The organism is Streptomyces sp. NPDC101225 (assembly GCF_044767585.1).
In the GTDB taxonomy this organism is placed as follows: domain Bacteria; phylum Actinomycetota; class Actinomycetes; order Streptomycetales; family Streptomycetaceae; genus Streptomyces.
Window position 1 is genome coordinate 263,259 of record NZ_JBIWOE010000008.1, and the last position, 56,547, is coordinate 319,805.

52 protein-coding genes and 1 pseudogene (1 of these 53 cut by a window edge) are annotated in these 56,547 nt (G+C 70.9%); 30 read left to right on the plus strand and 23 right to left on the minus strand.

Annotated elements, in window-relative coordinates:
• The 4 genes from ACIRPX_RS14865 to ACIRPX_RS14880 all read right to left on the minus strand — a co-directional run.
• A protein-coding gene (locus ACIRPX_RS14865) for a carbohydrate ABC transporter permease (RefSeq protein WP_404193463.1) crosses the window boundary here: on the minus strand, nt 1–709 show its 5' portion. 155 nt of this gene lie to the left of the window's left edge; the window shows 709 of its 864 coding nt (coding positions 1–709); the start codon lies at nt 707–709; its stop codon lies off the left edge, out of view.
• Between the two features lie 14 nt (nt 710–723).
• Entirely contained in the window at nt 724–1,680 is a 957-nt protein-coding gene (locus tag ACIRPX_RS14870) for a carbohydrate ABC transporter permease (RefSeq protein ID WP_404193465.1), read from the minus strand.
• Nucleotides 1,680–2,966 carry an ABC transporter substrate-binding protein gene (locus ACIRPX_RS14875; protein ID WP_404193468.1) on the minus strand — a complete coding sequence of 429 codons (1,287 nt, stop codon included), beginning with the start codon at nt 2,964–2,966 and terminating at the stop codon, nt 1,680–1,682. The genes ACIRPX_RS14870 and ACIRPX_RS14875 overlap by 1 nt, the downstream gene beginning before the upstream one ends.
• 70 nt (nt 2,967–3,036) lie before the next feature.
• Nucleotides 3,037–4,056 (minus strand): carbohydrate kinase family protein, encoded by a 1,020-nt coding sequence (locus ACIRPX_RS14880; protein ID WP_404193471.1) that lies wholly within the window; start codon nt 4,054–4,056, stop codon nt 3,037–3,039.
• Nucleotides 4,057–4,182: 126 nt separating this feature from the next.
• Between ACIRPX_RS14880 and ACIRPX_RS14885 the strand changes: the two genes are divergently transcribed.
• The 5 genes from ACIRPX_RS14885 (at nt 4,183) to ACIRPX_RS14905 (ending at nt 11,677) form a co-directional block, all read left to right on the plus strand.
• Nucleotides 4,183–4,947, plus strand: coding sequence for a DeoR/GlpR family DNA-binding transcription regulator (locus ACIRPX_RS14885; protein WP_404193473.1), 765 nt, complete (start codon nt 4,183–4,185; stop codon nt 4,945–4,947).
• Nucleotides 4,944–6,281 carry a 6-phospho-beta-glucosidase gene (locus ACIRPX_RS14890; protein ID WP_404193476.1) on the plus strand — a complete coding sequence of 446 codons (1,338 nt, stop codon included), beginning with the start codon at nt 4,944–4,946 and terminating at the stop codon, nt 6,279–6,281. The genes ACIRPX_RS14885 and ACIRPX_RS14890 overlap by 4 nt, the downstream gene beginning before the upstream one ends.
• Nucleotides 6,282–6,346: 65 nt before the next feature.
• Nucleotides 6,347–9,388, plus strand: coding sequence for an alpha-mannosidase (locus ACIRPX_RS14895; protein WP_404193478.1), 3,042 nt, complete (start codon nt 6,347–6,349; stop codon nt 9,386–9,388).
• Nucleotides 9,389–9,391: 3 nt separating this feature from the next.
• Complete coding sequence (locus ACIRPX_RS14900; protein ID WP_404193481.1) at nt 9,392–10,642, plus strand: alpha-L-fucosidase; 1,251 nt, start codon at nt 9,392–9,394, stop codon at nt 10,640–10,642.
• A 204-nt stretch (nt 10,643–10,846) separates the two neighbouring features.
• On the plus strand, nt 10,847–11,677 hold the full coding sequence (locus tag ACIRPX_RS14905) for a sulfotransferase family protein (RefSeq protein WP_404193483.1): 831 nt from the start codon (nt 10,847–10,849) through the stop codon (nt 11,675–11,677).
• Nucleotides 11,678–11,713: 36 nt separating this feature from the next.
• Here the strand turns inward: ACIRPX_RS14905 and ACIRPX_RS14910 are convergent, their stop codons facing one another.
• Both ACIRPX_RS14910 and ACIRPX_RS14915 read right to left on the minus strand, forming a co-directional pair.
• Nucleotides 11,714–13,399: a carbohydrate binding domain-containing protein gene (locus ACIRPX_RS14910; RefSeq protein ID WP_404193485.1), complete on the minus strand. Its 1,686-nt coding sequence runs from the start codon at nt 13,397–13,399 to the stop codon at nt 11,714–11,716.
• Nucleotides 13,400–13,525: 126 nt separating this feature from the next.
• Nucleotides 13,526–14,671: an ATP-grasp domain-containing protein gene (locus ACIRPX_RS14915; protein ID WP_404193488.1), complete on the minus strand. Its 1,146-nt coding sequence runs from the start codon at nt 14,669–14,671 to the stop codon at nt 13,526–13,528.
• Nucleotides 14,672–14,940: 269 nt separating this feature from the next.
• Between ACIRPX_RS14915 and ACIRPX_RS14920 the strand changes: the two genes are divergently transcribed.
• Nucleotides 14,941–15,801, plus strand: a complete 861-nt coding sequence (locus ACIRPX_RS14920) for a metallophosphoesterase family protein (RefSeq protein WP_404193491.1) — start codon at nt 14,941–14,943, stop codon at nt 15,799–15,801.
• On the plus strand, nt 15,798–16,481 hold the full coding sequence (locus tag ACIRPX_RS14925; protein WP_404193493.1) for a 4'-phosphopantetheinyl transferase: 684 nt from the start codon (nt 15,798–15,800) through the stop codon (nt 16,479–16,481). The genes ACIRPX_RS14920 and ACIRPX_RS14925 overlap by 4 nt, the downstream gene beginning before the upstream one ends.
• A gap of 18 nt (nt 16,482–16,499) precedes the next feature.
• Here the strand turns inward: ACIRPX_RS14925 and ACIRPX_RS14930 are convergent, their stop codons facing one another.
• Nucleotides 16,500–16,727, minus strand: a complete 228-nt coding sequence (locus ACIRPX_RS14930) for a hypothetical protein (RefSeq protein ID WP_404193496.1) — start codon at nt 16,725–16,727, stop codon at nt 16,500–16,502.
• A gap of 253 nt (nt 16,728–16,980) precedes the next feature.
• Between ACIRPX_RS14930 and ACIRPX_RS14935 the strand changes: the two genes are divergently transcribed.
• On the plus strand, nt 16,981–18,024 hold the full coding sequence (locus ACIRPX_RS14935; RefSeq protein ID WP_404193498.1) for an alpha/beta fold hydrolase: 1,044 nt from the start codon (nt 16,981–16,983) through the stop codon (nt 18,022–18,024).
• 69 nt (nt 18,025–18,093) lie between these two features.
• Here ACIRPX_RS14935 and ACIRPX_RS14940 read toward each other — a convergent pair whose 3' ends face one another.
• Together ACIRPX_RS14940 and ACIRPX_RS14945 are read right to left on the minus strand one after the other, a co-directional pair.
• A complete protein-coding gene (locus tag ACIRPX_RS14940) occupies nt 18,094–18,642 on the minus strand; it encodes a toxin-antitoxin system, toxin component (protein WP_404193500.1) in 549 nt (182 codons plus the stop codon).
• Nucleotides 18,643–18,656: 14 nt separating this feature from the next.
• Nucleotides 18,657–19,310, minus strand: coding sequence for a helix-turn-helix domain-containing protein (locus ACIRPX_RS14945; protein ID WP_404193502.1), 654 nt, complete (start codon nt 19,308–19,310; stop codon nt 18,657–18,659).
• 223 nt (nt 19,311–19,533) lie between these two features.
• On the opposite strand from ACIRPX_RS14945, the gene ACIRPX_RS14950 reads away from it, so the two are divergent.
• On the plus strand, nt 19,534–20,196 hold the full coding sequence (locus ACIRPX_RS14950) for a hypothetical protein (protein WP_404193504.1): 663 nt from the start codon (nt 19,534–19,536) through the stop codon (nt 20,194–20,196).
• A 15-nt stretch (nt 20,197–20,211) separates the two neighbouring features.
• Here ACIRPX_RS14950 and ACIRPX_RS14955 read toward each other — a convergent pair whose 3' ends face one another.
• Nucleotides 20,212–20,985: a cache domain-containing protein gene (locus tag ACIRPX_RS14955; protein ID WP_404193506.1), complete on the minus strand. Its 774-nt coding sequence runs from the start codon at nt 20,983–20,985 to the stop codon at nt 20,212–20,214.
• A gap of 40 nt (nt 20,986–21,025) precedes the next feature.
• Entirely contained in the window at nt 21,026–21,751 is a 726-nt protein-coding gene (locus ACIRPX_RS14960) for a FadR/GntR family transcriptional regulator (RefSeq protein WP_404193633.1), read from the minus strand.
• 128 nt (nt 21,752–21,879) lie between these two features.
• Here ACIRPX_RS14960 and ACIRPX_RS14965 point away from each other — a divergent pair, with 128 nt between their 5' ends.
• The 16 genes and pseudogenes from ACIRPX_RS14965 (at nt 21,880) to ACIRPX_RS15040 (ending at nt 39,736) form a co-directional block, all read left to right on the plus strand.
• The gene (locus ACIRPX_RS14965) at nt 21,880–22,917 is read left to right on the plus strand and encodes an ABC transporter ATP-binding protein (protein WP_404193509.1); all 1,038 of its coding nucleotides are present in this window, start codon (nt 21,880–21,882) and stop codon (nt 22,915–22,917) included.
• A 47-nt stretch (nt 22,918–22,964) separates the two neighbouring features.
• Nucleotides 22,965–24,167, plus strand: a complete 1,203-nt coding sequence (locus ACIRPX_RS14970; RefSeq protein WP_404193512.1) for an ABC transporter substrate-binding protein — start codon at nt 22,965–22,967, stop codon at nt 24,165–24,167.
• A gap of 4 nt (nt 24,168–24,171) precedes the next feature.
• Nucleotides 24,172–25,061: pseudogene (locus tag ACIRPX_RS14975) on the plus strand (ABC transporter permease).
• Nucleotides 25,062–25,101: 40 nt separating this feature from the next.
• A complete protein-coding gene (locus ACIRPX_RS14980) occupies nt 25,102–25,917 on the plus strand; it encodes an ABC transporter permease (protein ID WP_404193515.1) in 816 nt (271 codons plus the stop codon).
• 57 nt (nt 25,918–25,974) lie between these two features.
• Entirely contained in the window at nt 25,975–27,126 is a 1,152-nt protein-coding gene (locus ACIRPX_RS14985; protein ID WP_404193518.1) for an NAD(P)/FAD-dependent oxidoreductase, read from the plus strand.
• Nucleotides 27,123–27,425: a (2Fe-2S)-binding protein gene (locus tag ACIRPX_RS14990; protein WP_404193521.1), complete on the plus strand. Its 303-nt coding sequence runs from the start codon at nt 27,123–27,125 to the stop codon at nt 27,423–27,425. The genes ACIRPX_RS14985 and ACIRPX_RS14990 overlap by 4 nt, the downstream gene beginning before the upstream one ends.
• On the plus strand, nt 27,418–28,878 hold the full coding sequence (locus ACIRPX_RS14995; protein ID WP_404193524.1) for an FAD-dependent oxidoreductase: 1,461 nt from the start codon (nt 27,418–27,420) through the stop codon (nt 28,876–28,878). The genes ACIRPX_RS14990 and ACIRPX_RS14995 overlap by 8 nt, the downstream gene beginning before the upstream one ends.
• Nucleotides 28,875–29,765, plus strand: coding sequence for a dihydrodipicolinate synthase family protein (locus ACIRPX_RS15000; RefSeq protein WP_404193528.1), 891 nt, complete (start codon nt 28,875–28,877; stop codon nt 29,763–29,765). Before ACIRPX_RS14995 ends, ACIRPX_RS15000 begins: the two co-directional genes overlap by 4 nt.
• A gap of 4 nt (nt 29,766–29,769) precedes the next feature.
• On the plus strand, nt 29,770–30,771 hold the full coding sequence (locus tag ACIRPX_RS15005) for a proline racemase family protein (protein WP_404193531.1): 1,002 nt from the start codon (nt 29,770–29,772) through the stop codon (nt 30,769–30,771).
• Between the two features lie 42 nt (nt 30,772–30,813).
• On the plus strand, nt 30,814–31,485 hold the full coding sequence (locus ACIRPX_RS15010) for a GntR family transcriptional regulator (RefSeq protein WP_404193534.1): 672 nt from the start codon (nt 30,814–30,816) through the stop codon (nt 31,483–31,485).
• Between the two features lie 46 nt (nt 31,486–31,531).
• Nucleotides 31,532–32,527 (plus strand): LacI family DNA-binding transcriptional regulator, encoded by a 996-nt coding sequence (locus tag ACIRPX_RS15015; protein WP_404193537.1) that lies wholly within the window; start codon nt 31,532–31,534, stop codon nt 32,525–32,527.
• 110 nt (nt 32,528–32,637) lie between these two features.
• Complete coding sequence (locus tag ACIRPX_RS15020) at nt 32,638–33,987, plus strand: ABC transporter substrate-binding protein (protein ID WP_404193540.1); 1,350 nt, start codon at nt 32,638–32,640, stop codon at nt 33,985–33,987.
• 2 nt (nt 33,988–33,989) lie between these two features.
• The gene (locus ACIRPX_RS15025) at nt 33,990–34,946 is read left to right on the plus strand and encodes a carbohydrate ABC transporter permease (protein WP_404193543.1); all 957 of its coding nucleotides are present in this window, start codon (nt 33,990–33,992) and stop codon (nt 34,944–34,946) included.
• On the plus strand, nt 34,943–35,821 hold the full coding sequence (locus ACIRPX_RS15030) for a carbohydrate ABC transporter permease (protein WP_404193545.1): 879 nt from the start codon (nt 34,943–34,945) through the stop codon (nt 35,819–35,821). The genes ACIRPX_RS15025 and ACIRPX_RS15030 overlap by 4 nt, the downstream gene beginning before the upstream one ends.
• Before the next feature lie 30 nt (nt 35,822–35,851).
• Complete coding sequence (locus ACIRPX_RS15035) at nt 35,852–37,477, plus strand: glycoside hydrolase family 13 protein (protein ID WP_404193548.1); 1,626 nt, start codon at nt 35,852–35,854, stop codon at nt 37,475–37,477.
• Nucleotides 37,478–37,594: 117 nt separating this feature from the next.
• Nucleotides 37,595–39,736: a discoidin domain-containing protein gene (locus ACIRPX_RS15040; protein WP_404193550.1), complete on the plus strand. Its 2,142-nt coding sequence runs from the start codon at nt 37,595–37,597 to the stop codon at nt 39,734–39,736.
• On the opposite strand, the gene ACIRPX_RS15045 is transcribed toward ACIRPX_RS15040, so the two are convergent.
• Genes ACIRPX_RS15045 through ACIRPX_RS15060 form a run of 4 tightly spaced genes read right to left on the minus strand, consistent with a single transcriptional unit; the run spans nt 39,705 to nt 43,067 of the window.
• Nucleotides 39,705–40,526 carry an ABC transporter ATP-binding protein gene (locus ACIRPX_RS15045; protein WP_404193553.1) on the minus strand — a complete coding sequence of 274 codons (822 nt, stop codon included), beginning with the start codon at nt 40,524–40,526 and terminating at the stop codon, nt 39,705–39,707. The two genes, ACIRPX_RS15040 and ACIRPX_RS15045, sit on opposite strands and share 32 nt — an antisense overlap.
• Before the next feature lie 20 nt (nt 40,527–40,546).
• A complete protein-coding gene (locus ACIRPX_RS15050) occupies nt 40,547–41,326 on the minus strand; it encodes an ABC transporter permease (RefSeq protein ID WP_404193636.1) in 780 nt (259 codons plus the stop codon).
• The gene (locus tag ACIRPX_RS15055; protein ID WP_404193555.1) at nt 41,326–42,099 is read right to left on the minus strand and encodes an ABC transporter permease; all 774 of its coding nucleotides are present in this window, start codon (nt 42,097–42,099) and stop codon (nt 41,326–41,328) included. Before ACIRPX_RS15055 ends, ACIRPX_RS15050 begins: the two co-directional genes overlap by 1 nt.
• Nucleotides 42,096–43,067: an ABC transporter substrate-binding protein gene (locus ACIRPX_RS15060; RefSeq protein WP_404193558.1), complete on the minus strand. Its 972-nt coding sequence runs from the start codon at nt 43,065–43,067 to the stop codon at nt 42,096–42,098. Before ACIRPX_RS15060 ends, ACIRPX_RS15055 begins: the two co-directional genes overlap by 4 nt.
• A 158-nt stretch (nt 43,068–43,225) precedes the next feature.
• On the opposite strand from ACIRPX_RS15060, the gene ACIRPX_RS15065 reads away from it, so the two are divergent.
• Nucleotides 43,226–44,077 carry an IclR family transcriptional regulator C-terminal domain-containing protein gene (locus ACIRPX_RS15065; protein WP_404193560.1) on the plus strand — a complete coding sequence of 284 codons (852 nt, stop codon included), beginning with the start codon at nt 43,226–43,228 and terminating at the stop codon, nt 44,075–44,077.
• Here the strand turns inward: ACIRPX_RS15065 and ACIRPX_RS15070 are convergent.
• The 8 genes from ACIRPX_RS15070 to ACIRPX_RS15105 form a co-directional block, all read right to left on the minus strand.
• Nucleotides 43,992–44,927 (minus strand): PDR/VanB family oxidoreductase, encoded by a 936-nt coding sequence (locus ACIRPX_RS15070; RefSeq protein WP_404193563.1) that lies wholly within the window; start codon nt 44,925–44,927, stop codon nt 43,992–43,994. The genes ACIRPX_RS15065 and ACIRPX_RS15070 overlap by 86 nt on opposite strands.
• A complete protein-coding gene (locus ACIRPX_RS15075; RefSeq protein WP_404193565.1) occupies nt 44,924–45,100 on the minus strand; it encodes a hypothetical protein in 177 nt (58 codons plus the stop codon). The genes ACIRPX_RS15070 and ACIRPX_RS15075 overlap by 4 nt, the downstream gene beginning before the upstream one ends.
• Nucleotides 45,097–46,170, minus strand: a complete 1,074-nt coding sequence (locus tag ACIRPX_RS15080) for a Rieske 2Fe-2S domain-containing protein (protein ID WP_404193567.1) — start codon at nt 46,168–46,170, stop codon at nt 45,097–45,099. Before ACIRPX_RS15080 ends, ACIRPX_RS15075 begins: the two co-directional genes overlap by 4 nt.
• 944 nt (nt 46,171–47,114) lie before the next feature.
• Complete coding sequence (locus tag ACIRPX_RS15085; RefSeq protein ID WP_404193639.1) at nt 47,115–47,663, minus strand: alpha/beta fold hydrolase; 549 nt, start codon at nt 47,661–47,663, stop codon at nt 47,115–47,117.
• A gap of 22 nt (nt 47,664–47,685) precedes the next feature.
• On the minus strand, nt 47,686–48,543 hold the full coding sequence (locus ACIRPX_RS15090) for a sugar phosphate isomerase/epimerase family protein (RefSeq protein ID WP_404193570.1): 858 nt from the start codon (nt 48,541–48,543) through the stop codon (nt 47,686–47,688).
• Nucleotides 48,544–48,628: 85 nt separating this feature from the next.
• Nucleotides 48,629–49,438, minus strand: coding sequence for an SDR family NAD(P)-dependent oxidoreductase (locus tag ACIRPX_RS15095; protein WP_404193573.1), 810 nt, complete (start codon nt 49,436–49,438; stop codon nt 48,629–48,631).
• Nucleotides 49,435–50,448, minus strand: coding sequence for a sugar phosphate isomerase/epimerase family protein (locus ACIRPX_RS15100; RefSeq protein ID WP_404193576.1), 1,014 nt, complete (start codon nt 50,446–50,448; stop codon nt 49,435–49,437). The genes ACIRPX_RS15095 and ACIRPX_RS15100 overlap by 4 nt, the downstream gene beginning before the upstream one ends.
• 51 nt (nt 50,449–50,499) lie before the next feature.
• Nucleotides 50,500–51,681: a Gfo/Idh/MocA family protein gene (locus ACIRPX_RS15105; RefSeq protein WP_404193579.1), complete on the minus strand. Its 1,182-nt coding sequence runs from the start codon at nt 51,679–51,681 to the stop codon at nt 50,500–50,502.
• 217 nt (nt 51,682–51,898) lie between these two features.
• On the opposite strand from ACIRPX_RS15105, the gene ACIRPX_RS15110 reads away from it, so the two are divergent.
• The 4 genes from ACIRPX_RS15110 (at nt 51,899) to ACIRPX_RS15125 (ending at nt 56,495) form a co-directional block, all read left to right on the plus strand.
• Nucleotides 51,899–52,936 carry a LacI family DNA-binding transcriptional regulator gene (locus ACIRPX_RS15110; protein ID WP_404193581.1) on the plus strand — a complete coding sequence of 346 codons (1,038 nt, stop codon included), beginning with the start codon at nt 51,899–51,901 and terminating at the stop codon, nt 52,934–52,936.
• 592 nt (nt 52,937–53,528) lie between these two features.
• Complete coding sequence (locus tag ACIRPX_RS15115; RefSeq protein ID WP_404193583.1) at nt 53,529–54,533, plus strand: sugar ABC transporter substrate-binding protein; 1,005 nt, start codon at nt 53,529–53,531, stop codon at nt 54,531–54,533.
• 100 nt (nt 54,534–54,633) lie between these two features.
• Entirely contained in the window at nt 54,634–55,695 is a 1,062-nt protein-coding gene (locus tag ACIRPX_RS15120; RefSeq protein ID WP_404193586.1) for an ABC transporter permease, read from the plus strand.
• A gap of 2 nt (nt 55,696–55,697) precedes the next feature.
• Entirely contained in the window at nt 55,698–56,495 is a 798-nt protein-coding gene (locus tag ACIRPX_RS15125; protein ID WP_404193588.1) for an ATP-binding cassette domain-containing protein, read from the plus strand.
• Nucleotides 56,496–56,547: the final 52 nt, after the last annotated feature.

Genomic DNA, 56,547 nt, shown 5'->3' on the forward strand with positions numbered 1-56,547 from the left:
GGAGGGTGACGTTGTCGGGGTTGGTGAGGGCGACCAGGGGCCAGGCGTAGTCGTTCCACTGGCCCATGAAGGTGAAGATGCCGAGGAAGGCCAGGCCCGGCCGGACCACCGGGAGGGCCACGTGCCAGTACTGGCGCAGGAAGTTCGCGCCGTCGATGCGCGAGGCGTCCAGCAGCTCGTCGTGGATGGCGCTCCTCATGTACTGGCGCATCCAGAAGATGCCGAAGGCGTTGGCCGCCGCCGGCACGATCAGCGCCGTCATGGAGCCGATCCAGCCGATCTTCGCCATCATCACGAACTGCGGGATGATCGCCATCTGCGTCGGCACCATGAAGATCGCCATCAGCAGGGCGAACAGCACCCCGCGGCCCGGGAAGCTGAACTTGGCGAAGACGAACGCGGCCAGCGAGTCGAAGAACAGGACCAGGAAGGTCACCGAGCCCGCCACCAGCAGCGAGTTGAGCATCGAGCCGAAGAAGTCGATGTTGTCGAAGAGGCTGCGCACGTTCTGCAGGAAGTGCGAGCCGGGCAGCAGCTTGGGCGGGTAGGAGAAGATCTCGCCGGAGGTGTGGGTCGACATGATGACGGCCCAGTAGAACGGGAAGGCCGACAGCAGCAGTCCGGCGACGAGGACGGCGTGCAGCGCGATGCCCCGGTCGCGGGTTCCCTTGATGCCCCGGGGGCGCCTGGTGTGCTGGAGGGATGCCATGGCGTTGCGGCCTCCTAGTCTTCGCCCCGGCGCTGCACCAGCCGCCAGTTGATGATCGAGAAGATGACGACGACGAGGAAGATCCCCCACGCCACGGCGGCGCCGTAGCCGAAGTCGTTGTTGTCGAAGGTCTGCTGGAAGAAGTAGAGGACCATCGTGCGGCCCGCGTGACCCGGACCCCCGGAGAACGTGGAGTCGTTGGAGGTGTTCTGCAGCAGCACCTGCGCCTCGGTGAAGCTCTGCAGGCCGGTCACCGTCGAGACCACGAGCACGAACAGCAGCGTCGGCCGCAGCATCGGCAGCGTGATCCGGAAGAAGGTCTGCACGGGGTTCGCGCCGTCCACCCGCGCCGCCTCGTAGAGCTCGCCCGGGACGGTCTGCAGGCCGGCGAGGAAGATGATCGCGTTGTAGCCGGTCCACTGCCACGTCATCAGCGTCGCGATGGCGACCTTGATGCCCCAGGGCGTGTTCAGCCACGCCACCTGGTCCAGGCCCACCGCCTGCAACAGGGCGTTCACCAGGCCGAAGTTGGTGGAGAAGACCGAGCCGAAGACGATGGCGATCGCGACGACGGAGGTGACGTTGGGCAGGAAGTAGGCGAAGCGGTAGCCGTTCTTGAAGCGGACCGCCGAGTTGAGCAGCACGGCCGTGACCATCGCCAGGAAGATCATGGGGAAGGTGGCCAGCGCCCAGATCAGCAGCGTGTTGCCGATGGAGCTCCAGAAGTCGCTGTCGCTCAGCAGGTACCGGTACTGCGACAGGCCGGCCCACTCCATGGAGCCGAGGCCGTCCCAGCGGTGGAAGGAGAGATAGAGCGAGAAGCCGACGGGGACCAGGCCGAAGGCGAGGAAGAGGAGGTAGAAGGGGGAGATCGCGGCGTAGAGGTGCCAGTACCTGCGGAATCCCGAACGGGGTCCGGCGGTCGAGGTCCGCTCCGCGATGACGGGAGGCTTCTCCAGGGCGGTGGCCATCAGTAGCTCACCCCCAGGTGCTTCGCGATGCGCCGGCACTTGCTCATGGCGTCACTCCAGGCCTGGTCCGGGTCCTTGCCGAGGACGCCGACGTTCTTGATCTCGTCCTTGACGGGCTGCCCGAGCGCCACGTCGTACGGGCTGTTGTAGGCGACCACGATCTTCTGCGCGGCCGGCCCGAATACGTCCGTGGTCACCTGGCCGCCGAAGAACGGGTCGGGCTCGCGCAGTTGCCTCAGGCCGTAGGAGGCGGGCGTGGAGGGGAACAGGCCCGCGTCGACGTAACCCGAGGCCTGGTTGGCCGCGTTGAGCATCCACGCGATGATCTCGAAGGCCCGCTCGGGCTCCCGGCACGCCTTGGTGACCGACAGGAACGAGCCGCCGTTGTTGGACGGCCGCACCGGCATGTCGGCGATCCGCCACCTGCCCTTGGTCCTCGGGTTGCCGTTCTTGATGTCGTACGTCGCCCAGGAGGCGCCGAGCTGGCTGGGGAGCTTGCCCGTGTCCACCGCGGAGATCTGGTCCGGGGTGCCGGTGACGAGGTCGGAGACGATGCCGCGCCGCTTGGCCTCCACGGCGAGCGCCCAGGCGTGGCGCACGTGCTCCTGGTCGCCGATGAAGTGGCGGTCCTTGTCGACGTAGCGTCTGCTGCCCTGCTGCACGATGTTCTCGAAGACGCTGTTGACGTCGGTGAGCAGCGAGGTCCCGCGGATCCGCTTCCGCAGCCGCTCGCCGGCCGCGAAGAACTTCTCCCAGGTGTTCAACTCGGCCGAGACGTCGGCTGGTTCGTAGGGCAGCCCGGCCTTCCGGAACACCTCGTACTGGTAGAAGTGCGCCACCGGGCCGCAGTCGATGGGGAAGCCGACCATGGTGCCGTCGTCGGCGATGCCCTGCTGCCACTTCCACGGCAGGTACCGGGACTCGTACTTCTGCGCGCCGAGGGTGCGCAGGTCCACGAACTGGTCGGCGTCGGGCAGATAGGACGCCATGTCCTCGCCCTTGAGGCCCGCGATGTCGGGGACGTGGGCACGGCCGGTGAGTGTGGTGATCAGCTTGGACCGGTAGTAGCCGCCGATCTTGATGGCCCTGAGGTCCACCGTGGCGTCGTAACGGGCCCTGGCCTTCTTCAGGACCGTGTCGCCGAGGCCGCCGTCCCAGTACCACAGGACCATGTTCCGGCCGGTCGAGCCGGCCGGTACGGCACAGCCGGACGTCAGGCCGCCGAGGGCCGTGGCGGCCGTACCGGCCAGGCCCGCGCGCAGCAGGCCTCTTCGTGAGAGCCGCACAGCTCCCACCGCCTTTCGGTTCTTTTCCGTATGTCGTACGAGAGGGGTGTCATGAAAGGGGGCACGGGGGTCACAGCGGCCGCGCGGGCGGTGTGACGGGGGCGTAGCGGAGCGGCGGGCCGACGTCGGCGGGCATCCGGTCCCTGAGGAAGCCGTACGCGCGCCGCAGGCCGGGGTCGGTCAGGGTGCGCCACCAGCGGTCGACGCCGTACCAGCCGGGGGCGGCGAGGGCGCCGCCGTGGTGGCGGACGGACAGTCCCGCCGCGAGCACGGCGAAGCGCAGTCTCTCCTCCAGCGGCCAGCCGCCGAGACTGGCCGCGACGAAGCTCGCGCCGAACACGTCGCCGGCGCCGGTGGCGTCCACGACGTCGACGTCCAGGGCCGCGACCTCGGCGTACTCGCCGGTGGTCTGATCGACGGCGACCGCGCCGTCCCGGCCGCGGGTGACCACGGCCACCGGCACCAGCTCGGCGAGCGTGCCGAGGGCCGCGACCGCGCTGCCGGTGCGGGTGTAGGCCATCGCCTCGGTCTCGTTGGGGAGGAAGGCGTGGCACAGGGCGAGCTGGTCCAGCAGGTCCCGGGACCACTCCTGGGCGGGGTCCCAGCCGACGTCGGCGTAGATCCGCGTGCCGTTCGCGGCGGCCTTGGCGAGCCAGGCGCGCGGCTCCGCCTCCAGGTGGACGAGGGCGGTGCGCGCCTCGGGCGGGTCGCCCATCAGCGCGTCCTGGGAGTACGGGGGCTCCTGGCCGTGCGTGACCAGGGCCCGGTCGTGCCCGGTGGCCAGCGAGACGGTGACGGGGGTGGGCCAGCCGTCCGCGGTGCGGGAGAGCGAGAGGCCGACGTGCTCCTGGCCGCCGATGACCTCACGGCAGTACGCGCCGTAGAAGTCGTCACCGAAGACCGTGGCCAGCGAGGTGCGCAGGCCGAAGCGGGACGCGGCCACCGCGAGGTTCGCGATGCCGCCCGGGCCGCAGCCCATGCCGGCCGTCCAGACCTCCTCGCCCGGCGTCGGCGGCTTCCCGAGCCCCGTGAGGACGAGGTCGTAGAAGAGCAGCCCGGTCAGCAGCACCTCGGGCCTGTCGTCGTCCACGCGCAGCCTCTCGTCAAAACTCGTCAATTTCGATGACGGGAATCGTGCGCCGCTCTGCGAGATTGGTCAATACCCAAGCAGAACTGAGCATAGAAATGATTGAAGATGACGAGTAGTGTTCATGGCGTGCTGGCTGAACGACGACATCAACTCATCCTGCGGGCCCTGCGCTCCGGCGGCCCCGCATCCGTGACCGACCTCTCCGAGAAGCTGGACGTGAGTCCCGCCACGATCAGGCGCGACCTGGTCAAACTGGAGGAGGACGGGCTGCTCACCCGTGTGCACGGCGGCGCCGTCGTGGAGGAGGGCGACCAGCCCTTCGCCGAGGTGGCCGAGGTGCGCGTGGCCGAGAAGGACGCGATAGCCGCGCGCGCCGCGGCGATGGTCGCGGACGGCCAGTCGGTGCTGCTCGACATCGGCACCACCGCCTACCGGCTCGCCCGCCGGCTGCACGGCCGCCGCCTCACCGTGATCACCAGCAACCTGGTGGTCTACGAGGAGCTCGCCGACGACGAGGGCATCGAGCTGGTGCTGCTCGGCGGCATGGTCCGCCGCGAGTACCGCTCCCTGGTCGGCTTCCTCACCGAGGACAATCTGCGCCAGCTGCACGCGGACTGGCTCTTCCTGGGTACCAGTGGAGTGCGCCCGGGTGGGCAGGTGATGGACACGACGGTCGTCGAGGTGCCGGTCAAGCGCGCCATGATCAAGGCGAGCGACAGGGTCGTGCTGCTCGCGGACGCGGCGAAGTTCCCGGGTACGGGGATGGCGAAGGTCTGCGGACCCGGGGACCTGGACGTGGTGGTGACGAACGCGCAGGTCGACCCGGCGACCCGCTCCTCCCTGGAGGAGGCGGGCGTCGAGGTGGTCCTGGCAGGAAAGGTGCAGGGGTGAAGCTGACGATTCTGGGCGGCGGCGGGTTCCGGGTGCCGCTCGTGTACGGCGCACTGCTGACGGACCACGCCGAGGGGCGGGTCACCGAGGTGGTGCTGCACGACCTGGACGCCGGCCGGCTCGGCGCGGTCGCCCGGGTCCTGGCGGAGCAGGCGGCGGGCCGTCCCGACGCCCCCACGGTGACCGCCACCACCGACCTGGACGCGGCCCTGCGCGGTGCCGACTTCGTCTTCTCCGCGATCCGCGTCGGCGGTCTGGAGGGCCGGGCGGACGACGAGCGCGTGGCGCTGGCGGAGGGCGTCCTCGGCCAGGAGACCGTCGGCGCGGGCGGTATCGCCTACGGCCTGCGCACCGTCCCGGTCGCCGTCGACATCGCCCGGCGCGTGGCCCGCCTCGCGCCCGGCGCCTGGGTCATCAACTTCACCAACCCGGCGGGCCTGGTCACCGAGGCCATGTCCCGTCACCTCGGCGACCGCGTCATCGGCATCTGCGACTCCCCGGTCGGACTCGGCCGCCGTATCGCCCGCGTCCTCGGCGGCAACCCGAAGGAGGCGTGGATCGACTACGTCGGCCTCAACCACCTCGGCTGGGTGCGCGGCCTGCACATCGCCGGCCGCGACGAACTGCCGCGGCTGCTCGCCGACCCCGACCTGCTCGGCTCCTTCGAGGAGGGCAAGCTCTTCGGGGTGGACTGGCTGCAGTCCCTCGGCGCGATCCCCAACGAGTACCTGCACTACTACTACTTCAACCGCGAGGCGGTGCGCGCCTACCAGCGGGCCGAGAAGACCCGCGGCGCCTTCCTGCGCGACCAGCAGGCCCGTTTCTACGAGGAGATGGGCGACCCCGGCGCCCGGGCGCTGGCCGCCTGGGACCGCACTCGCGCCGAGCGCGAGGCGACGTACATGGCCGAGAACCGGGAGAGCGCGGGCGCCGGCGAGCGCGACGCCGACGATCTCTCCGGCGGCTACGAGAAGGTCGCCCTCGCCCTGATGCGGGCCATCGCCCGCGACGAGCGCACCACGCTGATCCTCAACGTGCGCAACCGCGCCACCCTGTCGGTGCTCGACGGCGAGGCCGTCATCGAGGTCCCGTGCCTGGTCGACGCCAACGGCGCCCATCCGGTCACCGTCGCCCCGCTGCCCGACCACGCCACCGGCCTGGTCTGCGCGGTCAAGGCGGTCGAACGCGAGGTGCTGGCCGCCGCCGAGTCCGGCTCCCGGTCGACGGCGGTGAAGGCGTTCGCGCTGCATCCGCTCGTCGACTCCGTGAACGTGGCCCGGCGGCTGGTCGAGGGCTACACGGACGTCCACCCGGGCCTTTCCTACCTGAAGTAAGCTTCGGGCGGAAAGCGCTTTCTCCACTGCGCTCCCCGCCCCGCCGCCCTCTCTGGAGACCTCTCATGCACGACGAACGCCGCCGGATCGAGGAGCGCGCCGAGCGCCTCCACGACCAGCGCATCAAGCCCGCGCTCTATGCGGCCACCGTTCCCCTGACGGTCGAGGCCTGGCAGGCGCCGGGCGAGCCGGTCCCGTTCGAGGAGGCCGCGGCCGCCCCCTACGGGCCCTTCGCGACGGACACCCCCTGGGGCCCGCCCTGGGGCACCACCTGGTTCCGCATGCGGGGGCGGGTGCCCGCCGAGTGGGCCGGCCGGCGCGTCGAGACGGTCATCGACCTCGGCTTCGTCGGCGACTGGCCGGGCAACCAGGCCGAGGGGCTGGTCCACCTCGCCGACGGGACGCCGCTGAAGGCGGTCAACCCGCTCAACCAGTACGTCCCGGTCGCGAACCCGGCGGCGGGCGGCGAGGAGATCCACTACCTGGTCGAGGCCGCCTCCAACCCCGACATCCTGGCGAACGGCTTCGCCGCGCCCACTCCCCTGGGGGACGTGCTCACCGCCGGCGACAAGCCGCTCTACACCTTCAGGCGCGCCGACCTGGCCGTCCTCGACGAGGAGGTCTTCCACCTCGACCTGGACCTCCAGGTGCTGCGCGAGCTCATGGTCCACCTCGGCGCGCACGAGCCGCGCCGCCACGAGATCCTGCACGCCCTGGACCGCGCCATGGACGTCCTCGACCTGGACGACGTCGCCGGCAGCGCGGCCGCCGTCCGCGAGGTGCTCGCGCCGGTCCTGGCCAAGCCCGCGCACGCCAGCGCGCACACGGTCTCCGGCGTCGGCCACGCGCACATCGACTCCGCCTGGCTGTGGCCCATCCGCGAGACCAAGCGCAAGACGTCCCGCACCTTCTCCAACGTCACCGCGCTCGCCGACGAGTACGAGGAGTTCATCTTCGCCTGCTCGCAGGCCCAGCAGTACGAGTGGGTGCGCGACAACCACCCGCAGGTGTGGGAGCGGATCAAGAAGTCCGTCGCCAAGGGCCAGTGGGCGCCGGTCGGCGGCATGTGGGTGGAGTCCGACGGCAACCTCCCCGGCGGCGAGGCGATCGCCCGCCAGCTGGTCCACGGGAAGCGGTTCTTCATCGAGCACTTCGGCATCGAGACCAAGGGCGTCTGGCTGCCCGACTCCTTCGGCTACAACGCCGCCTACCCGCAGCTCGCCAAGCTGGCCGGCAACGAGTGGTTCCTCACCCAGAAGATCTCCTGGAACCAGACCAACACCTTCCCGCACCACACCTTCTGGTGGGAGGGCATCGACGGCACCCGCATCTTCACCCACTTCCCGCCGGTCGACACCTACAACGCCCGGTTCAGCGGCGAGGAGATGGACCGCGCGGTGCGCAACTACGCGGAGAAGGGCGCCGGCACCCGCTCGCTCGCCCCGTTCGGCTGGGGCGACGGCGGTGGCGGCCCCACCCGCGAGATCCTGGAGCGGGCGCGCCGGCTCGCCGACCTGGAGGGCTCGCCCAGGGTCGTCGTCGAGCACCCCGACACCTTCTTCGCCAAGGCCCGCGAGGAGTACCCGGACGCCCCGGTCTGGAACGGCGAGCTCTACCTGGAGCTGCACCGCGCCACCTACACCTCCCAGGCCCGCACCAAGCAGGGCAACCGCCGCAGCGAACACCTGCTGCGCGAGGCCGAGCTGTGGGCGACGACGGCCGCGCTGCACGCACCCGGCTACGCCTACCCGTACGAGAAGCTGGACCGGCTGTGGAAGACGGTGCTGCTGCACCAGTTCCACGACATCCTGCCGGGCTCCTCCATCGCCTGGGTGCACCGCGAGGCGGAGGCCGAGTACGCGCGCGTGGCAGGGGAGCTGGAGGCGCTGACGGCGGAGGCGATCGCCGCGCCGGGCGGCGGCGGACCCCGGGTGTTCAACACCAGCCCGTACGCCCGCGCCGAGGTGGTCCGCACGCCCGAGGGCGCGCCCGCCTACGTGCGCGTGCCCGCGAGCGGCAGCGCGCCGCTCGCCGCCGCCGAGCCGCCGCGGCCGGTGACCGTCGAGGGCCGCGTCCTCGAAAACGGCCTGGTCCGGGTCGAGGTGGCCGAGGACGGCACCCTGTCGTCCGTGTTCGACCTGCGGGCGCACCGCGAGGTCCTCGCCGGCCCCGGCAACGTGCTGCGCCTGCACACCGACCTGCCCAACTACTGGGACGCCTGGGACATCGACAAGCACTACCGCAACCGCTACACCGACCTGCGCCGGGCCGAGGCGGTCACGGTGACCGAGGCGGACCCGCTGGTCGGCTCGATCCGGGTCGAGCGTGCCTTCGGCAAGGGGTCGAGGATCACCCAGACGATCACGCTGCGGGCCGGCAGCCCCCGAATCGACTTCGAGACGGACATCGACTGGCACGAGGCCGAGAAGATCCTCAAGGCGGGCTTCCCGGTGGACGTCCGGGCGCCGCACTCCTCCGCGGAGATCCAGTTCGGGCACGTCCAGCGGCCCACGCACACCAACACCAGCTGGGAGGCGGCCCGTTTCGAGGTCTCCGGCCACCGCTGGGTGCACGTGGCCGAGCCCGGCTACGGCGTCGCGGTCGTCAACGACTCGACCTACGGCCACGACGTGACCCGCACCGTGCGCGAGGACGGCGGGACCACGACCCGGGTCAGCCTCAGCCTGGTCCGCGCCCCGCGCGTGCCGGACCCGGAGGCCGACCAGGGCCGCCACCGCTTCGTGTACTCCCTGCTGCCGGGGGCGAGCATCGAGGACGCCGTCGCCGAGGGCTACGCGCTCAACCTGCCGCTGCGGGTGGCGGACGCGGCGGGCGCGCCGGAGCCGGTGGTCTCGGTGGACGGCGAGGGCGTGACCGTGGAGGCCGTGAAGCTCGCCGACGACGCCTCCGGCGATGTGGTGGTACGGCTCTACGAGTCCCGCGGCGGCCGCGGCCAGGGCGTGCTGCGCACCGGCTTCCCGCTGGCCGGCGCCCGGGTGACGGACCTGCTGGAGCGCCCGCTGGCGGACGCGGAGGTCGTCGACGGCGGCGTCCCCGTCACCCTGCGGCCGTTCCAGATCCTGACACTGCGGCTGCGGAGGGGCTGACCCATGGCGATACAACCCTGGTTCACCGACGCCAAGCTGGGGATCTTCGTGCACTGGGGCATCTACGCCGTCGACGGCGTCCAGGAGTCCTGGTCGTTCTACGACGACGTCGTGCCGCACGACCGGTACATGTCCCAGCTGCGCCGCTTCACGGGCGCCAGGTACGACCCCAGGGCCTGGGCGGACCTGTTCGCCCGCGCCGGCGCCCGCTACGCCGTGCTGACGAGCCGTCACCACGACGGCGTGGCCCTGTGGGACACCCGCTACGGCGCCCTCGGCCTCGGCGAGGACTACCTGGGCCCCTATGCCGAGGCCCTGCGGGAGAAGGGTCTCAAGGTCGGCCTCTACTACTCCCACTCCGACTGGAACCACCCCGACTACGCCTCCACCCGCAAGCCGGGCCGTCCGCCGGAGCTGGAGGACAACCCCTACTCCGAGTGCGCGGCCGAGGACGAGGACCTGGCGGCCTGGGGGCGGTTCCTCGCCTACCGGGACGGCCAGGTGGGGGAGCTGGCCGACCGCTACCGGCCGGATCTGATGTGGTTCGACGGCGAGTGGGAGCGCAGTGAGGAGCAGTGGCGCATCCCCGAACTCGCCGCGCTGGTCCGCTCGTACGTGCCGGACGTCGTCTTCAACGCGCGCATGCTCGGCGAGGGCGACTACGCCACCCCCGAGCAGGGTGCCCCGATCGTGCCGCCCGACGGTCCGTGGGAGCTGTGCCTGACGATCAACGACTCGTGGGGTTTCCAGCACCACGACCACCACCACAAGTCGCTCGCGCAGCTCGTGCGCCACTTCACCGAGACCATCGGCGCGGGCGGCAACCTGCTCCTGGACGTCGGCCCGAGGGAGGACGGCACCATCCCCGAGCCGCAGGCCGAGCGCCTGGAGGGGCTGGGGGAGTGGATCCGCCGGCACGCGGACGCGGTGTACGGGACGGTGCGCGGGCTCCCGGCCGGGCACCACTACGGGCCGAGCACCCTGTCGGCCGACCGGCGCACCCTCCACCTCGTCCTGTTCGACGCCCCGCGCGCCGCGGTCGGCGTCCGCGGCCTGGCCACGGCGGTCCGCAGGGTCACCGTGCTCGGCACCGGCACCGAGCTCTCCCACGAGGTCGTCGGCGGCCTGCACGACGCGGTCGGCGTGCTGTGGATCGATCCGCCGGCCGCGGCCGACCTCGATCCGTACGCCACCGTGCTCGCCGTCGAACTGGACGGCGAGCTGGAACTGTACCGGGGCTCGGGACGACCGTGATTTCCATCGAAAATTAAGAGTGCGGTAAGTCACCTGGTCACGGGCGCTTCGGCGAGGCCCGTGACCTGTGCCGTTCCCCTGCGCGACACCTGCGGTTCGCCTCCACCCCCTGGGATGCGGTCCTCGGAGCAAGAGGAAGGTGTCAACGTGAGTGACCGCCGTATGTCCGCGATTCGCAGGGGCCTCAGGCGTCGCGGAAGGCTCATGGCCCAGGCGGTGAGCCCGCCGCGCCGGACCCTCGACGCCGTGCCGTCCCCGCGCGGCCCCGAGCCGTCCTACACCGCCCCTCCCGCCCCGCGCCTGGTGGAGTCGCCGGTCTTCGTCCTGTCCTCGGTGCGCTCCGGCTCGACCCTGCTGCGGGTCCTGCTGAACAGCCACAGCCGCATCCGCGCCCCGCACGAGATGCATCTGCGCACGGTGCACGTCCACCTCTCGCGCGGGTTCACCTCCGACGCCATGCGGGAACTCCAGCTGGACAAGGACGAGTTGGAGCATCTGCTGTGGGACCGGGTGCTGCACCTGGAGCTGACCCGCAGCGGCAAGGAGGTCATCGTCGACAAGACCCCGCCCAACACCCTCATCTGGCCGCGCCTGCGGCGATGCTGGCCCGACGCCCGCTACATCCTGCTGCTGCGCCACCCGGGAGCGGTCATCGCCTCCCTGACCGCCCGCCGCGCGGACCCGGACCACGAGGCCATCCGCGCCGAGGTCCTCGACTACAGCGAGAAGCTGGAGGCCGCGCGGCACGCCCTCGACGCCCACATGGTGACGTACGAGGACCTCACCGCCGAACCGGAGCGGACCACGCGCGGCCTGTGCGCGTACCTCGGCGTCGAGTGGGAGCGCGGCATGCTCGACTACGGCGCCCAGGACCACGGCACCTTCCGCCCGCAGCTCGGCGACTGGTCGAGCACCATCAGGTCGGGCCGTGTCCAGCCCGCCCGGTCTGCCGGGGAGACGGCCGAACTGCCCCCGCGGCTGGCGGAGCTGGCACAGGCGTGGGGGTACCCGGTCGGGGCACCCCCACGCCGGTGAGGGGCGGGCCCGGGCCGGTGTGCCGGCCCGTCGGACTCAGCCGGTGAACCCGGCCGTGATCGAGGTGAACTGCCAGTTGTTCTGGCTGATGCCGGAGCAGTTGCTCACCACGCCGCCGCCCGGGCAGGGCCGGTCGCGGTTGACCGACCAGAAGGCGAGCCGGGCGATGTGATGGCTGTTGGCCCAGTCCCGGACCTGGGTCCAGATCGCCGGGGTGGTGGTCTCCTGCTGGTCGGACAGACCGTTCATGCCGGAGATGCCGATGTGGGAGTACGCGGTGGCGTCGTCCCAGCCGAAGGTCGACTTCAGTTTGGCCTTCAGCCCCTCCGCGGCGTTGACGGTGTTGCCGTACATGTCGGAGCCGCCGCCGAAGTCGAACGGCATGATGGTGAAGACGTCGATGCCGGCGTTCAGCGACTGGGCCTGCTCGATGAGCCGGTTGCCGTAGTACGTCGGGCCGGTGGTCGAGGTGCCGAAGGTGACGATGGTCCGCAGGCCGGGGTTGTTGGCCTTGACCGTCTTCAGCGCGGTGAGGATCTTCGCCTGGACGGCCTCGTTCTCGAACTCGTCGCTGTTCTCGATGTCCATGTCGATCGCCTTGAGCGAGTAGGCGTCGATCACCTTCTGCAGGGCGCCCGCGAGCGCGCTCGCGGAGGAGCAGTTGGCGCCGAGCTTGCTGCCCTGCCAGCCGCCGAACGAGGGCACGATGTCACCGCCCGCGGAGCGGACGGCGTTGATCGCGCTCTGGTCGGCGCCGCCGGTCAGCGGCCGGCTGCCGTCCCAGGCCGGGGTGCAGCCGCCGGAGTCGAGCACGAAGGCCATCGTGAACCACTTGACGCCGGTCGCGCTCATCACCGTCGACGGGCTCGGCGGATCGCCCCAGCCCTCGTAGAGGTAGGGCGCGGCCTGCTTGAAGCCGGTGCCGCCGCCCCCGCCCGCGTTCGTGGTCACGGTCACGGCGTTGGAGGCGCCGGAGGTGTTGCCGGCCGCGTCCCGCGCCTTGACGGTGAAGGTGTACGCCGTGCTCGACGCGAGCCCGCCGACCGTGGCGCTCGTACCGGAGACGCTGAGCACCTGGTTGGAGCCGCTGTAGATGTCGTACGCGGTCACCCCCGTGTTGTCGGTGGAGGCGTTCCACTTCAGCGACACGCTGGAGGAGGTCTTGCCGGTGGAGGTCAGCCCGGTGGGCGCGGTCGGCGCCTGGGTGTCACCGCCGCCGCCCCCGCCGGGACCGTCCAGGCTGATGTCGTCGGCCCAGTACGTGCCCTGCGCGTACCAGCCGTGGACGTAGATCGTCGCGCTGGTCTGCGAGGCGCCGGTGGTGAAGGAGACGCTGAGCCGGCTGTACGCCGACGGCGACGTGGTCCAGGTGGAGGCGCCGCCGTCGACGCCGAGATACACGTAGGAGCCGCGCACCCAGCCGCTGAGCGCGTAGGTCGTGTTCGGCTGCACCGAGACGGTCTGCGTGCACTGCGCGTTGTCGCTGGAGGTCACCGCTCCCTGCAGGGCCTTGGAGCCGCCGTGCACGGGGGAGGAGACGACCGAGCCGAGATTGCCGGAGCAGGTCCACGGGGAGAGGCCGCCCGACTCGAAGCCGGGATTGGACAGGACGTTGGCCGCCTGGGCGGTGCCGGGGAGGGCGATGGCTCCCGCGAGCGCGAGGGCGGCCGAGCCGAGAAGTGCGAAGAACCGGCGTCTGTGACGCCCGGAAGTGTTGCGCATGCGATCTCCCTGGAGAAATGGGGGTGTTCGGGAGTGCAGGAAGGTGCGCAACCAAGTTGGTATGGACCAATCGTGGTGTCAAGTGCTGCGCCATGATTGGTCCATACCGGTTGGCGGTACGGGGTGTCAGGCCGGGGAGATCGCCCGGGCGCCGGTGTCCGCCTGGGCCGCTCCGGCGGGTTCTGCCGCCCGGGCGGGCACAGCCGGCAGCAGGGGCTCCGCCTCCTGGGTGCGCTGCTGCGGCAGCGTCACCGGGCGCAGCGGGCGCGGACCCGAGACCACCGTGTAGTCCTGGCCGAGGAACGGCGGCGTGATCTCGCCCGGGTCCTCGCCGAGGGCCAACTGCACGGCTGCCCAGGGGGCGTTGACCCCGCACTGGGAGAGCTGGTGCAGCCCGCCGGCCGGGCGCGTGTTGACGTCCATCAGGACCGGCCGGTCACCGTGCATGCGGAACTGGATGTTGGAGAGGTGGTGCAGCCCGAACCCCTCCGCGATCCGCCGGGCCGGCTCCAGCCACTGCTCGTGCAGTGTGAAGCCGCGGCGGCGGCCGTTCTTGGTGCGGCCGACGGCCAGCCGGACCCGGTTGTCGGGGCCGGTGAGGCAGTCCACCGACACCTCCGGCTGCTTCAGGCGCGGCATCACCAGCCAGTCGACGGGCTCTTCGGCCTGGCGCAGCGCCTCGACGACGAGGCCGAGCGGCACGTACGGGCTGGGGAAGCCGCTCAGGTGCACCATCGAGAAGGGGGAGCGGGTGATCATGCGGAAGCCGACCCCGCCCGCGCCGGAGGCGGGCTTGAAGCACGCGGTGTGCCCGTCCGCCTCCAGCTCCTCCACGGCGGCGACGAGTTCCTCCGGCGACCGGACCCGCCACCACGGTGGCACCGGAGCCCCGATCGCCTGCACGGCCTCGTAGGCGACGATCTTGTCCTCGAAGACGGCCACGGCCTCCGGGGGCGGCGCCAGCAGCGCCGTGCCCACGGCCTCGAACTCCGCGCGGTGCGCCACGACCGCCGACTGGTGCAGCCGCGGCACGAACACGTCGATGCCGCGCCGCTGGCACTGGTCCAGCGCGAACTCCACGTACCCGGCGGGGGAGAGCCCCTCCGGCTCCAGCTCGGCGGTGTCGGCGGCGGCCAGCACGGGGGAGTCCGGGTCCCCGTGCGTCGCATGGATCTCCACCGCGCGATCGCTGGGATTTCTGCGCAGCTGATCCATGAAGAACACGTTCTCCGCGTACGTGCGGTTGAGCCAGACGCGTACGCGAGAGACCATGCAGGCCGCCTTTACGGTGTGCGGGCAGGGCGGAGCGGCCCGTGCCCGGGCAGGGTGTTTGGAGGGTCACCAAACCGCCCCTGTCTGAAGGGAGTTCGAGGCGGTGGTGTCGGGGCGATCATACGGCCTCGGAAGGGGTGCGCGTGCAACGTCCGTGTTACGGATTCCTGGAGACCTCGCACCCGACGGGCCGCCTTGTCGGCGGACCGTGCCATGTGTTCTCGTGGTGCCGTTCGTGAGTGCGCTCGGTGCGTGGAGGGGGACGCGAGGTGACGTCGAGGGCCGGGGGTGCCGCGCAGCTGCTGGCCATCAGCGACCTGCACATCGGATACGCCGAGAACCGCGCCCTGGTCGAGGAGATGCGGCCCGGCTCCGACGAGGACTGGCTGCTCGTCGCCGGCGACGTCTCCGAGATCGCCTCCGACATCCGCTGGGCCCTGAAGACGCTCGCCGGCCGCTTCGCCCGGGTGATCTGGGCGCCGGGCAACCACGAGCTGTGGACCCACCCCAAGGACCCCGTCACACTGCGCGGCGTCGCCCGCTACGAGCACCTCGTCGGGATGTGCCGCGAGCTGGGCGTCCTCACCCCCGAGGACCCCTACGCGGTCTGGGAGGGCCCCGACGGCCCCGTCGCCGTCGCACCCCTCTTCCTCCTCTACGACTACTCGTTCCTGCCGGCCGGCTGCACCACCGCGGAACAGGGGCTGGAGTACGCGCACGGGACCGGGATCGTGTGCACCGACGAGTACCTGCTGCACCCCGACCCCTACCCGAGCCGCGCGGCCTGGTGCCGGGCCCGGGTCGCCGAGACCGAGCGCAGACTCGCCGAGCTCCCCGCGGACCTGCCCACCGTGCTCGTCAACCACTACCCGCTGGACCGGCACCCCTGCGACGTCCTGTGGTACCCCGAGTTCGCCATGTGGTGCGGCACCGAGCTGACCGCCGACTGGCACCGGCGCTTCCGCGTGGAGACGATGGTCTACGGGCACCTGCACATCCCGCGGACCACCTTCCACGAGGGTGTCCGCTTCGAGGAGGTCTCGGTCGGCTACCCGCGCGAGTGGCGCAAGCGGCCCGAGCCGCCGGGGCGACTGCGCCGCGTGCTGCCGAAGGAGGTGGGCGTCGGGTGATCGAGGAACTGCTGCCGCACGAGGTGGTGGCCGTGGAGGTGCACGGCGACGACGGCGGCGAGTACGCGCCGCTGTACCCCGAGGAGGCCGCGGTCGTGGCGCGGGCGGTGCCCAAGCGCCGCCGTGAGTTCGCCCTCGCCCGGGCCTGCGCGCGGCGGGCCATGGACAAGCTCGGTGTGCCGCCGCAGCCGCTGCTGCCCGGCGAGCGCGGCGCCCCGGTCTGGCCGCCCGGGCTCGTCGGCAGCATGACCCACTGCGACGGCTACTGCGCCGCCGCCCTGGCCCGCGCCGCCGACCTGGCCTCCCTCGGCATCGACGCCGAACCCCACCAGCCGCTCCCGGAGGGCGTCCTGGAGGCCGTGGCCCTGCCCACCGAGACGCAGCGGCTGCGCCGCCTGGCCGGGGAGCGGCCCGGGGTCCACTGGGACCGGCTGCTGTTCAGCGCCAAGGAGTCCGTCTACAAGGCGTGGTTCCCGCTGACCGGGCGGTGGCTGGACTTCACGGAGGCCGACATCGAGGTGTCGGTCGGCCCGGACGCCCCGCTGCACGGCGGCCTCCGCGCCGAACTCCTGGTCCCCGGTCCGCTGGTCGGCGGCCGGCGCCTCGGTCACTTCGAGGGCCGGTGGACCGTCCAGCGGGGGCTGGCGGCGACCGCCATCACCGTCTCCCCGCTCTCCTGACGCCTCTTCGAGCGGCCGTCACGGCTGCGGGCACCAGGTCTGCAGCAGGCGGAAGAACTCCTCCTCGTTCCCCGTCAGGCCCGCGGCCGACAGGGCCTGTTCGGCCTCCTCCAGCACGGCGGGCGGCACGACGGGTGGCCGGGGATCGCCGGGAGGGCCGTCGAAGGCGGCGCGTACGGTGTGCAACAGGCGCAGATAGGCCTGCACGGCGGTCCGCTCGCGGTCGGTCAGTACGGCGGTGGGCATCGTCGGCTCTCCCCTGTCGGCCTCGTCACTCCACGCCCGCACGAAGGGGCGCGACTCCAGCTTGCCCGCCACCACTGACAACGGGGTCGCCGCCCTGCTCACCGCGTCGCCCGAGCGGCGGCACCCCGGCCCGCCGGACGGCCGTGTAGCGGCGGCGAAACGTCCGCGAAATCCCTTGTGGGAAAGCGGTTCTACGCTGGAGGACAAGGGGTACGGCCGCTGCCGCGCGGCCGGGGAGCAGGAAGGCGAGCGCATGGTCGACGTCCCGGGACGGAGCCCGGTGCGCTCCGTACGGCTGCGCCCTGTGGGGGACGGGGAACTGGAGCTGAAGTACCGCGTGGTGCACGGCTACCGGCGTGCCTTCCGGATGGCCGGCGAGGGGCCGGTGCTGGTCCTGATCCACGGCATCGGGGACTCCTCGGCCACCTGGGCGGAGCTGATCCCGGACCTCGCGCGCACGCACACCGTGATCGCCCCCGACCTGCTCGGCCACGGCGCCTCGGACAAGCCGCGCGCCGACTACTCGGTCGCCGCCTACGCCAACGGCGTGCGGGATCTGCTCACCACGCTCGGCATCGAGTCCGCGACGCTGGTCGGGCACTCGCTCGGCGGCGGCGTGGCCATGCAGTTCGCCTACCAGTTCCCCGAGCGCACCGAGCGGCTCATCCTGGTCAGCGCGGGCGGCGTCGGCCGCGAGGTCAACCCCGTGCTGCGGCTGGTCTCCGTGCCCGGCGCCCATCTGCTGCTGTCCGCGCTGCGGCTGCCGGGCATGCGGCTGCAGGTCGGCCTCGCGGTGAGCCTGATGCGGCTGCTGGACACCGACCTCGGCCAGGACGCCCCCGACCTGCTCACCCTCGTCGACGCCCTGCCGGACGAGACCTCGCGCAGCGCCTTCATCCGCACCCTGCGCGCGGTCGTCGACTGGCGCGGCCAGGTCGTCACCATGCTCGACCGGTGCTATCTGACCGAGGGCATGCCGACCATGCTGCTGTGGGGAGACCGCGACAGCGTGGTGCCGGTGCGGCACGCGTACGGGGCGCACGAGGCGATGCCGGGCAGCCGGCTGGAGATCTTCGAGCAGGCGGGGCACTTCCCGTTCCACAGCGACCCCGCGCGGTTCGTCGCGCTGGTCGAGGACTTCACGGCGAGCACGGCCCCGGCCGACTGGAGCCGCGAGCACTGGCGCGAGCTGCTCAGGCAAGGGCGTCCCGGCACCCTCGCCGGCCGCCCGGACACGGTCCGCAACCGCCGGATGGAGATCGAGCTGCGAGAGGCGAGCGAGCGCAGCGCGACGTGAGGCGGACGGGGGACGCGCCTGCGCCCTCCGGGACGCTGCCGGGTTCACTGCGGCGGGAGCCGAGGCCGCTCAGCCCTGCGGCCCGAGATACCCGAGCGACGCCTCGATCCGCCCCGCCAGGTGGTCGCGCTGCACCGGCGCCCGATGTCCCGAACCGGCCAGCCAGGTGCGGCACCTGCTGCCCAGGAGCAGGCCGAAGCTCTCGGCCTCCTGCTCGTCGGCGAGGTCGAAGCGGCTGCGGGCGGCCACCGCGCGGACGGTGGCGCGCAGGTCGGCCTCGTCGCTGAGCAGCCGGGCCGCGACCCTGGCCCCCTCGACGTGGTGGCCGCGGTGCCCGGCCGTCATGTGCCACAGCTCGTGGCCGAGGATCACCAACTGGTGGTCCGGCGCGGTCCGTTCCTCGATCACCACCAGGTCCTGCTCGGCCATGTCGAGCCACAGGCCGCTCGCGGTGCCGGCCGGGAAGGCGGCCGTACGGAAGTGGACCGGCCGCCCGCGGCGTCTGCTCATCGCCGCGCACAGGGCGCCGTAGAGGTCGTCGGGCCGGGCGGGCGCGGCGAGCGTGAGCTCCCCGACCAGCTCCTGGCACAGGCGGCGCATGTCTCTTCCGATGCCCACAGCTCTCCCCCGGCTCACGACTCGGGCCGTTTGACGCTCTCCAGGAGCATGTCCAGCCACTCCGCGACCTTGTCGCGGTGCTGGTCGGTGGGCAGTTGCGCGGCCCGCCAGGCGATTCCGCGGACGCCGTGGTCCTGGAGCAGCCGCTCCAGCGGGTCGTCGTCGGCCGCGGCCTCCTCCCGCTCGGCGAGCTTCTGCAGCAGCTCCTGCTCGGTGCTCTGCAGCGCGCCGGTGAGGGCCTCGGGGTCCTCGGCCGTGAGGAAGCCGGCGTGCACCCGGAAGAAGCGCTGGATGGCGTCGCAGTGCTCCATGGTGGGGCGCCGGTCGCCGTTGATGAGCGCGCCCGCCTGCTGGCGCGACATGCCGGCGCCGTCGGCGATCTCCTGCTGGGTGTACTTGCGCCCGTTGGGCTTGAGCCGGGTGCGGCGCAGCAGGTCCAGACGCTGCAGGAACCGCTCCTGCACATCGGGTTCGCCCGCCGGACTGCCGTGCAGCAGGGCCCTGACCACGGGCTCGGGCACCCCCGAGGCGGCGGACAGGCGTCCGGTGTCGAAGACCTCCGCGTGGGCGACGCCGAGCCGGTCGGCGAGCGCGGTGACGCGGGCGGCGACGGCCGACAGCGCAGCGCTCGCCGCCGTGGTGCCCGGACCCTGGAAGCCTTCCGTCACCGACAGATCTCCTACGTATCTCACAGGCTTCTCACAAGCGGTTGCCGTGAACTCGACGGAGATTACCGGGTAGTTCGAACTCACATCCAGACGTCGCCACAACTGTGGCCAATTTCAGCCGTCAACCAGCACGAAATGCCACGATAGTTGACACGATCCGCCTCGGGACCGCAGGATCAAGGCGCCGCGTGAAGGCCGCAGAGGCAAGAGGGGTGACCTCCCGATGGCATATCAGGCAGGTGGGCAGCGGTCGGCGCCGCGGCCCGTCCCCGAGAGTCTCGACGCCCAGGCGTATCTGGAGGACTACGCCGTCCTCCTGGAGGCCGTCCCCTTTCCGTCCGTCGTCCTCGACCACCGTTGGGACGTCGTCCTCTCCAACAACGCTTTCGCGTCACTTTTCCGTGAGGTGGGTCCGCACCCGACGGCCATGCCCGCCGACAACTTCCTCAGGTTCGTCCTCTTCCACCCCGACGCGGCCACGGTCCTCGGCGAGCACGAGTCGAGCTGGTGCCTGCCGATGCTGGCGCACTTCGCGGCCGCCGTGGAGCGCTACGGCCACGACCACGGACTGCAGTCCATCCGCCGCGACATCGCCCAGGACCCGATCATGGAGGCCGCCTACCGGCAGGGCCTGCCGCACTGGATCCGCGCGGTCGGCGAGCAGGCCGTGGCGCACGACGGCGCGGTGCGCACCCTGAGGCACCCCGATCCGCGCTGGCGCGCCACCGACTGCCGTGTGGTGGACGAGACGCCGCGGACGCTGCAGGACATGGGGTACACCCGGATCACGCTCGTGCTGCGGGAGGCCCGCCGCGAGCGGCCCCGCACCCGCAGGACGCGGCGCACGGCGGCGCATCTGACGGTGGTGCCGGCCCAGGGGGCCTGATCGCCCGCATCGCTCTCAGCCCCGCTCCCGGCCCGGCGCGATCACGAGCACGAGCGGGATGTCCCGGCAGGGCACGAGCCGCAGGTCGCGGAACCGCTGCGGCCGCGCCCGGTCCAGTACGGCGGCGAAGTCCGGTCCCTTGGTGAGGGATCCGGCGAGATGGGCGGGGTCCGCGGAGGCGGTCACCCGGCCGCGCGCGTTCACCAGATGGGCCGGCCCCGGCAGCCCGCGCAGCATCGGCAGCACGGCCGCCTCGAAGTGCCGTAGATACACGTCCGCCGCGGCCACCCCGGCGAAGCGGCCCGCCATCCGCACCGGCGCGGACAGCGTGAGGCTGTACTCGTCGGAGCAGAGGTAGTCGACGTAGGGCCCGGCCACGGTGCGCTCGCCGGTGTCCCGGGGGATGGTGAACCACTCCCAGTGGGTGTAGTCCGCGTACGCCGACTGCTCGGGATCGAGGTCGAGCAGCAGCGGCCGTACGCCGCCCTCGGCGTCGCTCTGCCACCACTCCAGCCAGGCCGGCACGTCACCGAGCAGTCCCGGGGCGGCGACGAAGCCGACACCGGAGACCAACTCGTGGCGGGCCAGGCGCTGATGGAGTCCCGGGCGGAGGGCGGCGAGGTCCACGGTGGCGGGGCGGCGGCCTTCGGCGGCCACCCGGTCCAGCAGCCGCCCGGTGTCGGTGCGGGTGGCGGCCACGGCGTCGAACACGCTCTCCAGCGCCGCGCGGACGCCTGCCGCGACCGCCTTCTCCGGCGCTGTGCCGGCTGCTGCCGTCGCGAGGCTCATGCGCACCCTCCAGCGAACGGGGGATCGGGCGCGGCGCGGCCTACAGCGTCAGGCGCAGCGCGACGAGCCGCGCCGTGGACTCCTGGACGCACCGTTCGGCCAGTTCCCCGGCCGTTGCGTGGGCCCCATCCTGCACCGCCGAGATTACGGAGCGGTGACGGTCCGCCACCTCTTCACGATATGCGTCGTCCCCGAGCACAAGACAGAGTACGGCGCCGATCTCGGTCTGCAGCGCGATCTGCTCCCGGGTCAGCCGCGCCGACTGCGCGGCGGCCGCCAGCTCCACATGGAAGCGGCCGTAGACCCGGCTGCGCGCCGCGCTGTCCGCCGCCTGGGTCAACTCCTCTGCCGTGCGCCGCAGTTGTGCGAGGTCGTCGGGCTCGGTGCGCTCGGCGGCGAGCCGGGCCGCCGCGCCCGACAGGGCGGCCCAGTGGTCGCCGAGATCGCGCAGCTCCTCGGTGCTCCAGCCGCGCAGCCGGACCCTGAGCCGCTCCTCGCCGGGGGTCTCGGGCAGCGAGACGAAGGAGCCGCCGCCGCGGCCCCTGCGGGTGGTGACCAGGCCCTGCTGGCGCAGGGCCATCAGCGCCTCCCGCAGGGTCACGGTGGACACGCCGAGCTGCCCGGCCAGCTCGCTCTCGCCGGGCAGCTGCTCCCCTTCGGCGAGCAGGCCGAGCTCGATCGCGTCGCCGATCCGGCGGACGACCGCGTCGACGCGCGCCCGGTTGTCCACCGGGGTGAAGACGGCCCGGCGGGCGCCGCCGTTCATCTGCTGCTGCTTCACGGGCACCACCTTGTGCGTTGACTCAAGCTTTACCCTAAGGGGGATTTGAGCTTTGAACTATGACTTCATATCTTTCCGTGCAACGTAAGAGAGCGCCAGAAAGGTTCCCGTGCATGGAGGGGATGGCGATCCGGCTGCACGGTCTGCGGAAGTCGTTCGGGGAGACGACCGCCGTGGCCGGGATCGAACTGGAGATCAGGGACGGGGAGTTCTTCTCGATGCTCGGTCCCTCGGGCTCCGGGAAGACCACCGTGCTGCGTCTGATCGCCGGCTTCGAGACCCCGACCGCCGGCCGCGTCGAACTCGCCGGACAGGAGGTCACGGACCTCGCCCCCTTCGAGCGCGACGTGCACACGGTGTTCCAGGACTACGCCCTGTTCCCGCACATGACCGTCGAGCAGAACGTCGCCTACGCCCTGAAGATCCGCAAGGTGCCCAAGGCCGAACGCCTGGTCCGCGCCCGCAAGGCGCTCGCCGAGGTCCGCCTCGAAGGCTACGGCGCGCGCCGCCCCGCCCAGCTCTCCGGCGGCCAGCGCCAGCGCGTCGCCCTCGCCCGCGCCCTGGTCGGCCGCCCCCGCGTACTGCTGCTGGACGAACCGCTCGGCGCCCTCGACCTCAAGCTGCGCGAGCAGATGCAGGTCGAGCTCAAGCAGATCCAGCGCGAGGTGGGCATCACCTTCGTCTTCGTCACCCACGACCAGCAGGAGGCGCTGACGATGAGCGACCGCATCGCCGTCTTCGACCTGGGCCGCATCCAGCAGGTCGGCACCCCCGCCGAGATCTACGAACGCCCCGCCACGCCCTTCGTCGCCTCCTTCGTCGGCACCTCGAACCTGATCGACGGCGAGGCCGCCCAGCGTGTCGTCGGCGACGTCGGCACCTACAGCATCCGGCCCGAGAAGATCCGCGTCCTCAAGGAGTCCGCGGAGAGCGACCGCCCGGACCACGCCTCCGCCACCGGCACCGTCACGGAGGTCGTCTACCTCGGCGACAGCACCCGCTTCCTGGTCGACCTCGACGCCGGCGGCCGCCTCACCGCGCTCCAGCAGAACCTGGAGACCTCCGCCGAGGACGTCGCCGCCTACCGCGGCACGCGAGTGCGCCTGCAATGGCACCGCCGCCACACCGTCCACGTCCCCGACACCCCCTGAAGTCCCGGTCCCGGCCGCCGAAGCCCTCACACCGCAGGGAGAACGACGTGCGTCTCACCCGAACCCTCCAGGCCGCGGCCTGCGCCGCCACCCTGCTCCTCGCCGCCGGCGCCTGCGGTTCCTCCGGCTCCGGCGGCGGCTCCTCCTCCACCGGGCTCAACCCCCCCGACCTCAAGGCGCCCACGCAACTCGGCAAGACCGAGGGCCAGGTCAACCTGATCGCCTGGGCCGGCTATGTCGAGGACGGCTCCAACGACCCCGAGGTCGACTGGGTCACCGACTTCGAGAAGCAGACCGGCTGCCAGGTCAACTCCAAGGTCGCGGCCAGCTCCGACGAGATGGTCAAGCTCATGAAGACCGGCGAGTACGACGCCGTCTCCGCCTCCGGCGACGCCTCGCTGCGCCTGATCGCCTCCGGCGACGCGGCGCCCGTCAACACCCAACTCGTGCCCAACTACCGGGACGTCTTCGCGGGGTTGAAGAACGGCAGCTGGAACTCCGTCAAGGGCCAGATGTACGGGATCCCGCACGGCCGCGGCGCCAACCTGCTGATGTACAACACCCGGAAGGTCACGCCCGCGCCCACCTCGTGGGCGGCCGTCTTCGACGACGCCGCCGCGTACAAGGGCCATGTCACCGCCTACGACTCCCCGATCTACATCGCCGACGCCGCGCTGTATCTCAAGGCCACCAAACCCGAGTTGAAGATCAAGGACCCCTACGCGCTGGACCAGAAGCAGTTCGACGCGGCCGTGGCCCTGCTGAAGAAGCAGAACGGATACGTCGGCGAGTACTGGAGCGACTACCTCAAGGAGGTCTCCGCCTTCAAGAGAGGCGACTCCGTGGTCGGCACCACCTGGCAGGTCATCGCCAACCTCGCGTCCGACGAGGGCGCCGAGGTCAAGGCCTTCGTGCCCAAGGAGGGTTCGACCGGCTGGTCCGACACCTGGATGGTCTCGGCCAAGGCCAGGCATCCCAACTGCGCCTACAAATGGCTGGACTGGATCGTCTCGCCCAAGGTCAACGCCGAGGTCGCCGAGTACTTCGGCGAGGCGCCCGCCAACTCCAAGGCGTGCGACCTGACCAGCGACAAGAACTTCTGCACCGTCTACCACGCCGCCGACGAGAACTACTGGAAGAAGATCGCCTTCTGGAACACCCCCATCGAGCAGTGCCTGGACGGCCGGACCGACGTCAAGTGCGTGCCGTACGCCAAGTGGGTCCAGGCCTGGACCGAGATCAAGGGCTGACCGCGTGACCGCCGTCGAGCCGAGCGCCGGGCGGGGCGCCGTCCGGCGCCTCGCCGGGGCGCTGCACCGCCGCCCCCGGCTCCGGCTGGCCCTGCTGCTGACCGCGCCGCTGCTGTGGCTCACCGTGCTCTACCTCGGGTCGCTCGCCGTCCTGTTCGTCTCCGCCTTCTGGACGACCGACTCCTTCACCTCCCAGGTGGTGAGGGTCTGGTCGACCGACAACTTCCACGAGTGCTGACCACTCCGGTCTACCGGCAGGTGATCCTGCGCAGCGTGGGCGTGGCCCTCGCCGTCACCGTGCTGTGCGCGGTGATCGCCTTCCCGCTCGCCTTCTACACCGCCCGCGTGGCCCGGCCGCAGCGGCGGCCGCTGCTGGTCGTCGCCATCCTCACCCCGCTGTGGGCCAGTTACCTGGTCAAGGTGTACGCCTGGCGGCTGATCCTGTCCCAGGGCGGGCTCGCCGACTGGGTGCTCAGGCCCTTCGGGGCGGCCGGGCCCGGGTACGGCCTGCCGGCCGCGGTGCTGACCCTGACGTACCTCTGGCTGCCGTACATGATCCTGCCGATCCACACCGCGCTGGAGCAGCTGCCCGCCGGCCTTCTCGACGCGTCGGCCGACCTGGGCGCGCGGAGCTGGCGCACCTTCCGCTCGGTGGTGCTGCCGATGGTGCTGCCGTCCGTGGCCGCCGGGTCGGTCTTCACCTTCTCGCTCAGCCTCGGCGACTACATCACCGTGCAGATCGTCGGCGGCAAGACCCAGCTCATCGGCAACGTCGTCTACTCCAACATCGAACTCAACCTGCCCATGGCGGCCGCGCTCGGCACGGTGCCGGTGGTGGTCGTCGTGAGCTACCTGCTGGCCATGCGCCGTACGGGCGCGTTGAGCAGCCTGTGAGGCGGTGTGCCATGTCGAGTGAGGCCAGGTGCTACGTCCCATGACACTCTCCCGATCCGCCCGCATCGCGCTCCGCGTCGCCGCCGCCCTCGGCTTCGCCGTGATCTACGTCCCGCTGCTGCTCGTCCTCGTCAACTCGCTGAGCCCGGACCGCAGCGCGAGCTGGCCGCCGCCCGGGTTCACGCTCCACTGGTGGGAGGTCGCCTGGCGCAACGCCGGTGCCCGTGAGGCGCTGTGGGTCTCGGTCAAGGCCGGGCTCGGTGCCACCGCCATCGCCCTGGTGCTCGGCACGCTGATCGCCTTCGCCGTGGCCCGGTACCGGTTCTTCGGCCGCGACGCCCTCTCCTTCGTGGTCGTGCTGCCGATCGCCCTGCCCGGCATCGTCACGGGCATCGCCCTCAACTCGGCCTTCAGCACGGTCCTTCGACCCCTCGGCGTCGGCCTCGGTCTGTTCACCGTGATCGTCGGTCACGCCACCTTCTGCATCGTCGTCGTCTTCAACAACGTCGTGGCCCGGCTGCGCCGCACCGCGGGCTCCTACGAGGAGGCCGCGACGGACCTGGGCGCCCACACCTTCCGCGCCTTCGTCGACGTCACCTTCCCCCTGGTGCGCTCGGCGCTCTTCGCCGGCGGACTGCTCGCCTTCGCGCTCTCCTTCGACGAGATCGTGGTGACGACGTTCACGGCGGGCCCCGGCATCGAGACGCTGCCCATCTGGATCTTCGACAACATGACCAGGCCGCAGCAGGCACCGGTGGTGAACGTGGTGGCGGCCGTGCTGGTGCTGCTCTCCGTCGTCCCGATCTACCTGGCCCAACGGCTCTCCTCGGACACGGCGACCGGGAGCCGGGTCTAGGGCGTGTCGACCCGCGGGGTTGTTCCCCTCATCTGTGGTATGTGACATAGTACTGATGTGAGTCATCCTCTGACCTGCGATGTCGTGGTCGTCGGTGCCGGAATGACGGGCGCCGCCTGTGCCCTGTACGCGGCTCGCTCGGGCCTGGACGTCGTCGTCGTGGACCGCGGTGCCGTGGCCGGCGGCACGACCGGCGCCGGGGAGGGCAACCTGCTGGTCTCCGACAAGGAGCCGGGCCCGGAGCTGGACCTCGCGCTCCTGTCGCTCCGCCTGTGGAGCGAACTGGCGCAGGAATACGGCACGTTCATCGAGTACGAGGCCAAGGGCGGCGTCGTGGTGGCCACGTCCCCGGGCGGGCTGACCGCGCTGGAACGCCTCGCCGCCGGGCAGCGCGCCGCGGGAGTCTCGGCCGAACCGGTCGACGGCGACGCCCTGTACGCCCTCGAACCCCACCTCGCCCCGGGACTGCCGGGAGCCGTGCACTATCCGCAGGACGCCCAGGTGATGCCCGCCCTGGCCGCCGCGCATCTGCTACGGGCCTCGGGGGCGCGCCTGCTGACCGGCCGGAGGGTGACGGGTGTCCTGCGGGGCCCCGAGGGCGCGGTGCTCGGCGTCCGCACCGACCGCGGCGACCTCCACGCCCCGGCGCTCGTCAACGCGGCGGGCACCTGGGGCGGCGAGGTCGCCGCCCTCGCCGGAGCCGTCCTTCCCGTCCTGCCGCGGCGCGGCTTCGTCCTCGTCACCGAGCCCCTGCCGCGCCTGGTCCACCACAAGGTGTACGCCGCCGGCTACGTGGCCGACGTGGCCAGCGACTCGGCCGTCCTGCAGACGTCACCGGTCGTGGAGGGCACGGCCGCCGGACCGATCCTGATCGGCGCGAGCCGTGAACGGGTCGGCTTCGACCGGTCGTTCTCGCTGCCCGCCCTACGCGCCCTGGCGGCGGACGCGACACGGCTGTTCCCCTTCCTGGCCGACGTCCACGCCATCCGCGCCTATCTCGGCTTCCGCCCCTACCTGCCCGACCACCTCCCGGCCGTCGGTCCCGATCCGCGGGTCCCGGGCCTCTTCCACGCCTGCGGCCACGAGGGCGCCGGGATCGGCCTGTCCACCGGCACCGGATCCCTGGTCGCGCAGGTGCTCACCGGGAGGACACCCGATCTGGACCTGACGCCCTTCAGCCCCGACCGCTTCGCCGAGGAGGCCGCGTGAACTCCCCGCTCGACCTGGCCGGCGCCCGCCCGGGCCCCGCCTTCACGGTCACCCTGGACGGCCGCGAGATCGAGGCGCTGCCCGGCCGGACGGTCGCCGCCGCGCTGTGGAGCGCGGGCATCACCTCGTGGCGCACCACGCGCGGCGCGGGGCGCCCACGCGGGGTGTTCTGCGGGATCGGCGTCTGTTTCGACTGCCTGGTGACCGTCAACGACCGGCCGGGCCTGCGGGCCTGCCTGGTCACCCTGCAACCCGGCGACGCGATCCGTACGCAGGAGGGGACGGGCCACCATGACTGAACACCCCGGCGAGGCCCCCCACCTCGCGGTGATCGGCGCGGGCCCGGCCGGTCTCGCCGCGACCGTGGCCGCCGCGGCCCACGGTATCCGGGTCACGCTGGTCGACGCGGCCTCTCAGGCGGGCGGCCAGTTCTACCGGCAGCCTGCCGCCGGGCTGCGCGCGAGCCGGCCGCAGGCGCTGCACCACGACTGGCGGACGTGGGAGCGGCTGCGCGACGCCCTCGCGGCACATGTGAAGGCAGGTTCCGTACGGCATTTGACGGATCATCAGGTCTGGTTCGTCGAACGGCCGCCGGAGGGAGGGGAGTCCGGTCGATTCACCGTGCACGCCCTCCTCGGCCCCGAACCGCGGGACGCGACGACCGTGGACGCCGACGCCGTCCTCCTGGCCACCGGCGGATACGAGAAGGTGCTGCCCTTCCCCGGCTGGACCCTCCCCGGAGTCGTCACCGCGGGCGGCGCGCAGGCCCTGCTCAAGGGGGCGCTCGTGGTGCCGGGCCGCAGCGCCGTCGTCGCCGGGACCGGGCCGCTGCTGCTGCCCGTGGCGGCCGGTCTCGCCGCGGCCGGAGTGGAGGTCGCGGCCCTCGTCGAGTCCGCGGCTCCCGCCGCCTTCCTGCGGCGGACCCGGACGCTGGCCGCCCGGCCGGGCAAGGTCGCCGAAGGGGCCGGATACGCCGCCCGGCTGCTCCGGCACCGGGTGCGCACACTTGCCCGGCACACCGTCGTCGAGGCGCACGGCGGCGACCGCCTGGAGGCGGTGACGGTGGCCGCGCTGGACGGCGACGGGCGGGTCGGGCGCGGCACCGGGCGCCGCATCCCGTGCGACACCCTCGCCGTCGGCCACGGCATGCTGCCGCACACCGATCTCGCCGAGGCGCTCGGCTGCCGCCTCGACGGGCCGGCCGTGCACGTCGACGGCGAACAGCGCACCGACGTGCCGGGCGTCTGGGCCGCGGGAGAGGCCACCGGCGTCGGCGGCTCGGGCCTCGCGCTGGCCGAGGGGCACATCGCCGGGCGTTCGGCCGCGGCCCGCCTCCGCGGCCGCGAACCGGACCCGCGTGAGTGGGCCGGCGCCGCCATGTCCCGCACGCGGCTCAGGGAGTTCGCCGCCGTACTCGATGCCGTGTACGCACCGCCCGCGCACTGGACGGAGCAGGTCCGCGACGACACCGTGGTGTGCCGCTGCGAGGAGGTCACCGCCGGCGCGATCCGCGGCGCCGTCGGAGAGCTCGGCGCGGGCGACCTGCGCACGGTGAAGCTGCTGACCCGGGCCGGCATGGGCTGGTGCCAGGGCCGCGTCTGCGCACCCGGGGCGGCCGGCCTCGCCGGGTGCGAACCCACGCCGTCCACAAGCCCGTTCGCTCGTCCCGTCCCGCTCGGCGTCCTCGCCCGCGCACACCCACGCCCGACGCACCACGAGCACACCCACCCCACCGATGGAGGGCCCTCATGACCGACCGACGTCCCTGGCGCGGCGTCCTCGTCGCCACGGCGCTGCCGCTGAACGACGACCTCTCCGTGGACCACGACCGGTACGCCGAGCACTGCGCCTGGCTCGTGGCGAACGGCTGCGACGGCGTCGTGCCCAACGGCTCGCTGGGGGAGTACCAGGTGCTCACCCCCGAGGAGCGGGCCCGGGTCGTCGAGACGGCCGTCGGCGCGGTCGGCGGGGAGCGCGTGATGCCCGGCGTCGCCGCCTACGGTTCCGCGGAGGCCCGCCGCTGGACCGAGCAGGCCCGCGACGCCGGCTGCGAGGCCGTGATGCTGCTGCCGCCCAACGCCTACCGCGCCGACGAGCGTGCCGTGCTCGCCCACTACGCGGAGGTCGCGAAGGCGGGCGTTCCGGTCGTGGCGTACAACAACCCCGTCGACACCAAGGTCGACCTCGTGCCCGAACTCCTCGCCGAGCTGCACGGCGAGGGGTACATCCAGGGCGTCAAGGAGTTCTCAGGGGACGTCCGGCGCGCCTACCGCATCGCCGAACTCGCCCCGGAACTGGACCTGCTGGTCGGTGCCGACGACGTGCTGCTGGAGCTGGCGATCGCGGGCGCGAAGGGCTGGGTGGCCGGTTACCCGAACGCGCTGCCGAGGTCGAGCGTCGAGCTGTACCGCGCGGCCGTCGCGGGGGACCTGGGCACGGCCAAGAAGCTGTACGAGCAGCTGCACCCGCTGCTGCGCTGGGATTCGAAGGTGGAGTTCGTGCAGGCCATCAAGTTGTCCATGGACATCGTGGGGCGCCACGGCGGCGGCTGCCGGCCGCCGCGCGTGCCGCTGCTGCCGGAGCAGGCGGCCGCGGTGCGGGCCGCCACCGAGCAGGCCGTCGCGGCCGGGCTGGCGTAGGGCCGTGCGCAGCAGACTCGTCCTGCACGCCGTCGACTCGCACACCGAGGGCATGCCGACCCGGGTGATCACCGGCGGGATCGGCACCATCCCCGGCGCGACGATGAACGAGCGGCGGCTGTACTTCCGCGAACACCGCGACGACATCAAGCAGTTGCTGATGAACGAGCCGCGCGGGCACTCCGCGATGAGCGGCGCGATCCTGCAGCCGCCGGCCCGGGACGACTGCGACTGGGGCGTCGTCTACATCGAGGTCTCCGGCTATCTGCCCATGTGCGGGCACGGCACGATCGGCGTCGCGACGGTGCTGGTGGAGACCGGCATGGTGGAGGCCGTCGAACCGGTCACCACCATCCGGCTGGACACCCCGGCCGGACTCGTCGTCGCCGAGGTCGCGGTGGAGGGCGGCGCGGCCAAGGCGGTGACGCTCAGGAACGTACCGTCGTTCGCGGTCGCACTCGACCGCAGGGCGACCCTGGCCGACGGACGTTCGGTGACCTACGACCTCGCCTACGGCGGGAACTTCTACGCCATCCTGCCGCTGGAGCAGTTCGGCCTCCCCTTCGACCGCTCCCGCAAGGACGACATCCTCGCGGCGGGCCTGTCCCTGATGGACGCCGTCAACGCCGAGGACGAGCCGGTGCACCCGGAGGACGCGTCCATCCACGGCTGCCACCACGTGCACCTGCTCGCTCCGGGCGCGACCGCGCGGCTGTCGCGGCACGCGATGGCGATCCACCCCGGCTGGTTCGACCGCTCGCCGTGCGGCACCGGGACGAGCGCGCGCATGGCCCAGCTGCACGCGCGCGGCGAACTCCCGCTGCACACCGAGTTCGTGAACGAGTCGTTCATCGGCACCCGGTTCACCGGCCGGCTCCTCGGCACGACCGAGGTGGCGGGCCGGCCCGCCGTGCTGCCCAGCTTCACCGGCCGCGCCTGGATCACCGGCACCGCCCAGTACCTGCTGGACCCCGAGGACCCCTTCCCCGCGGGCTTCGTGCTGTAGGCGCCGTCGATAATGTCGGGTGGCCCGAGGAGGACGATCATCATGGCCCCGCAGAAACGCCCGGCGCTGCCGCCGCTCGGCGGCCGGACGCCCAACTTCCGCGAACGCGTCGTGGACGTGCTGCGGGCCGCCCTGATCGCCGGCGAACTGCTCCCGGGCGAGGTGTACTCGGCGCCCGCCCTCGCCCCGCGCCTGGGCGTCTCCGCGACCCCGGTGCGCGAGGCGATGCTCGAACTGGTGAAGGAGGGCATGGTCGACATCGTCCCGAACAAGGGCTTCCGGGTCACCGCCGTGTCCGACCGGCAGCTCGACGAGTACAAGCACGTCCGGTCGCTGATCGAGATCCCGACGACGGTGGGGCTCGCGGCCACGGCCGACGCCGGCGACCTGGAGGCGCTGCGCCCGCTCGCCGTGGAGATCGTCGACTCGGCCGCGAAGGGCGACCTCATCGCGTACATCGAGGCCGACCTGGCCTTCCATCTGGGCCTGCTCGCCCTGGCGGGCAACGACCACCTCGTGGAGGTCGTCCGGGACCTGCGGCGCCGTTCGCGGCTGTACGGGCTGACCGCCCTGGTCGAGGCGGGGCGGCTGGGGGCCTCCGCGGAGGAGCATCTCGAGCTTCTCGACGTGCTGCTCGCGCGCGACGCGCAGGGCGTGCACGAGGTCATGACCAGGCATCTCGGGCACGTCCGCGGCCTGTGGGCGGCCCACTGACGGCATTACGCAAGCTGTTTGCATTTCTTGCGCTATTCTTGCGCCCATGACGCGACGACTTGCTGAGGTGGCGAAGAAGGTCGGGGTCAGCGAGGCCACGGTCAGCCGGGTGCTCAACGGCAAACCGGGGGTCTCCGAGTCCACCCGGCAGGCGGTGCTCTCCGCCCTGGACGTCCTCGGCTACGAACGGCCCACCCAGCTGCGCGGTGAACGCGCCCGGCTCGTGGGCCTCGTGCTGCCCGAGCTGCAGAACCCGATCTTCCCGGCGTTCGCCGAGGTGATCGGCGGCGCCCTGGCCCAGCTCGGCCTGACGCCGGTGCTGTGCACGCAGACCAAGGGCGGTGTCTCGGAGGCGGACTACGTGGAGCTGCTGCTGCAGCAGCAGGTCTCCGGCGTCGTCTTCGCCGGCGGGCTGTACGCCCAGGCGGACGCCCCGCACGACCACTACCGGCGGCTGGCCGAGCGCAACATCCCGGTCGTGCTGGTCAACGCCTCCATCGGCGACCTCGGCTTCCCGGGCGTCTCCTGCGACGACGCGGTGGCGACGGAACAGGCCTGGCGGCACCTGGCCTCCCTCGGCCACGAGCGGATCGGGCTGGTGCTGGGCCCGTCCGACCACATGCCCTCGGAGCGCAAGCTCGCCGCCGCCCGGGGCATGGCCGACATCCCGGACGAGTGCGTCGCCCGGGCCATGTTCTCCATCGAGGGCGGGCACGCGGCGGCCTCCCGGCTCATCGAGCGGGGCGTCACCGGCTTCATCTGCGCCAGCGACCCCCTCGCCCTCGGGGTGATCCGGGCCGCGCGCCGCAAGGGGCTCGGCGTCCCCGCTCAGGTCTCGGTCGTCGGCTACGACGACTCCGCGCTGATGAACTGCACCGAGCCCGCGCTGACCACGGTCCGCCAGCCCATCGAGGCCATGGGCAGAGCGGCCGTGGAGCTGCTGAACGCACAGATCAACGGCAGTTCCGTAGCGGCCGAGGAGCTGCTGTTCGAGCCCGAGCTGGTGGTCAGGGGGTCGACCGCGCAGGCGCCGCGTGCCTGAGATCCACTCGGCTGTCGAATAATTTCAAATTGCGCGCGACATCTTGCGTTCGGATGTCGGCGGTGCTTGAGTGTGCGTCGCCCACCGCTCCTGCCCAGAGGGGTCCACCGATGACAAGCACCGGGTTCCGCCGTACCTTCGCCGCACTCGGCGTCTGTTCGCTCGCTCTGACCGCGTCCGCCTGCGGATCCAGCGACGACGACTCCTCCAGCGGCACCACGCGCATCACGGTCAACTGCGAGCCGCCCAAGAGCGCCAAGGTCGACCGCGGGTTCTTCGAGCAGGACGTCGCCGCCTTCGAGAAGCAGAACCCGGACATCGACGTCGTCGCCCACGACGCGTTCCCCTGCCAGGACCCGAAGACGTTCGACGCCAAGCTCGCCGGCGGCCAGATGGAGGACGTCTTCTACACGTACTTCACCGACGCCAAGCACGTGGTCGACATCAACCAGGCGGCCGATCTCACCCCGTACATCAAGGAGCTGAAGAGCTACGGCACGATCCAGAAGCAGCTGCGCGACATCTACACCGTCGACGGCAAGATCTACGGCATCCCGCGCACCGGCTACTCGATGGGCCTGATCTACAACCGCAAGCTCTTCCAGAAGGCCGGCCTCGACCCCGACAAGCCCCCGGCCACCTGGGACGAGGTCCGCGCCGACGCCAAGAAGATCGCCGCGCTCGGCGGCGGCACCGTCGGGTACGCCGACTACAGCGCCCAGAACCAGGGCGGTTGGCACTTCACCGCCGAGATGTACTCCCAGGGCGGCGACGTCGTGAGCGCCGACGGCAAGAAGGCCTCCATCGACACCCCCGAGGGCCACGCCGTGCTGCAGAACCTGCACGACATGCGCTGGACCGACAACTCGATGGGCAGCAAGCAGCTCCTCGTCATCAACGACGTGCAGCAGATGATGGGTTCGGGCAAGCTCGGCATGTATCTCTCCGCCCCCGACAACATCCCCATCCTGGTCAAGGAGAAGGGCGGCAACTACAAGGACCTCGCGCTCGCCCCGATGCCCGGCGGTAAGGGCACGCTCATCGGCGGCGACGGCTACATGTTCAACCGGCACGACACGCCGGCCCAGATCCGGGCCGGCCTGAAGTGGCTCGACTCCATGTTCCTCACCCCCGGCGACGGCTTCCTCGGCGACTACGCCCGCGCCAAGAAGGCGGACGCACCCGTCGGCCTGCCCGAGCCGCGCCTGTTCACCGGCGCCGCCGACGCCAAGGACCAGCAGGTCAAGAAGGCCAACGCCAATGTGCCGGTGGAGAACTACCAGTCCTTCCTCGACGGCAACCAGCAGCTGCAGATGAAGATCGAGCCGCCGAGCGCGCAGCAGATCTACTCCGTCCTCGACGGCGCCGTCTCCGCCGTCCTCACCAAGAAGGACGCGAACATCGACCAACTGCTCAAGGAAGCCTCCGGCAAGATCGACAGCATCCTGGCGCGGGGCTGAGCATGATGAAGACGGCCGAGCGGCGACCGATCGGCAAGGTCGCCGTACGCCCGGTGCAGGCGCCGCCCCCGGCAGGGGACCGGAGGCGGCGCCGCCTCGCCGACCAGGCCCGCGCCTACGCCTTCCTCCTCGGCGGTCTGGTCTGCTTCGCCCTGTTCTCCTGGTACCCGGCGATCCGGGCGGTCGTGATCGCCTTCCAGAGGTACACGCCGGGCTCCTCGCCCGAGTGGGTCGGCACCGCCAACTTCACCCGGGTCTGGCACGACCCGGAGTTCACCGCCGCCTGGCGCAACACCTTCACCTTCACGCTGCTGGCCCTGCTGATCGGCTTCGCGATCCCCTTCGTGATGGCCCTCGTGCTCAACGAACTGCGCCACGCCAAGGCCTTCTTCAGAGTCGTGGTCTACCTCCCGGTGATGATCCCGCCGGTGGTCAGCGCCCTGCTGTGGAAGTGGTTCTACGACCCCGGGGCCGGACTCGCCAACGAGGCGCTGCGCTTCCTGCACCTGCCGACCTCGAACTGGTCCAACGGCGCCGACACCGCCCTCGTCTCCCTGGTGATCGTGGCCACCTGGGCCAACATGGGCGGCACCGTCCTGATCTACCTGGCCGCCCTGCAGTCCATCCCCGGCGAGCTGTACGAGGCCGCCGAACTGGACGGCGCGGGCCTGCTGCAGCGCATCCGGCACGTGACGATCCCGCAGACCCGCTTCGTCATCCTGATGCTGATGCTGCTTCAGGTCATCGCGACGATGCAGGTCTTCACCGAACCGTTCGTGATCACGGGCGGCGGTCCGGAGAACGCCACGGTCACCGTCCTGTACCTGATCTACAAGTACGCCTTCCTCTACAACGACTTCGGCGGCGCCTGCGCGCTCAGCGTGATGCTCCTGGTGCTGCTCGGCGCCTTCGCCGCCGTCTACCTGCGGCTCACCCGCTCCGGGGAGGACGACGCATGAGCGCCATCCGCACCCTCGTCTCGCCGGCGACGCTCGCCCGCCCGCGCGGCAAGGCCGTCTACTGGACCGTCTTCGCGACCGTCGTCCTGCTCTTCGCCCTCGCCTTCCTCTTCCCCGTGTACTGGATGGTGACCGGCGCCCTCAAGTCGCCCGACGAGATCGCCCAGACCCCACCCACCCTGGTCCCGGAGGACTGGCACCTCAGCGGCTACACCGACGCCTGGGACCTGATGCAACTGCCGCAGCACCTGTGGAACACGGTGGTCCAGGCGGCCGGCGCCTGGGCGTTCCAGATCGTCTTCTGCACGGCCGCCGCCTACGCCCTGTCCAAGCTCAGGCCCGCCTTCGGCAACGTGATCCTGGGCGGCATCCTCGCCACGCTGATGGTCCCGGCACAGGCCCTCGTCGTACCGAAGTACCTGACCGTCGCCGACCTGCCGCTCCTGCACACCAGCCTGCTCAACGACCCGCTGGCCATCTGGCTGCCGGCCGTCGCCAACGCCTTCAACCTCTATCTGCTCAAGCGGTTCTTCGACCAGCTTCCCCGCGATGTGCTGGAGGCCGCCGAGATGGACGGCGCCGGAAAGCTGCGCACCCTCTGGTCGATCGTGCTGCCCATGTCGCGGCCGGTCCTCGGCGTCGTGTCGATCTTCGCGCTGGTCGCCGTGTGGCAGGACTTCCTGTGGCCGCTGATGGTCTTCTCCGACACCGACAAACAGCCGATCAGCGTGGCACTCGTCCAGCTGTCGCAGAACATCCAGCTCACCGTGCTCATCGCCGCCATGGTCATCGCCAGCATTCCGATGGTCGGGCTGTTCCTCATCTTCCAGCGGCACATCATCGCCGGGATCAGCGCGGGCAGCACGAAGGGCTGACGCCCTCCCTTCGACAGAAAGGCATGCACAGTGGGACAGCCCACCCCTGCCCAGAAGGACTCGAACGACCCGACGGACGTGCGGGAGTGGTGGCGCTCCGCCGTCATCTACCAGGTGTACGTCCGCAGCTTCGCCGACGGCGACGGCGACGGCACCGGTGACCTCGCGGGCGTCCGCTCCAGACTGCCGTACCTGGCCGAACTCGGCGTCGACGCCCTGTGGTTCACCCCCTGGTACCTGTCGCCGATGAAGGACGGCGGCTACGACGTCGCCGACTACCGCGCGATCGACCCGGCCTTCGGCACCCTCGCCGAGGCGGAGAAGCTGATCGCCGAGGCCCGCGAACTGGGCATCCGCACCATCGTCGACATCGTGCCCAACCACGTCTCCGACCAGCACCCCTGGTTCCGGGCCGCGCTCGCCGCCGGCCCGGGCAGTCCGGAGCGCGATCTGTTCCACTTCCGGCCCGGGCGCGGCGCACACGGCCAACTCCCGCCCAACGACTGGCCGTCGCAGTTCGTGGGCTCCACCGAGCCGGTGTGGACCCGGCTGCCCGACGGGGAGTGGTACCTGCATCTGTTCACGCCCGAGCAGCCCGACCTGAACTGGACCCACCCGGCCGTCCGCCAGGAGCACGAGGACATCCTCCGGTTCTGGTTCGAGCGCGGGGTGGCGGGCGTCCGTATCGACTCGGCGGCCCTGCTCGCCAAGGACCCCGCGCTGCCCGACTTCGTCGAGGGACGCGACCCCAGCCCCTTCGTCGACCGCGACGAACTGCACGACATCTACCGCTCCTGGCGTGCGGTGGCCGACGAGTACGACGGCGTGTTCGTCGGCGAGGTGTGGCTGCCCGACGCCGAGCGCTTCGCCCGCTACCTGCGCCCCGACGAACTGCACACGGCCTTCAACTTCTCCTTCCTGTCCTGCCCCTGGGACGCGCGGGGCCTGCGCACCTCGATCGACACCACGCTGGCCGAGCACGCCCCGGTGGGCGCGCCGGCCACCTGGGTGCTGTGCAACCACGACGTCACGCGGACGGTCACCCGCTACGGCCGCGCCGACACCGGTTTCGACTTCGCGGCCAAGTCCTTCGGCACCCCGACCGACCTGGCTCTCGGCACCCGGCGCGCCCGCGCCGCCGCCCTGCTCTCCCTCGCCCTGCCCGGCGCCGTCTACGTCTACCAGGGCGAGGAGCTCGGCCTGCCCGAGGCCGACATCCCGCGCGAGCGCATCGAGGACCCCATGTATCTGCGCTCCGGCGGCACCGACCCAGGCCGCGACGGCTGCCGGGTCCCCCTGCCCTGGGCCGCCGAGACGCCGTACGCGGGCTTCGGCTCGCGGCAGGAGCCGTGGCTGCCGCAGCCCGCCGGCTGGTCCGCGTACGCCGCCGACCTCCAGGCCGCCGACCCCGGCTCGATGCTCGCCCTCTACCGCGCGGGCATCCGGCTGCGCCCGGTCTTCGGCGGCGGGCCGCTGACCTGGCTGCCCGCCCCGGAGGGGGTCCTGGCCTTCGGCCGCGGCGACGCCGTGTGCGTGGTGAACCTCGCGGACACCCCCGCCGAGCTGCCCGGCCACACCGAACTCCTGCTCGGCAGCGGCCCCTTGGACGCCGGCGGGCGGCTGCCGAAGGACACCGCCGTCTGGCTGCGCGGCTGAGCCGCCCCCGCCCGCGCCCGCGCACTCCCGCTCCTCACCCTCCTCTCCCCACCTCCCTCTCCCCACCCCCACACCCCCACACGAAGGGACCCGCACATGCACAAGACTGTCAGGGGCATGCCAGCAGCCATGGTGGTCGCCCTCTCCGCCGGACTGCTCACGGCCGTCGCGCCCGCCGCCCACGCGGCGGCCGGCGCCGACCTGCCCTTCACCTCCGTGGAGGCCGAGTCCGCCACCACCAACGGCACGAAGATCGGCCCCGACTACACCCAGGGCACCGTCGCCTCCGAGGCGTCGGGACGCCAGGCCGTCCGGCTGGACTCCGGCCGGCGCGTGGAGTTCACCGTGCCGCGCGCGAGCAACGCGGTGAACGTCTCCTACAGCGTCCCGGACGGCCAGTCCGGCTCGCTCGACGTCTACGTCAACGGCACCAGACTCGCCAAGACGCTTCCGGTGACCTCCAGGTACTCCTACATCGACACCGGCTGGATCGCCGGCGCGAAGACGCACCACTTCTTCGACAACGCGCGGATGCTGCTCGGGCGGAGCGTCCAGCCGGGCGACAAGGTCGCCTTCCAGTCGACCGGCACCCAGGTCACCGTCGACGTGGCGGACTTCGAGCAGGTCGACGCGGCCGCCACCCAGCCCGCGGGTTCGGTGTCGGTCACCGCCAAGGGCGCCGACCCCACCGGCAACGGCGACTCCACGCAGGCCTTCCGGGACGCGATCGCCGCCGCCCAGGGGGGAGTGGTGTGGATCCCGCCGGGCGACTACAGGCTGACGTCCTCGCTCAGCGGCGTACAGAACGTCACGCTCCAGGGCGCGGGCAGCTGGTACTCGACCGTGCACACCTCCCGCTTCATCGACCAGTCCCGCTCCTCCGGGAGCGTGCACATCAAGGACTTCGCGGTGCTCGGCGACGTCACCGAGCGGGTCGACTCCAACCCGGACAACTTCGTCAACGGCTGCCTCGGGCCCAACAGTTCGGTCTCCGGCATGTGGGTGCAGCACATGAAGGTCGGCCTGTGGCTGACGGGCGACAACGACAACCTGGTCGTCGAGAACAACCGCATCCTCGACACCACTGCCGACGGCCTCAACCTCAACGGCAACGCGCACGGGGTCCGCGTCCGCAACAACTTCCTGCGCAACCAGGGCGACGACTCGCTCGCCATGTGGTCGCTGAACGGCGCGGACAGCAACAGCAGCTTCGAGAACAACACCATCTCGCAGCCCAACCTCGCCAACGGCATCGCGATCTACGGCGGCACCGACATCGCCGTCCGGAACAACCTGGTCTCCGACACCAACGCCCTCGGCAGCGGCATCGCGATCTCCAACCAGAAGTTCCTCGACCCCTTCTCCCCGCTGTCCGGCACGATCACGGTCGCCGGCAACACCCTGGTGCGCACCGGCGCGATCAACCCCAACTGGAACCACCCGATGGGCGCGCTGCGCGTCGACTCCTACGACAGCGCGATCGACGCGACGGTGAACATCACCGACACGACGATCACCGACAGCCCCTACAGCGCCTTCGAGTTCGTCTCCGGCGGCGGCCACGGCCACCCGGTCGGCGGCGTCAACATCAGCGGGGCGACGGTGCGCAACACCGGCACGGTCGTCGTCCAGGCGGAGACGCAGGGCTCGGCGAGGTTCAGCGACGTCCAGGCCACCGGGGTCGGCGCGGCCGGCATCTACAACTGCCCCTATCCCGCGGGCTCCGGTTCGTTCACCGTCAACGACGGCGGCGGCAACTCCGGCTGGAGCAGCACCTGGAGCGACTGCTCGGCCTGGCCGCAGCCCGGTCAGGGCAACACGGACCCGGACCCGGGCCGCAACCTCGCCGAGGGCCGCCCGGCCACCGCCACGGGCTCGCAGGACGTCTACACGCCGGGCAAGGCGGTCGACGGCGACGCCAACAGCTACTGGGAGTCGGCCAACAACGCCTTCCCGCAGTCCCTGACGGTCGACCTCGGCTCCGTCCAGGCCGTGCGCCGCCTGGTGCTGAAGCTGCCGCCGTCGTCCGCCTGGGGCGCACGCACGCAGACCATCACCGTGCTGGGCAGCACGGACGGCTCCACGTACTCGACGGTCGTCGGCTCCACCGGCTACCGCTTCGACCCGGCCGCCGGCAACACGGCCACGATCGCACTGCCCGCGAGCACGAACCTGCGCCGTCTGAGACTGACGGTGAGCGCCAACACCGGCTGGCCCGCCGGTCAGTTCAGTGAGGTGGAGGCTTATCCGACTTCGTGAGCGCCGTCGGTCCGGGCCCGCGCTTCGCCGACTGGATCTGTTCGTAGACATGGGTCCGCAGTTCGGCGAAGCGCGGGGCCACACGGGTGTGCAACTGGTCGCGTTCGTCCGGGAGATCGACCTTCAGCTGCTCCTGCACGACGGTGGGGGAGGCGGACAGGACGACCACCCGCTCGCCCAGGTACACCGCCTCGTCGATGTCGTGGGTGACGAACAGGATCGTGATGCCGCGCTCGCGCCACAGGCCCCGTACGAGATCCTCCAGATCCGCGCGGGTCTGCGCGTCGACCGCCGCGAACGGCTCGTCCATCAGCAGGATGTCGGGTTCGTGGGCGAGGGCGCGGGCGATGGCCACGCGCTGCTGCATGCCGCCGGACAGCTGCCAGGGATAGGCTCCGGCGGCGTCCGCGAGGCCGACCGAGTCCAGCGCGTCCGCCACCAGCTCCTTGCGCCGCGACTTGGTCATCTTCTTCTGCTTCAGCGGGAGTTCGACGTTCTCGGCGACCCGCATCCAGGGGAAGAGGCTGCGCCCGTACTCCTGGAAGACGAAGGCCATCCCGGGCGGCGGCCCGGTCACCGGCCTCCCCGCCAGCAGCACCTGGCCGGCCGTCGGGGTGAGCAGTCCGCCCAGGCACTTCAGCAGGGTGGTCTTGCCGCAGCCGGACGGGCCGACGACGCAGACGAGTTCGCCGGCCTCCACCGTGAAGGTCAGGTCGCGCACCGCCTCCACACGGCGGCCCGAGCCCTCGTAGGCCTTCCGCAGGCCGGATACGTCGAGCAGTGCGTCCATGGACCGCCCTTTCACGATGTTCACGAGGACCGCCGGGTGGCGGCGCGCAGGCCGTGGTACCAGGCCAGCACCCGCCGTTCGGCGAGCTGGAAGACGACGGAGAGCAGGAAGCCGAGCAGGCCGAGGACGAGGATGCCGGTCCACATGTCGGGGATGGCGAAGCTGCGCTGGAACTGCACGACGGTGAAGCCGATGCCGTCGCTGGCCGCGAACATCTCGCTGATGACCATCAGGATGATGCCGATGGACAGTGACTGGCGCAGCCCCGCGAAGATCTGCGGGCCGGCCGACGGCAGCACCAGGGTGCGCAGCCGGGCGGCGCCGGTGATGCCGTAGGAACGGGCCGTCTCCAGCATCACCGGGTCGACGGCGCGCACACCCTCGACCGTGTTGAGCAGGATCGGCCACACACAGCCGCTGGCGATCACGACGACCTTCATCGCGTCGCCGATGCCCGCGAACAGCATGATGACCGGGACCAGTACGGGCGGCGGGACGGCGCGCAGGAACTCCAGGACCGGTTCGCAGAACGCCCGCACCCGCCGGTAGGAGCCGATGACCGTGCCGAGCGCGATGCCGGCGACGGCCGCCGTCGCGTAGCCCGCGAGCAGCCTGAGCAGACTCGGCAGCACGTCGGAGCGCAGCCGCTCGCCGGTCCAGACGTCCGGGAAGGTCTTCAGGATCGTCCGCAGCGGCGGCCAGTAGGGGTTCGCGCTGCCGCTGGAGGCGGCCCACCACGCGGCGACCAGCACCGCGGGCAGCGCGAGTGCCAGCAGCACCTTCAGCAGCACCCGGCCGATCACACCGCCACCTCCCCGCGCACCGACTGGTGCCAGGCCAGCGCCCGCCGTTCCACCGTGCGCGCCCCGACGTTGATGAGCAGCCCCAGCAGCCCGGTGACGACGATCAGCGCGTACATCTCCGGAACGGCCTGCGAGCTCTGCGCGACCGCGATCTGCTGGCCCAGCCCCGGTGCCCCGATGACGAGTTCGGCGGTGATGGCGAGGATCAGCGCCACCGCCGCGGCCAGCCGCACACCTGTCATGACGTACGGCAGCGCGGTGGGCCACAGCACATGGCGGACCCGCGCCCAGGTGCCCAGACCGTACGACCGTGCCGTCTCGTCGGCGACCGGGTCGACGTCCTGGACGCCGTAGAGCGTCTGGATGAGCACCTGCCAGAACGACGCGTAGACCACGAGCAGCAGGACGGAACGCAGTTCGGTGCCGTACAGCAGCACCGCCAGCGGGATCAGGGCGACCGAGGGGATCGGGCGCAGGAACTCCACCGTCGAGGCCGTCGCCTCGCGCAGATACGGCACGACGGACAGCACGACGCCCACGACGACGCCCGCGCCGACCGCGATCGCGAGGCCGATCGCCCAGCCGGTGAGGGTGTCGCCGAGCGCCGACCAGAACGCGCCGTCGCCGAACTCGTCGCCCAGGGCGGAGGCGACGCGGCTGGTGGGCGGGAAGTAGCTCTCCTTGACGAGGCCGAGCCGCGGCACCACCTCGCCCAGGGCGAGGAAGACCGCGAGCCCGGCCGCACCGAGTGCGGTGTTCAGCCCTTTCACGGCATCAGCTTGTCGACGTCCGGCGACGTCTTGAACAGGCCGTCCTGCTCGCCCAGTTTGGCCAGCGTCTCGATGGAGGCCTTGTTCGGTTCCTGGGGCCAGCGCGGCAGCGTCAGCTTGGACAGCAGCGCCGAGGGGATCTTGGTGTACGTGCCGACGATCTTGCGGACCTCGTCCGGGTTCTTGTCGGAGTAGGCCAGGGCCTCCTTGGTCGCCTCCTGGAACCTCTTCACCACGTCGGGGTTCTTCTGCGCGTACTGCTGGGAGGTGAAGAACATGGCGACGGTCAGATTCTCGGCGGCGTCGACGAAGGGGGAGCCGACGTTCTTCGCGCCCTCGCTCTTGGCCTGGGTGAACGCGGGTTCGACGATGAAGGCGCCGTCCACCTGGCCCTTGTCGAGCGCGGCCGGCATCTGGTCGAAGGGCAGCTCGACGAACTTGATCTTCGAGGGGTCGCCGCCGGCCTTGCGGACCGAGGCGCGCACGGTCGTGTCGCCGATGTTGTTGAGGTTGTTGACGGCGACCTTCTTGCCCGCGAGCTGCCTGGCCGAGGTGATCTTGCTGCTCTTGGGGACGACCAGGCCGCAGAAGTCGGCGTCCTCCTTGCCGGTGGAGTTCACGCCCTCGGCCACGGCCTTCACCGGAACGTTGTTGGTCTGCGCGATCAGCAGCGAGGTGACGTTGGAGAAGCCGAACTGGTACTGGCCGCTGACCACGCCGGGCACGATGGCCGCGCCGCCCTGCGCCAGGCTGATGGTGAGCTTCAGTCCGTGCTTGGCGTAGAAGCCCTTGGCCTGGCCGACGTAGAGCGGGGCGGTGTCGACGATGGGGATGGTGCTGACCTTGATGGTCGTGGTGCCGCCGGTCGTGGTGCCGCCGCCCGAGGAGCCGGAGCCCCCGGACGAGCCGCAGGCCGTCGCGGCGAGCAGGAACGTGCCGGTCGTGAGACCGGCGATCAGACGGCGCATGACTCCTCCTGTGCAGAGAACGGGTGCAGCGGTGTTCCGACAGGTCGTGCGCAAGGCGCACAGTAGTGCGCAGCCCTGCCAGCGGGAAGGTAGAAGCCGCAACGGGTCCGGTCAATGGGTTCGCCGACAACATTGTTGACACTTTTGGGGGTGGGGCCATGCCCGGAGGAGCCCGCGCACCGCATTTCGTGAGGTCCTTCGAACGCGGCCTCGCCGTCATCCGCTCCTTCGACGCCGAGCATCCCGCGCGCACCCTGAGCGAGGTCGCCGACACCTGCGGCCTGACCCGGGCCGCCGCCCGCCGGCTGCTCCTGACCCTGGCCGACCTCGGCTACGTCCACCAGGACGGCCGGCTCTTCCGCCTCACCCCGCGTGTGCTGGAGCTCGGCTACTCCTATCTCTCCAGCGTCACGCTGCCGCAGATCGCCGAGCCGCATCTGGAGCAACTCGTCGAGCAGGTACGGGAGTCGTCCTCGCTGTGCGTGCTCGACGGCGACGACATCGTCTACGTGGCGCGGGTGCCCACCCGCCGCATCATGTCGGCGGCGATCACCGTGGGCACCCGTTTCCCGGCCCATGTCACCTCGGTGGGCCGGGTCATCATCGCCCATCTGCCGGACGAGGAGATCGACGCCCGGCTCGCCCGCATCGAGCTGCTCCCCCTGACGGAACACAGCGTGATGTCGACCGCCGCCCTGCGGGAGGAACTTCACCGGGTACGGCGGCAGGGGTACGCCCTGGTCGACCAGGAGCTGGAGGAGGGGCTCCGGTCGGTGGCCGCCCCGGTGCGCGACCGGGGCGGCGAGGTGGTCGCGGCCGTCAACATCGCCGTCCCGGCCGGCCGCAACTCCGTCGCGTCGATCCGCCGGGACCTGCTGCCGCACCTGCTCGCGGCGGTCGCCCGGATCGACTCCGACCTCGGGATCACAGGTCCAGCACGAGCCGCTTCCCACGGCAGCGGGACACACAGATCATCATCGTCTCCCCGCTCCGCCGTTCCGCGTCGGTGAGGACCGAGTCGCGGTGGTCCGGGGCGCCTTCGAGCACGTCGGTCTCACAGGTGCCGCAGGTGCCCTCGGTGCAGGAGAACAGCACCTCCACGCCGGCGGCCCGCACGGCGTCCAGCACGGAGACGTCCGCCGCGACGGTGACGGTGCGTCCGCTCTGCGCCAGCTCGACCTCGAACTCGGCGTTCGGGCGGCCCTGTTGCTCCTTCGGCGTGAACCGCTCGACGCGCAGCCGCCCGGCCGGGCAGCGCTCCTCGACCGCGTCCAGCAGCGGCCCCGGGCCGCAGCAGTACACCAGGGTGTCGGCGGGCAGGCCGGCCAGCACCCGATCCAGGTCCAGCAGCCCGGACTCGTCCTGCGGGCAGAGCGCCACCCGTTCCCCGTACCGCGCCAGCTCCTCCGTGAAGGCCATGGAGCCGCGGGTACGACCGCCGTACATGAGGGTCCACTCCGCGCCCGCCGCCTCGGCCGCGGCGAGCATCGGCAGGATCGGGGTGATGCCGATCCCGCCGGCCACGAAGCGGTAGCGGGCGGCGGGATCCAGCCGGAAGTGGTTGCGCGGCCCGCGCACCCGCACCGTGTCGCCCGCGCCCAGCCGGGCGTGCACATGGGCCGATCCGCCCCGCCCGTCCGGCTCCCGCAGCACGGCGATCCGCCACGCCGAGCGGTCCGCGGGGTCCCCGCACAGCGAGTACTGCCGCTCCAGTCCCGGCCCGAGCACGACGTCGACATGGGCGCCCGGCTCCCAGGCCGGCAGGTCCTCGCCCAGCGGATGGCGCAGGGTGAGGGCGAGCACGCCGTCGGCCGCGGACTCCCGGCGGCCGACGACGAGTTCGGTTTCGTACACGGTCATGACGCGCTGCTCTCCTGCGGCCGGTGTCCTTCGGGGTGGCCGAGCATCCACTCCCACATCTCGACCGGGTCCTGGGCGGTGTGCTCGGCGCCGCAGTGACAGGTGCCGTGCAGGACGTCGGTGCCCGGCAGCCAGTCGATGCGGTAGATCTCGCCGGTGGGGCTGCCGCTCACTGGACCTTCTCCACGGGCTTCTCGCCCTCCTCGACCAGCCGGGCCAGGATGCGGCGCGCGGCGAGGCCACCGGTGTCGATGTTGATGCTCAGCTCCTGGTACCCGGTGCGCTCCGAACCGAGCGTCCGCTGCAGCAGGTTGAGCGCGTCGACGTCCTGCATGACCACGGTGTGGTTGTTGCCCCGCAGGAACTCGGTGACCTCGGCGTCCTCGACCGCCCAGTCGCGCGAGACCATCCAGAAGTCGTACACGTGCCCGTCGCCCGACGGCGTGATGGCGTACGTGATCTCGGTGTGGAAGCCGTTCGGGTCGCTGCCGTCGGCCTCCGGCACGACGCCGACCGGGGCGATCCTGCTGTGCAGCAGGTACAGGCACGGGGCGTGGTACTCGATGTCCTGCCAGCGCGTGATCCGGCCCTCGATGCCGGTGGAAGCGGCGTAGAACGGCGGGCAGGCGGCATCGTCCATGTGCCGGCTGACCCGTACGATGCCCGCGCCCTCGTCGACCTCGGTCGTGATCGGCGTCTCGGCCACCTCGGGGGTGCCGATGTAGCCGCCGTGCAGATACGTCTCGTGGGAGAGGTCGAGGAGGTTGTCGACCAGCAGACCGTAGTCGGCGTCGATGGGCTCCATGCCGCGCACGGTGACCCAGCCGGGTGCGTCGAGGTGGCGGGCGCGCGGAATGGTCCGCGCGTCGGCGAGCGCGGGGTCGCCGATCCACACCCACACCAGCGAGTCCTGCTCGACGGCGGGGTAGGAGGCCACCCGTGCCGTGCGCGGTATCCGCTTCTGCCCCGGCACGTACACGCACGTGCCGCTCGTGTCGTACGTGAACCCGTGGTACCCGCACACGATCCTGTCGCCGTCGAGCCGGCTCGGCTTCTCGTGCAGCGGGAAACGCCGGTGCACACAGCGGTCGGCGAGGGCGACGGGCGTCCCGTCCTCCTCGGTCCGGTAGAAGACGAGCGGCTCACCGAGGATCGTCCGGCCGAGCAGTTCCTCGCGCCCGACCTCATGGCTGTAGGCGGCGACGTACCACTGGTTCCTGGCAAAAGCGGTGATGTGCGGCATGGCAGTTCCCGTCCCTGTCGGCGGGGCGTCGTCGCCCCGCGTGCCGTGGTTGGAATCAGGGTCCTGATGCCGGCGGTGGCTCCGCAAGGCGACTTCTGCCAGACGGAAGAGCTTTCACAAAGATGCTGGTCAGAGCGTCGTTCTGCCAGATCGTGGCCACCAGAGTAGAGGGCCGAGTGGTGTAGCTGTTGGCTTCACACTTGAGGTAGCCGCAGAGGGCCACAGTGAGGGTGCCCAGTCGCTACGTGGCGCTAATCATCCGGATATATCCACTTGCTTCCAATCGTGAGATTCTCTTGTTGATCGATGCCCGGTACAGCGGCAAGAATCAGCATTAGCGCAGGTCAACTACTGTTCATTTTGGAGCCCGAGACCCTCGGGTCGAATCCGGGTCGAATCCGTCGCCTTTGAGGCTGCTGAGCGTGTTGCCGCTGGTCAGGGCGGTGTGAAGCCTTGCGCCGATGTGTCTCGCGTATGGGGGCGGCGCAACGAGCGGTCGGACCGATGAGCCTTTGAAGGCGAGCTGAGTTGCTGCCGTCGGCGGCCAGGGGCAGGGAGCTCGCCAGCAGCTTCTTCCCAGTTGGTGGTGCGCATCTTTCGTGATCACGGCCCGGGGGGATGTTTCCAGGCGGGACAACTGGTGGACGAGGGCTCGGGAATGGCGGTTCCTGGCCGGGATCGTGCCCGGCCGGCACCAGAGGAGGCGTCCAGGGAATGCGAGGCGGGCCGGCTATGTGGCCGCGGCCCCGCAGCCTCGCCGTGGCGCCCGGCGTTGTCACAACCTCCGGTCGGGAACGCCGCCTCGCACCAACGGCGAGGAGCCCGGACGGTTTCGGCCGGGAACGCGGCGTGGCTGAGTGGAACCGTGATCGGCGGAGGCTGGAAGCGCCGGCCGGGACCAACCGACTCGTAGTAGAGGCGGGTCGACGAGTTGATTGTCCCGGTCAACCAATAGATCGAGATGTTGTCGAGCAGTCGGTCGTAGCTGAGGCGGGTTTCACCCTCGCCGTCGCGGTCGCTCCACCGTGGAACTTCTCCACGATCCAGTCGGCGAGTCCGGCCGGCGAGTCGACGAGGCAGTAGGCGAGGGTCTGCGGCTTCGTCGCCTGGATCTGCTGGTAGGCGGTCTCATGACCGGTGAAATGCCTCAGTCGGTCCAGGATGGCCAGGCCGTCGGCGTCCAGGCCGGCGATCGGGTCGTCGCGGTCCGGCGGCGGAGCCGACAACAGGTTGAGGTGGATGGCTCCCACCCGCTGGGGGGTCAGACCGGCGACGGCGGAGGTGACCGCGCAGCCCCAGTCGCCTCCCTGTGCGAAGAACCGCTTGTAGCCCAGGCGGGTCATGAGGGCAAGGAAGGCGGCCGCGGCCCGGGTGATATTCCAACCCCGTTCCCTCGTCGGACCGGAGAGGCCGTAGCCGGGCAGCGACGGCGCGACGACGTGGGAGGCATCGGCCGGGTCACCGCCGTGGTGCGCCGGGTCGTCCGGGACCAGGGGGAGGGCCCAGTCGGCAGGGTCACTTCCAGGTGGACAGGTGTGCGTCGATCCTCTCCCGCATGAACCGGGAGGACTCCTCGGCCTTCTCCTCCCAGGCGAAGACGCAGGCGGTGAGGGTGCCGTCGAATCCGTTCGCGTGCAGTTCGCGGAAGAGTTCGCCGAAGTCGACCTCGCCCTCGCCCATGTTCAGGTGCTGGTGGATGCGGGCGGGGGTGCCGGGCGGGTTGAGGATGTAGCGGTTGCCGGAGGACGCGGTGTGGTCGTAGGCGTCGGCGAGGTGGACGTGGGTGAGGAGGTCTCCGGCGTGCTTGATGATGCCGGGGGCGTCGTGGCCGATGTGGAAGGTGTGCGGGGCGCAGTAGAGGAAGGTGACGTTGGGGTGGTTGATGCCCCGGATGAGGTTGATCGCGTCGTAGCCGTTCTCGACGAAGTCGTCGGGGTGGGGTTCCAGGGTGAGTTTGATGCCTTCGCGTTCGAAGACCGGCAGGAGCTCGTCCAGCGACTTCCAGAACTGTGCCTCGCTGCGGTCGGCGTCCTCGGGGCGGCCGTTGAACTCGGAGATCATGCTGTCGACGCCGAGGTCGGCGGCGATCTGGATGGAGCGCTTCCAGTAGCGTACGGCGGCCTGGCGGGTGTCCTCGTCGGGGCCGGACCAGCGGAACAGCGGCAGCAGGGAGGAGACGCCGACGCCCGCCGAGTCCAGTGCCTTGCGGAACTTCCGTACCGTCGTGTCGTCGACGCGCGGGTGGCGGAAGAAGGGGATGAAGTCCTCTCGCGGGGACAGCTCGATCCACTCGTAGCCCAGGTCGGCCACCGCGGCGGGAAGTTCGAGCAGCGGGGTGTTGCGGATCATGTAGGGGTCGAGGGCGATCTTCATGGTCGGGTGCTCCTTGATGCCGTCGGCTCCTGCGGCTTGAAGGCCGCCGGAGCCGAATCCCTGCGGTCGGGGGTGGATTTTCGGGTCAGTGTTTACGGGTGGGCGAACGCGTTGCTTTGACGGGACGTGGTGTGCCGCTGGAGGCGCTGGTGCCGCCGTCGACGGGGAGCACGGCGCCGGTGATGTATCCGGCGTCGGGGCCTGCGAGGAAGAGCACGGCGCGCGCGATGTCCTCGGGCCGGGCGACCCGGTCGAGCGCGACGCGGTCGAGGAGGCGAGCGGAGAACTCCGGGTCGTCGAGGCGTTCCTGGGTGAGTCGGGAGACGGTGAAGGCGGGCGCGACGGCGTTCACCCGTACTCCGTCGGCGCCGAGGTCGAGGGCGAGGCTCTGCACGAGCGCGTTGACCGCCGCCTTGGTGGCGTTGTACGCGAACTGGTCCCAGTCGCCGCGCAGTCCGGCGATGGAGGAGATGGCCAAGAAGTTGCCGCGGGTGGTGCGCAGCAGCGGCGCGGTCAGGCGGGCGAGCTGGATGACCGAGTCGAGGTTCACCGACCGCAGGCGCTCCCAGGCGGTGGCGTCGAAGGTGTCGATGCGGCTGGGTTCGCTGGTGCCTGCGTTGGCGATGACGACGTCCAGGCGGCCGAAGCGTGCGGTGACCGCGGACACGGTGCGTTCGAGGGCGTCGGTGTCGGTCACGTCGGTGGCCAGGACCTGTACGTGCTCGGCGTCGAAGCCGGTCACTGTCTCCTGCAGTGGCTCCGGGCGGCGGCCGAGGACCGCGACGTTCGCACCCTGTTCGAGGAAGGCGCGCGCGGTCGCCCGGCCGATGCCGGAGCCGGCTCCGGTGACGAGGACGACCCGCCCCTGGTAGGGGTAGTGGGCCCACGCGATCATGACTGCAGGGACTCCTGCAGTGCGGCGTCGGCCGCCTTGAGGACCTCGGCGGCCACGGCGACACCCTCGACGGGGCCGAGTTCGGTGTCCTCGTGCTCGATGTTGACCAGCATGTCCGGGTCGACCTCGTGCAGGGCGCGCAGGAACTCGGTCCAGTAGGCGACGTCGTGGCCCTTGCCGAGGGCAACGAAGTCCCAGGCGGAGTTCCTGGGCCACTCGTTGGCCCATTCGTCGCCGCCGAGGTTGGTGCGCGGCTCGTCTGGCGCGAGGCGGCGGAAGCTGTTGTCGAGGACGCCGTTGAGGGCGGCGTGCTCGGGGTTGATGCGGACGTCCTTGGCGGCGGCGTGGAAGACGAGTTCGCCGAGGTGGCGGACGACGGCGACCGGGTCCATCTGCTGCCAGAACAAGTGGGAGGCGTCCAGTTCGACGCCGAGGTGGGTCGCGCTGGTGAGGTCGATGAGCTGGTGCACGCTCGCCGAGGTGAACACAATGTTCTGCGGGTGCAGTTCGAGGGCGACCTTGACGTCGTGATCGCGGGCGAGCCGGTCGGTCTCGCGCCAGAAGTCAGCGGCGATCTTCCACTGGTGGTCCAGCACGTCCAGGGCCGCGGAGTTCCAGGCGTTGACGATCCAGTTCGGGCGGGACGCGCCCGGCTCGCCGCCGGGCAGGCCCGACATGGTCACAACACGGTGCTGTCCGAGCCGCTCAGCCAGGCGGATGGAGCGGCGGACGTCCTCGGCGTGCTTCGGGCCGATGGCGGGATTGGGGTGCAGCGGGTTGCCGTTGGCGTTGAGACCAGCGATGGAGACGCCGGTGCCTTCGAAGAGACCGAGGAAGTCGTCCCGGGCGGTGTCACTGACGAGGATGTCGTCGAGGGTCGGCACATGGACGGCGGGAAGGAAACCCCCGGTGTTGATCTCTATGCCCGTCAGCCCCAGGTCGGCGATGACCTTGATGGCTTCCTGCAGCGAGCGATCGTGAAGGATCGCGTTGTAGAGGCCCAGTTTCATGTCGTTCTTCCTCGGTTCTTCAATGGAGTGCGGGTGGAGGGCAGGCTTGGGTCACTGGACGGTGACGGCCTTGCCGCCGGCGTCGGCGCAGGCGACGATCGCGTCAATGACACGCAGGTTGTGCAGCCCGTCGGCGAGCGTGGGACACGGGGGCAGGCGGTCCAGGCCGGCGATCTGCTCCAGGAAGGCCCGGGCCTGCCAGACGAAGAACTCGTGCTGGCCGTGGCCGACGCTGGGGAAGTCCATGGGCAGACCGCCGGCTATATACGGGTGGCCGGGACCTACCACTACCCGCCGGTAGCCGTCCACCGGGTCGGCGGCCGCCGAGTCGGCGAGGGTGAACTCCGCGGGACGTGACAGTTCGAACGTGGCCGCCCCGCCCTCGGTGAACACCTCGAAGCCGAGGGAGTTGGCAAGGCCCCGGGCGATGCGGGAGACGGAGAAGGTGCCGATGGCGCCCGAGGCGAACGCCGCGGTGAAGGTGGCGATGTCGTCGTTCTCGACCCGCGCGCGCTCCTGGCTCACCTGCACGTCGGTCGAGTGCCCCACTGCGGTGCCCAGGGGTACGGGCCGCTCGTGCACCTGGGTGGACAGGACGGCGCCCTGCACGCTCTGTACCGGGCCGCAGAAGTACTCGCCGAGATCGATGAGATGGCTGCCGATGTCGGACAGGGCCCCGGAGCCGGGACGTCCGCGATAGCGCCAGCTGATCGGGGCGTCCGGGTTGTGGCCGTAGTCGCACCAGTAGTGCCCGTTGAAGTGCTGGACCGGCCCGAGTGAGCCCTCCCGCACCTGTTGCCGGATCGCGTTGATCGCGGGGGAGCGGCGGAAGGTGAAGCCGGTGGCCGCCACCAGGCCGGTTCCCTCGGCGGCTTTCACCATGGCCTGGGCGTCGGCTGCGGACGGCGCGAGCGGCTTCTCGCACAGCACGTGCTTTCCTGCCGCCAGCAGGGCTTCGACGATCTCGCGGTGCAGGTGGTTGGCGACCACGACACTGACCGCGTCGATGTCGCCGGCCTCGGCGATGGCCCGCCAGTCGGTCTCGGCCCGCTCGTAGCCGTAGCGGCGGGCCGCCTCCTGGGCGAACGGCTCGTGCGCGTCGGCGACCGCGACCAGGCGCACCTCGGGCAGCCCGGGGCCGTACAGGGTCGTGGCCTGCCGGTAGCCGTTGAGGTGGGCACGGCCGGCCATACCGGCTCCGATGACCGCGACCCTGATCGGCCTTGTGCTCATCGTGATTCCTCTCCGGCGCGCCGTCGCGCCGTGGCTGGGGGCGGGGGACCGCAGCCGAATGCGAGGCCCGGCCGGGGACGGCACGTCGTGTGCCGCGTGGTCCTGGTGCTGCCCAGGTGCATCCGGACAGCTTGATTAAAGCGCTTTAAGTGCTGGTACTATCAACGGCGTCACGGACAGATGTCAAGGGTGTTGCCGCAAAACGACAGGTGATCGCGTGGATGAACTCGATTCCGCCACCCCGACGGGCGGCAACGGGGCGACTTCTCGTCCCCGACTGGAGGACGTTGCCGCACGTGTCGGCCTGTCCACGGCGTCGGTGTCACTGGTGCTGCGTAACATCCCCGGCCCCAGCGAGCGCACCCGGCGCCGTGTCCTGAAGGCGGCCGCCGAGCTCGGCTACCGGGTCGACCGCACCGCCAGCGCCCTGGCCAGCAGACGCAGTCGGCTGCTCGGCGTCATGATCGACGTCCACAGCGCCTTCCAGGCCGAGCTGGTCGAGCATCTGCACACGGCCGCCGAGGAGGTCGGCTACGACCTCGTGCTGAGCACCCAGACCCGGAGTCGTGACGAGAGCACGGCGATCGAGACGCTGCTGGCCTTCCGCTGCGAGGCGCTGATCCTCCTCGGCCCGGTCGCCCCCGCTCCCGTCCTCTCCGACCTCGACCGCCAGGCGCCCGTCGTCTGCGTGGGCCGCCGGATCACCGGCGCCGCTCTCGATGTCGTCCGCAGCGCCGACGACGACGGAGTCGGACAGATCGTCGACCACCTGGCGGGCCTCGGCCACCGCAGGATCGTCTACGTGGACGGCGGGAAGGGCGTCATCGCCACCGACCGGCGCCGCGGCTACCGGAGCGCCATGCGTCGCCACGGCCTCGATGAGGAGATCAGGATTCTCCAGGGCGATCTCACCGAGGAGGCGGGTGAGCGGGTCGGCCGTCACCTCCTCGACAGCGGTGACCTGCCGACTGCCGTCGTCGCGTTCAACGACCGCAGTGCCATCGGCGTGCTCACCGCCCTGAGGGGAGCCGGGGTCGACGTCCCCGGCGCGGTCTCCGTCGTCGGTTACGACGACGACGCCCTTTCCCGACTGAGCTGCTTCAACCTCACCACCGTCAGCCAGGAGGCCGAGGAACAGGCCCGCCAGGCCGTGGCGGCCGCCGTCGAACGCCTCGACGAAGGCCGCACCACGCGCCGCGAGATCGTCCTCGGCCCCTCTCTCGTCGTCCGGGGAACCACGGCGAAACCGCACTGATTCCGTCGAGCCGGCCCTGTGGGTCGGTTGCCACCTGCTCCGGATCGCCTGCCGGCCGGGGCGTGCCGGATGTCCCGCAACGGGCGGCCCTCTGCGGTACGAGCGTTCGGGCATCCGAAGATGCCCTGTACACCTTTTGTGGATGGATCGCGGCAGAGCGCGCATTTGTGAAAAGGCCCTTGACACGTCCCCGAAACACAAGCATGCTCTGGCCACCGCTTAAAGCGATTTAAATCCATCGCGGAACGTACGAGCCCCTGTTGCCGTGACCGGCGCCGGGGACCCCACACAGCAAGCTGCCCGGTGTAACGGTGGGGGTCTCGCAGTAGACCTGGCCCGATCCGCGGCTGGCAGCGCTGACCCCGACACACCTGTAACCGGTCCCCCCCGCCCGGGACGTGGCCGACCTCCCCACCCAGGCCGCACCCCGTCACCGCCGATGGCGCAGTGAACAAGAGTCGCAGCCCACACGCCACGCCCCCGTCCTGGCGTCGCACGAAGGAGTAACCAGCACATGGAACGCAAGCAGCCCGGCCGACCGCTCGGCCGTCGTCTTTCCCGGAGAGCTCTGACAGCGGTGAGTCTGCTTGCCATGTCGGCGGCCGCTGTGACCGGGTGCGCCAGTGGCAAGGCCACCGGCGACGCGGGCAAGGCGACGGCCACGTCCGGCGGCGGTACGACCACGGCGAAGACCGGCAAGGCCTCCATCGTGGTCATCGGCGGCAAGTCCGACGACCCGTTCTTCTCCACGGTCAAGCGTGGTGTCGAGGATGCGACGAAGCTGGTCAAGGCCGGTGGCGGCACGGTCTCTTACCTTGGCCCGGCCTCCTACGACAACCTCGGCCCGGACGTCGCCAAGCTCGTCCGGACCGCCATCTCGCAGAACCCGTCGGCGATCCTGGTGCCGGACTGGGTGCCCGACAGCGAGGACTCCGCGATCAAGCAGGCCATCGCCAAGGGCATCACGGTCTTCATCTACAACTCGGGCGGCGTCACCGCGGCCAACAAGGTCGGTGCCGTGAAATACATCGGCTCCGACGACTACCAGGCGGGCAAGGCCGGTGGCGTCAAGTTCGCCGAATCGGGCGCCAAGAACATCCTCTGCATCAACACGGTGCCCGGCTCCGCCAACCAGGAGGCCCGCTGCAAGGGCATCAAAGACGGTGCCACCAGCAAGGGCTCCTCCTCCAAGCAGCTCCCGCTGCCCTCCTCCAACTTCGGCAACCCGTCCGCCGTCACCCAGGCGATCAAGGGCGCGCTGCTGAAGGACAGCAGCATCGACGCTGTCGTGACGGTCGACACCGGTGACGCCGACAGCGCGGCCGCCGCGATCAAGCAGGCCGGCGCCACCAGCAAGGTGCAGCTGGGCACCTTCGACCTCTCGCAGACCCAGCTCGACCGCATCAAGGCCGGAAACGAACTGTTCGCCATCGACCAGCAGCCCTACCTCCAGGGCTTCTACGTCGTTTCGATGGCCAACCAGTACCTGTCCTACGGCGTGCTCCCGCCGCAGAACCCGATCCTGACCGGCCCGCTGCTGGTCACCAAGGACAATGTCGACAAGGCGATCGCAGGCACCAAGGCCGGCGTGCGCTGACCCACTCACCGGGGTGCCGGACCTCTCCCCGGGCTCGGCACCCCCTTGCCCGAACCTGCCTTTTCAGCACAACCGGATTCCCAAAGGTGACTTGACTCCGATGACAACCTCACTTCCTGACACGACGGCCGAGAAAGAGACCGCCGCCCCACCGAAGCAGTCCGAGAGCGTACTGGGGCAGTTGCGGCACCGTCCCGAGGCGGGCGCGCTCATCGGAACGATCACCGTCTTCGTCTTCTTCGCGATCTTCGGCGGCTCCAAGTTCCTGGCCCCCGCGGGCGCGGCTAGCTGGCTGAACATCGCCGCCGAACTCGGCATCATCGCCATCCCGGTCGGACTGCTGATGATCGCCGGCGAGCTGGACGTGTCCGTCGGCTCTGTGCTGGCGGCCAGTTCGATGACACTGGCCATCGTCTCCGGGCACTGGGGCGCCCCGATGATCGTCGGTATCCTCTGCGCGCTTGGCCTCGGCCTGCTGACCGGCCTGCTCAACGGGATCCTCGTCACCCGCACCAACGTCCACTCCCTGGTCGTCACGCTGGCCACCCTCTCCGGCATGGCCGGCCTCACCCTCGGCCTCTCACGTGTCATCACGGGCACCACCAGCGTCCCGGTCAGTCCGGACCCGCTGTCCAAGGCGCTGTTCGGCAAGCTGATCGCCGGCCAGTTCGAGGTCGCGATCTTCTGGTGGCTGGGCGTCGCCGTCGTGGTCACGGTGCTGCTGCAGCTGATGAAGTACGGCAACTGGATCTTCGCGATCGGCGGTGACAAGGAGAGCGCCCGCGCCACCGGTATCCCCGTCGACAAGGTCAAGATCGCGCTGTACATGGCCAGCGGCTTCGGTGCCGCCCTGGTCGGCGTGATCCAGACGATCCTCTACAACGGCGCCCAGGTCGCCAACGGCCAGTCCTTCGTCTTCAACTCGATCATCGCCGTGGTCGTAGGCGGTGTGCTGCTGACCGGTGGCTACGGCTCCGTCTTCGGCGTGGTGCTGGGCACCCTGACCTTCGCCATCGTCAACCAGGGCATCTACTACACCGGCTGGAACTCCGACTGGGCCAGCCTGATCCTCGGCATCCTCATCCTCGCCGCGGTGCTGATGAACAACACCTTCCGTCGGCTCGCCCTGTCCTACAAGCCCCGCACCGCGAAGAAGGCCTGACCATGACCACACCCCTTCTGCGTCTGACCGGCATCGACAAGTCCTTCCTGGGCACCAACGCACTCACGGACATCTCCCTGAAGGTGGACGCGGGCAAGGTCCTCTGCCTGCTGGGCGACAACGGCGCCGGCAAGTCGACTCTGATCAAGATCCTGTCCGGGTTCCACAAGCCGACCTCCGGGACGATCGAGGTCAACGGCAAGGCGGTCGAGTTCGACAGCCCGCGCGACGCGAGCGCGCAGGGCATCGCCACAGTCCACCAGTTCGGCGGCACCTTCCCGCTGATGGGCGTCGGCCGCTGCTTCTTCGTCGGCGCCGAACCCACCAAGGGCTTCGGCCCGATCAAGCTGTTCGACAAGAAGCTGGCCGGCGACATCGCCGTACGCGAGATGCAGTCCCTGGGCATCACCCGTGTCACCGACGGCAACCGCCTCGTCGGCAGCCTCTCCGGCGGCGAACGCCAGGCCCTCGCCATCGCCCGCGCCGTCTACTTCGGCGCCAACGTCCTCATCCTCGACGAACCCACCGCCGCCCTCGGCGTCAAGGAAGCCGCCCACGTCCTGCGGATCGTCATGCAGGCCCGCGCCAAGGGCGTCGCGGTCATCCTCGTCACCCACAACGTTCGCCACGCCATGATGGTCGGCGACCACTTCGCCGTCCTCATCCGCGGCCAGAAGGCCGATGATTTCCGCAAGGGCGAACGCACCCGCGAGGAGATCACCGACCTCATGGCCGGCGGCGAGGCCATGGCCCACCTCGAAGCTGAACTCGCACAGTTGCAGGCCGACGCAACCACTTGATCGTGAGAGGGGCGGGGACGTCGGCGGACTGCCCCTCGTTCCCGGGTTCCTG

Bases quoted from the DNA above. Each gene is read 5' to 3' on its own strand.
- ACIRPX_RS14935 (WP_404193498.1), top strand. From the start codon at position 16,981: ATGGTCGACGTCCCGGGACGGAGCCCGGTGCGCTCCGTACGGCTGCGC.
- ACIRPX_RS15045 (WP_404193553.1), bottom strand. From the start codon at position 40,526: ATGGACGCACTGCTCGACGTATCCGGCCTGCGGAAGGCCTACGAGGGC.
- ACIRPX_RS14905 (WP_404193483.1), top strand. From the start codon at position 10,847: ATGGCCCAGGCGGTGAGCCCGCCGCGCCGGACCCTCGACGCCGTGCCG.
- ACIRPX_RS15105 (WP_404193579.1), bottom strand. From the start codon at position 51,681: ATGAGCACAAGGCCGATCAGGGTCGCGGTCATCGGAGCCGGTATGGCC.
- ACIRPX_RS15040 (WP_404193550.1), top strand. From the start codon at position 37,595: ATGCCAGCAGCCATGGTGGTCGCCCTCTCCGCCGGACTGCTCACGGCC.
- ACIRPX_RS15020 (WP_404193540.1), top strand. From the start codon at position 32,638: ATGACAAGCACCGGGTTCCGCCGTACCTTCGCCGCACTCGGCGTCTGT.
- ACIRPX_RS15090 (WP_404193570.1), bottom strand. From the start codon at position 48,543: ATGAAGATCGCCCTCGACCCCTACATGATCCGCAACACCCCGCTGCTC.
- ACIRPX_RS15000 (WP_404193528.1), top strand. From the start codon at position 28,875: ATGACCGACCGACGTCCCTGGCGCGGCGTCCTCGTCGCCACGGCGCTG.
- ACIRPX_RS15015 (WP_404193537.1), top strand. From the start codon at position 31,532: ATGACGCGACGACTTGCTGAGGTGGCGAAGAAGGTCGGGGTCAGCGAG.
- ACIRPX_RS15080 (WP_404193567.1), bottom strand. From the start codon at position 46,170: ATGCCGCACATCACCGCTTTTGCCAGGAACCAGTGGTACGTCGCCGCC.
- ACIRPX_RS14870 (WP_404193465.1), bottom strand. From the start codon at position 1,680: ATGGCCACCGCCCTGGAGAAGCCTCCCGTCATCGCGGAGCGGACCTCG.
- ACIRPX_RS15100 (WP_404193576.1), bottom strand. From the start codon at position 50,448: ATGAAACTGGGCCTCTACAACGCGATCCTTCACGATCGCTCGCTGCAG.
- ACIRPX_RS14900 (WP_404193481.1), top strand. From the start codon at position 9,392: ATGGCGATACAACCCTGGTTCACCGACGCCAAGCTGGGGATCTTCGTG.
- ACIRPX_RS14930 (WP_404193496.1), bottom strand. From the start codon at position 16,727: ATGCCCACCGCCGTACTGACCGACCGCGAGCGGACCGCCGTGCAGGCC.
- ACIRPX_RS14995 (WP_404193524.1), top strand. From the start codon at position 27,418: ATGACTGAACACCCCGGCGAGGCCCCCCACCTCGCGGTGATCGGCGCG.
- ACIRPX_RS15125 (WP_404193588.1), top strand. From the start codon at position 55,698: ATGACCACACCCCTTCTGCGTCTGACCGGCATCGACAAGTCCTTCCTG.
- ACIRPX_RS15030 (WP_404193545.1), top strand. From the start codon at position 34,943: ATGAGCGCCATCCGCACCCTCGTCTCGCCGGCGACGCTCGCCCGCCCG.
- ACIRPX_RS15120 (WP_404193586.1), top strand. From the start codon at position 54,634: ATGACAACCTCACTTCCTGACACGACGGCCGAGAAAGAGACCGCCGCC.
- ACIRPX_RS14915 (WP_404193488.1), bottom strand. From the start codon at position 14,671: ATGGTCTCTCGCGTACGCGTCTGGCTCAACCGCACGTACGCGGAGAAC.
- ACIRPX_RS15095 (WP_404193573.1), bottom strand. From the start codon at position 49,438: ATGATCGCGTGGGCCCACTACCCCTACCAGGGGCGGGTCGTCCTCGTC.
- ACIRPX_RS15060 (WP_404193558.1), bottom strand. From the start codon at position 43,067: ATGCGCCGTCTGATCGCCGGTCTCACGACCGGCACGTTCCTGCTCGCC.
- ACIRPX_RS15010 (WP_404193534.1), top strand. From the start codon at position 30,814: ATGGCCCCGCAGAAACGCCCGGCGCTGCCGCCGCTCGGCGGCCGGACG.
- ACIRPX_RS14955 (WP_404193506.1), bottom strand. From the start codon at position 20,985: ATGAGCCTCGCGACGGCAGCAGCCGGCACAGCGCCGGAGAAGGCGGTC.
- ACIRPX_RS15065 (WP_404193560.1), top strand. From the start codon at position 43,226: ATGCCCGGAGGAGCCCGCGCACCGCATTTCGTGAGGTCCTTCGAACGC.
- ACIRPX_RS15115 (WP_404193583.1), top strand. From the start codon at position 53,529: ATGTCGGCGGCCGCTGTGACCGGGTGCGCCAGTGGCAAGGCCACCGGC.
- ACIRPX_RS15070 (WP_404193563.1), bottom strand. From the start codon at position 44,927: ATGACCGTGTACGAAACCGAACTCGTCGTCGGCCGCCGGGAGTCCGCG.
- ACIRPX_RS14950 (WP_404193504.1), top strand. From the start codon at position 19,534: ATGGCATATCAGGCAGGTGGGCAGCGGTCGGCGCCGCGGCCCGTCCCC.
- ACIRPX_RS14980 (WP_404193515.1), top strand. From the start codon at position 25,102: ATGACACTCTCCCGATCCGCCCGCATCGCGCTCCGCGTCGCCGCCGCC.
- ACIRPX_RS14960 (WP_404193633.1), bottom strand. From the start codon at position 21,751: ATGAACGGCGGCGCCCGCCGGGCCGTCTTCACCCCGGTGGACAACCGG.
- ACIRPX_RS14895 (WP_404193478.1), top strand. From the start codon at position 6,347: ATGCACGACGAACGCCGCCGGATCGAGGAGCGCGCCGAGCGCCTCCAC.
- ACIRPX_RS14910 (WP_404193485.1), bottom strand. From the start codon at position 13,399: ATGCGCAACACTTCCGGGCGTCACAGACGCCGGTTCTTCGCACTTCTC.
- ACIRPX_RS14965 (WP_404193509.1), top strand. From the start codon at position 21,880: ATGGAGGGGATGGCGATCCGGCTGCACGGTCTGCGGAAGTCGTTCGGG.
- ACIRPX_RS15025 (WP_404193543.1), top strand. From the start codon at position 33,990: ATGATGAAGACGGCCGAGCGGCGACCGATCGGCAAGGTCGCCGTACGC.